Source organism: Streptomyces sp. NPDC007856, from assembly GCF_042868225.1.
Taxonomy (GTDB): Bacteria; Actinomycetota; Actinomycetes; order Streptomycetales; family Streptomycetaceae; genus Streptomyces.
In genome coordinates this window covers 1-53853 of record NZ_JBIAEC010000015.1, presented here as the reverse complement: position 1 = coordinate 53853, position 53853 = coordinate 1, and the positions used below count along the sequence as shown (strand labels likewise).

Here is a 53853-nt window from a genome sequence, read left to right as displayed (position 1 = left end):
CCGGGGCGTGCGCGAAGACGAGGGTGGCATGGCCGTCGGTGCCGTCGTGTTCGCCGCAGTACGCGAGCCAGGGCGCCCGGGTGCCCATCAGCGCGGGCCCCTCCCCCTGCGGCCCGATGATCCGCCCCTCCCGGAAGGCACGTGGGCCCCGCCAGAACAGGCCGGTGTAGCCCGCCAGTTCGCGCCCGGCGGTGGTCGGGCTGCCGAAGACGAGCGGCTCGGCACGCCGGTTGGTGATCGCACTGGTCCACGTCAGCGCCCAGGAGCCGGAGTCCGGGTCGACGTCGTGGACCTCGATCCGCCGCTCCTCCTCGGCCCACAGCTCACCGTCGTACGGATGCCAGGTCAGCCGCTCGGCGATCGTCGCCCGGCCGTCGGCCGCCGAGACCTCGTCGAAACCGGCGTGGCGCATCGAGCCGACCCGCTCGGGCAGTTCGAGATACCCCTGCCCGTGGACGTAGGTGTTGCCGCCCCACAGGTTCGCCCCGGACAGGTGCGAGGCGGTCAGGGACAGGCCCTTGTGCCAGCGGTGGTCGTTCGGGCGGTAGTCGGTGACGACGGCACCGGCGAGGGTGCGGACCGGGTGGAGGTAGGGCCGGGGGGCCTCCCAGGCGGCTTCGGGACGGTAGACGTAGGCGAACAGCTCGACGCCGCCGGCCGGTTCGGAGACGGTGATCCGGTCGCCGTACGCATGGACGAGCCGCAGTCCGCCGGTCATGCCGGGACCTCCTCGGCGGTCGCGGGCGCCCAGCCGGGGGCGCCGCCGTGCAGGGCGGTGTAGTAGGGGTCGCCGGGGCCGATCTCGCCGGCACGGACGGTCGTGTCGGTGAAGGCCGACTTGTACAGGGCCGTGATCAGCTCCAGACTGGTGCGCCCGTCCGCGCCACTGCTGCGCGGCCGCTCACCCGCCCGCATGCTCGCGACCAGTTCGCGCAGTTGGGCCAGGTGCGAGCTGGGCACGTCCGGACCGAAGTCCCGCCACCGCTCGGCCTGTTCGGCGGGGACGTGGGGGGCCGGGGTGATGCGCCAGTCGTCGTTGGCGTGGCCGTAGAGGTGGGTCAGCTCGACGGTCGCGCGCTCGCAGTCGACGCGGATGCGGCTGACCTCGTCGGGGCTCAGCACGCTGTTGACGACGGTCGCTAGAGCGCCGCTCGCGAAGCGGACCAGCGCGGTGGAGACGTCCTCCGTCTCGACGTCGTGCACCAGCCGCCCGGCCATGGCCCGCACCTCGCTCCAGGGCCCGAGCAGGTCCAGCAGCAGGTCCATCTGGTGAATGCCGTGGCCCATGGCCGGGCCGCCGCCCTCGGTGTGCCAGCGCCCCCGCCAGGGCACGGCGTAGTAGGCGGTGTCCCGGTACCAGGTGGTCTGACAGTGCGCCACCAGGGGCCGTCCGAGGGCGCCTTCGGCGAGCAGCCGGCGCACATGCCGGGATCCGGAGCCGAACCGGTGCTGGAAGACGATCGCCGCGTACGGACCGCCGTCCGCGCGCTCCTCCGCCTCGATCGCGTCGAAGTCGGCGAGCGAGGGCACCGGCGGCTTCTCGCACCACACCCAGGCCCCGGCGCGCAGCGCCGCCACGGTCTGCGCGCGGTGCAGGGTGGGCGGGGTGCAGATGCTGACCAGGTCGGGCCGCTGTTCGGCCAGCATCCGGTCGAGCTCGGTGTAGGCGTGCGGGACGCCGGTCTCGGCACAGAAGGCCTCGACGGCGCCCTGGTCGATGTCGACGGCGGCGACGACCTCGGTCTCGCCCTCCCGTGCGAGCTGAGCCAGTGCGGGCAGATGGGAGCCGCGCCCGATGGCGCCGGTGCCGATGACGGCCGCCCGGATGCGCCGGCCGGTGAACGGAGTTGTGGGGCGAGGGCGGTTGGGCCTGGGCGGGAGGGGAGCGGGTGGCATGGGCGGGTTCAGCACTCCTCCGGTACGGCGGGCGCGCGGGCCGGCAGTGCGGCAAGCAAAGCAGCAAGCGCTTTCTCCTGCGCTGCAACGTAAGCGGCGGCGCCGGGGCCGGTCAACACCGGGAGGCAAGTGAGCCGTTCACCCCCTGATGCGGCGCGGCGGCTCCGGCCCGCTACGCCGCCCTCGGTAGTTGATCATCCTTTTGCCTTCTCAGCGCTTGGACGCCGTACCTCCATGTCCTGGTTTGACTCCCTCGTCCTCGGACTCGTCCAGGCGGACCCGGGTGCGGCCTTCACGGCGATCACCCAGATCGGCACGGAGGTCACCAGGAGGCGTCGGGGGGCGGGCCGGGCCCGGGGTTGGCCGCGGAGGGCTCGCGGGGGCCCGTTCCGCGATCTCCGCGCCACCGCGACCATGCTCGTGGTCGTCGGCCTGGTCATCGGCATCGCCGACCGCCTGGCGGCCCGCGACGAGACCGGCGGCCGGCACCGCACACCCAAGCAGCGCTTCGTCCGGTACCGCGTGGCCCTCGGGATCGTCATCATCGCGCTGGTCTCGGCCGGCGTCCTCGGCCCGCGCGCGGCGGAGTCGGCGAGCTGAGCGCGGCGCGGACCCGTCACATGGCTCTCACCCAACAGTTCGCCCGCGTCACCCCGCGCCACCCGGAGCGCTGCCGCGCGGCGGCCCTCGCCTCCCCCGACGCCGCGCCGGGCTGGGCCCCGCCGGAAAGCGACACCCTGGACACGGACTGGGCGCTGTGGGGACTCCTCCGTTTCTGCCGCGGCCCGGGTGCCGATGCCGCCACGGCCCGCCTGCTCGACCGGGTCACCGGGGGCGACCCCGGCGGGGATGTGGGCTTCCTCGACCACCCCGACGTACACGACGGCTTCGGCGAGCCGCCCCGGCTCCTGTCCGCCGCCGCCGTTTCGGACATCTCCCGGGCACTGGACGGGACGAACCTCGACGGCGTCCTCGCCCGGCTGCCCACGGCCCCACCCGCAGCCGCCGCTGCCTGCGGATTCCCCGGCTTCAGCGGTGACCTACCGGCCTACCTGGCCGGGCACTTCACGGCCACCCGCGCCTTCTTCCGCGAGGCGGCCCGGCGGGGCATGTGCGTGGTGGTCTGGATCGACTGAGGACACGACGGCCGGCGGCGGTGACCAACCGCATACGTTCTGTGTAGCCGGGCGGTAGCGCACTGTCAGTGCTTGCCCCTAGGCTGTCCGCATGTCCCCCGATTTCCCGCCCTCTGGTTCCGTGCGGTCTGCCGCCGAGGTGAACGAGCAGATCCGGGCGCTGTGGCTGCGTGCGGGCGGCACCCTGTCGGCCCACGAGCGCGCGGAGTACGAGTTGTTGGTGGTCGAGTGGGCCGAGGCGATCCGCGGTGAGGTCGTGAAGGCGGCCTGACGCGGGCGGCGGCCCGCTGCCGCCGGTCTGCGCCCGCAGGTGCGCGAGCGCCTCGTCCGCCACCGGATGCGGTCGCTCCCCGGACAACCGCCCTGCCGCCCGCTCCGGTTCTGGCCGTGCGGCATAGCTTGCCGGACGCACGTGGTCCCGCGTCCCCGTGCAGCCACTGCCCCTGTCCGCCTCAGCGGCGCCGGCTGGCCGATCCGGACCCGGAGACGCGATGGCTCGTGGGACTCGACGCCGAAGCGCCCGTCGGCGCCGTGGTCCAGTTGCTCGCCGACCCCGACAAGCGGGTAGGCGCCATGGCAGCCGGTCACCCCGCGCTGCCGGTCGATCTCGTCCTCCGGAGCTGCGGAGATCCGGAGACCTCCGCCCACGCCCTCGGCAACCCGGGCCTTCCCCCGGAAACCATGCACCGATACCTGGATGATGCGGGCATCCCTCGCTGACGCAGACAGATCAGAAGCGCACGGCCCGTCTCCAGCACGCACCATCGATTGTCCCGGCGCGCCTCTTGGCTCCGCGCCCGCCATGCCCAACACTGTGCCGATGACGCAGCGCGCTGAGCTCGCGACCGTGATCGACCGGCTGGCCGTGGACGAGCTGATCACCGCGTACGCGGTGGCGGTGGACGACGGAGACTGGACCGCGTACCGGATGCTTTTCACGACGGACGGGCGGGCCGACTACCGTTCGGCGGGCGGTATAGAGGGCGACGCGGGACAGGTCGCCGGATGGCTGGCGGAGAGCCTGGCACTGTTCGCCATGCGCCAGCACCTGATCGTCAACCGCCAGATCCGGTTCGGCCTCCTGGAACACGACACCGGCGACACCGCCTCGGTACGGGCCGACTACCTCAACCCGATGCGCTTCGCGAGCAACGGCAGCCCTACGGCTCCGGACCTGGTCTGCGGCGGCCGGTACGACTTCGCGCTCCTGCGCACCTCGGAGGGCTGGCGCCTGCGCAAGGTGGCGGTCGAGGAAAAGTGGCGGCGCCTGCCGGCCAAGGGCACTGAAACCCCATAGGGCGCGGCATCCCGAGCTCTTCCGCGCGCCTCACGCCCCCTGTCGTAGATCGCCCCCACCGCGCACACTGGAATGAGCGCAGGGCAGGGAGGGCCCCATGAGGACGATCAACCACTGGCTCGCCTCCCCTTGGCGGCGCTCGGGCGCAGCCGCGATCGCCGGCGCCCTTCCCGTGCTCTCGTTCCCGGCGCCGGCCCTGTGGTGGTTCGCCTACGTCGCCCTGGTCCCCTGGATCCTGCTGGCCCGGTCGGCTCCGAGCGGGCGCCGCGCGGCGTACGACGGCTGGTGCGGCGGCTTCGGCTTCCTGGTGGCCGTGCACCACTGGCTGTTGCCGAGCCTGCATGTGTTCATCTTCCTGATAGCCGCCCTGCTGGGCGCGCTCTGGGCGCCCTGGGGCTGGCTGGTGCGCCGGTTCCTCGGCGAGCAGCCGTCCCCGGGGCGGGGCGCCGCCGCGGTACTGGTGCTGCCGTCCGGCTGGCTCATGGTGGAGCTGGTGCGGTCCTGGCAGGGGCTGGGTGGGCCGTGGGGCATGCTGGGCGCCAGTCAGTGGCAGGTGTCGCCGGCGCTGCGGCTGGCCTCGGTCGGCGGGGTGTGGCTGCTGAGCTTTCTGGTGGTGGCCGTCAACGTGGCGGCGGCCGTGCTGATATCCGTGCGCGAGGCCCGCGTCCCGGCCGTGGCCTCGCTGGTCGCCACGGTCGCCGCGACCTCGGCCGCATGGGCCTGGGCACCGCGTCCGCAGGTCGACGGGCAGGTGCGGATCGCCGTCGTACAGCCCGGGATCGTGGACGGGCACGACAGCGGCGAGAAGCGGTTCGACCGCGAGGAGCAGCTGACCCGGCGGCTCGTCGGACAGGACCTCGACCTGGTCGTGTGGGGCGAGTCCAGCGTCGGGTACGACCTGGGCCACCGGCCCGACCTGGCCCGGCGGATCGCCGCGCTGTCCCGCGCGACCGGCGCGGACGTGCTGGTGAACGTGGACGCCCGCCGCTCCGACCGGCCCGGTATCTACAAGAGTTCGGTGCTGATCGGCCCGGACGGCCCGACCGGCGAACGGTACGACAAGATGCGGCTCGTGCCCTTCGGCGAGTACATACCGGCGCGCTCGCTCCTCGGCTGGGCCACCTCGGTCGGCAAGGCGGCCGGCGAGGACCGCAGGCGTGGCACCGAGCAGGTCGTGATGAACGTCAGGCACGGGCTGCGGATCGGCCCGCTGATCTGCTTCGAGACCGCGTTCCCCGACATGAGCCGGCATCTCGCCGAGGACGGCGCCGACGTCCTGCTCGGGCAGTCGGCCACGTCCACCTTCCAGGACAGCTGGGCACCGGAGCAGCATGCCTCGCTGGCCGCGCTGCGGGCCGCCGAGACCGGCCGCCCGATGGTGCACGCCACCCTCACCGGCGTCTCGGCCGTGTACGGCCCGGGCGGGCAGCAGCTCGGTCCGTGGCTCGGCACCGACGCGAGCACCGCCCGCGTGTACGACGTACCGCTCGCGCACGGCATCACTCCGTACGTCCGCTACGGCGACTGGCCGGTGCACGGCGCGCTGCTGGTGCTGGCGGCGCTGTGCGTCACCGAGAGCCTGCGAACGCTCAGGCTGCGGCGGAACGGTCCCGAACCGCTCGTACCACCCGCTCGCACAGCTCATGGGTCGCCAGCGCGTCCCGGGCACTGAGCACCTTCTGGGCGCGCACGGCGTCGAGGAAGGCGAGGACCGCCTGTTCGATGCCGCGCTGCCGGGCCACCGGCACCCAGTCGCCGCGCCGGCGCACGGTCGGCTGGCCCTTGTGGTCGATCACCTCGGCGAGGTTGAGCACCTGGCGCTTGGTGTCCTGCCCGGAGACCTCCAGGATCTCCTCCGTGGACCCGCTGAGCCGGTTCATCACGCCGAGCGCGGTGAAGCCGTCCCCGGCGAGCTGGAGCACGACATGGTGCAGCAGCCCGGCCTCGACGCGGGCGCGCACGGTGATGTCGTCGACCGTCCCCGGCACCAGGAAGCGCAGGGTGTCGACGACGTGGATGAAGTCGTCCAGGATCATCGAGCGCGGTTCCTCGGGCAGCCCGACCCGGTTCTTCTGCATGAGGATCAGCTCGCGCGGGTGCTCCAGACACTGCGCGTACGCGGGCGCGTACCGGCGGTTGAAGCCCACGAACAGCGAGACCCCGCGCTCCTCGGCGAGGCCCACCAGCCGCTCGGAGTCGGCGAGTTCGTAGGCGAGCGGCTTGTCCACGTACGTCGGTACGCCCGCGTCGAGCAGCCGGGTGACGATCTCGGGGTGGACGGCGGTCGGCGCGTGCACGAAGGCCGCGTCGAGACCGGCGGCGAGCAGGGAGTCGAGCGTTGTGTGGCGCCGGCCGGGCGGCAGATGCAGGCTGTCCGCGACCCGGTCGAGGGTGTCGGGCGTCCTGGTCCGGAGGTGCAGGTCGACTCCCGGCTGCATGGCCAGCACCGGCAGGTACGCCTTCTGCGCGATGTCCCCGAGTCCGATGCAGCCGACCTTCACGTGCTCTCCCCTACCGCTCGATTGCCTCTCCGGCAGCATACGGGGGCCGCCAGCCGGCGATGTCGTCGAAGCCGCGCAGGAGAAGCGCGGGTGCGACCTTGGACAGGGCCGCGATCACGGTGTCGCGCACGGCGACGGCGACGGGGTTGCCGGCCATGTTCACGCGGGCGGCCTTGACGGCCCGGCGGGCGATCGCGGTGGTGCGCGGCAGCCGGGCGGCGGTGTAGGCGGCCAGGTCGTGGCTGTGGTGGGCGAGCACCACGGCGTCCTCGATGGCCTGGTTGCCGCCCTGGCCGAGGGTCGGCGGCATGGCGTGGGCGGCGTCGCCGAGCAGGGCCACCCGGCCGAAGTGGTGGGCGGGCAGGGGCGTGACGATGTGGTGGACGTCGTGCCGGAGGACGTCCTCGGGGCGGGCGGCGGCGAGCACGGCGGGGATGGGATCGTGCCAGTCGCCGAACAGGCGCAGGAGTTCGGCCTTCTCGTCGTCGGGCGCCCGCCCGCCGGCCGGGGTCATGGCCGCCGCATAGGCGTAGACGCGGCCGTCCTTGACCGGGTGGGTGCCCCAGATGCGGCCGCGGCCCCACGTCTCGTGCGAGGCGAACCGCGCGCCGGGCACCGGGATCAGCACCCGCCAGGTGGTGAACCCCGCGTACACCGGCCCGGGATGGTCCGGGAACAGGGCGCCGCGGACGCGGGAGTTGATGCCGTCCGCGCCGACCACCAGCTCGGCCTCCAGTTCGTCGTCCCCGGTGCGCACCCGGGCGGGCCGCCGGCCGTCGCCGGGGTCGGCGAGGTGCGCGGCGGTAGCGGTGCGGACGGCACCCGGCCGGAGCAGGGCGGCCAGGCGGTCGACCAGGATGGCGCGGGGCAGCAGGACCAGCGGGCCGCTGAAACGTGCGGACGCCGCCTCGGCGCTGGACCGGGACAGCCACCGCCCGCCCGGCGTACGCAGTCCGCCGTCCCCCTGCCAGGCAGCCAGATCCCGGATCGCCTCGCCGATGCCGAGCACGTCCAGGGCGCGCAGGGCATTCGGGGCGAGCGAGATGGCCGCGCCGACCGGCTCCAGGGAGCGGGCCCGCTCCAGCACGGTCACCTCCCAGCCCCTGCGGTGCAGAGCCGCCGCCGCGGCCAGACCTCCGATGCCGCCACCGATGACGATCGCACGCCCCGACCGAGCCATGGCTCCTCCAGAAACCCCTCGAACTACATCTGTAGTGAGTGCGACTCTACTACAGCCGTAGTGAGACAGATAGGGTCACCTCATGTCCGTACGCACCCCCAGCGCCTCCCGTGCCGACCTGGTCGCCGACGCAGCCCTCGCCCTGCTCGCCGAGCGTGGGATGCGCGGGCTGACGCACCGTGCGGTGGACGAGGCGGCGGGGCTGCCGCTCGGCTCGACGTCGAACGTGGCGCGCACCCGGCAGGCCCTGCTGGAACTGGCGGTACGGCGGCACGCCGAGCGTGAGGCACGGGTACTGGACCTGGCCGAGATGCCGGATCCGAGCGGCGGACCCGACGCCCTCACCGACGGGTTGGCGCTGGCCGTGCACCGCTCCCTGACCCGGGGCCGCGACCTGCTGATCGCCCGCTACGAACTCGCCCTGGAGGCCACCCGCCGCCCCGAACTGCGCGCCTTCTACGACCGGACCGGTGCCGTCTTCAGGGAGCAACTGGCCGCGATGCTCACCGCCGTGGGCTCACCCGACCCGGCCCGGCATGTGCTGTCCCTGGTCGCCTGGGCGGACGGGCTGATGTTCTCCTGCGCGGCGGGATCCTTCAGCGCCGATGAGCCGGGCCTGGAGGACATCCGCAAGGGCCTGCGGGAACTGCTCGCGGGGATGCTGGGCCGCTGAAAACCCTTGGTGGGGAGCATGGAACCTCGGCGAGGATACGGGCATGACGACCGAACGCCGAGAGCCTGCCCTGAACGCCGGTGAACGCGCCATGCTGGAGGGCTGGCTGGACTACCACCGCCGGACGCTGGCCTGGAAGTGCGAGGGCCTGACCGACGAGCAACTGCGGACCGCGTCCGTGCCGCCCTCCGAGCTGTCCCTCATGGGTCTGGTGCGGCACATGGCGGAGGTGGAACGCGGCTGGTTCCGCAAGGTGCTCGTGGGCGACGACCCCGGCCCGATCTACTACACGGAGGACGACCGGGACGGCGAGTTCCATCTCACCGAGGCCGACACCTGGCAGGAGGCGTACGCGACCTGGCAGGCGGAGATCGAGATCGCCCGGCGCAACGCGGCCGGCTTCGCTCTCGACGATCTGTCCGAGGGATCGAGCAGGTTCAGCGACGAGCCGTTCAGCCTGCGCTGGATCTACACCCATATGATCGAGGAGTACGCCCGGCACAACGGCCACGCCGACCTGATCCGCGAACGGATCGACGGCACCACCGGCGACTGAACGTCAGCCCCGTCACCCCGAACCCCTCCGTACGGGGCACGACATCACCCGTGCGGGGGCAACAACCTCGGCTCCCTGGTGCCAACCCGGGCACCGAACCAGCAGAGTTGACCGGGTGCATCGAACGACGACCACCACAGCGCTCCTGGTCACCGTGGCCGTCTCGGCCCTCTCCGGCTGTGTGACGGTACAGCGCCCCGCGGCACCCGCGCCACCGAGGGACACGGCCCCCTCGCTCCCGACCGCACCCCGGCCGGACGGCAGCGTGAAGCCACGGATGGTACAGGCACCGGCCCAGGAGGCACTGGAGATGACAGGGCCATCCCGGCACCCGAGCCGCGCCACGCCGGCCACGCCGCATCCGTCGGTGGAGGCACCCCGGGTCGTACATCAACCTCCGGCGGCTCCCCCCGCTCCGTCCCGTCCCCACGAGCGCCCCCGGCGGTCGCACGCCGCCGCCCCGGACCTGCCGAACGCGGTCCCGAAGGCCCCGAACGCCTGCGCCCTGGGCAAGCAGTACGGCGGCTGGCGGGCAGACAGCCCGGAGGCGGAGATCTGTCAGCAGACGTACGGCCACTGAAGCGCACCCGGAAGGCGTCAGTCACCCAGCCGCAACTCCAGCCGCCCGATCGCGGCCCACACCCCATCGCCGTACCCGTCGTCGGGCAGGACGTCCGCGGCATCGCGTGCCCGGCGCAAATGGCTGCGGGCCGCCTCGTCCCGGCCCAGCTTCACATAGTCGGCGGCAAGATCGAGATGGAGCGAGGGGACCAACCCCCGCACGCTCGGCGGAGCGCCCCGGTCCTCCGCCGCCGACAACGCCCTGAGATCCCAGGCGAGTTCGTCCTCCGGGTCGTCCTGGGTGTCCGCGAGGTAGTGGGCCAGGGTGCAGCGGTGCAGTGGGTCGCCGTCCTCGCCGATCTCCGCCCACAGAGTCAGAAAGCGGCTGCGGGCCTCCTCGCGGTCGCCCCCGTGGTGCAGCATCACGATCTGCCCGATCCGTGTCAGCAGGGCATCCGGTGCCGCCTGCTCCTGTTGCTCCGCCACGGGTGCCCTCCGGGCTGTCGACCGCTGTGTGGTCCCGACGCTAAAGGGCGCCGTCTGGATTCCTCGGCAGGCGGCGCCGTTGTGGCGTGGGCCGGTGGTCGGCTGCGGGCCGGTGGAGGGCTGGTCGCGCCCACGCGGCGCAGCCGCATGTGTTGCAGCCGTGCGCCCCTGGGAGTTGCGCCTCCGTCGGCTTCGAGGCGCCCCCGTCCTCAGCCCAGATCCGGGATGCGCCAGTCGATCGGCTCATGGCCCTGCGCGGCGATCGCCTCGTTGATCTGGGTGAAGGGGCGGGAGCCGAAGAACTTCTTCGCGGACAGCGGCGAGGGGTGCGCGCCCTTGACCACCACGTGCCGCTTCTCGTCGATCAGCGGCAGTTTCTTCTGCGCGTAGTTGCCCCACAGGACGAAGACCGCCGGGTCGGGGCGGGAGGCCACCGCGCGGATCACCGCGTCGGTGAACCTCTCCCAGCCTTTGCCCTTGTGCGAGTTGGCCTCGCCGGCCCGGACCGTGAGGACCGCGTTGAGCAGCAGCACGCCCTGCCGGGCCCACGGCATCAGATAGCCGTTGTCCGGGATCGGCAGGCCCAGCTCCTCCTGCATCTCCTTGTAGATGTTGCGCAGGGAGGGCGGGGTCTTCACGCCGGGGCGGACCGAGAAGCACAGGCCGTGGCCCTGGCCCTCGCCGTGGTACGGGTCCTGGCCCAGCACGAGGACCTTGACCTGCTCGTACGGCGTCGCGTCGAGCGCGGCGAAGACCTCATCGCGCGGCGGGTAGACGGGACCCTTCGCCCGCTCCTCCTCGACGAACTCGGTCAGCTCCTTGAAGTAGGGCTGCTGCAGCTCGTCGCCCAGAACCCCGCGCCAGGACTCGGGCAGCATGGCGATGTCGGTCACGTCAACGTCCTCATGGTCGATCGACTACGTCGTGCGGTCACTTGCAGGATTCAGAACCTACAGGTGACCACTGACAATCGCTGCCGCAAGGGCCGTTCACCGGGCTCACCAGCTGGTCTTGCGGTGCAGCGCCCACATCATCATGATCGTCGACGGGTCGAGGGCCTGCTCGCCGCCGGAGATGTCCTCGCTGGCGGCGATGAACTGCCGGCCCTGCCACAGCGGGATCAGCCGCGCGTCGCCGACGATGATCTGCTGGGCCTGCTCCATGTCCTTGACCGTCTGGGCGCGGTCGCTCTCGGCACGCGAGTGGGGCAGCAGCTTGTCGGTGATCTCCTTGGCCGGGTAGGGCGTGCCGAGCGCGTTGTGCTCGCCGACGAACGGGGCGATGAAGTTGTCCGCGTCGGGGAAGTCGGGGAACCAGCCGCGCCCGAACACCGGGTACTCGCCGTTCTGGTAGCCGACCACATAGGTCTTCCAGGGGCGGCTCTTGAGTGTGATCGTGAACAGCCCGGAGGCCTCCAGCTGCCGCTTCAGCTCCTGGAACATCAGCGCGGTCTCGGAGCCGTAGCGGTCGGTCGTGTACCAGAGGGTGAGCGGCACGCGCTGGTGGATGCCCGCGTCGGAGAGGATCTTGCGGGCCTTGGGGACGCTCGGGTCGCCGTAGTTGTCGAAGAAGCCGGTGGTGTGTCCGGTCAGGCCCTTCGGGACCATCGAGTACAGCGGGTCGACGGTGTCCTTGTACACCTTGTGCGCGATGGCACCCCGGTCGACGATCTGGGCGACGGCCTTGCGCACGGCGGGCTCCTTGGCCCAGGGGTCCTTGGGGTTGAACACCAGGTAGCTGATGTCGATGCCGGATCCGTCGACCAGCTGGAGGTTGCTGTCGCTGTGCTGTTGCAGGGCGAGGATGTCGTCGGCGGCGAGGCCGCGGTAGGTGACGTCGATCTGCTTGTCCCGCAGCGCCTTGACCATCTGGGCGGAGTCCTGGAAGTAGCGGATGGTCACCGCGTCGTTCTGCCGCTTGGCGAAGCCCTGGTAGTTGCCGTTGGCGACGAGGACGACCTGTTTGCCCTCCGCGTAGGACTGGACCTTGTACGGCCCGGAGCCGTAGACGTTGTCGTCCTTGCGCAGGGAGCGCGCGGGGTAGTCGTCCGGGTCGACGATCGACATGGCGGGCGTGGCCAGCACGAACGGGAAGGTGGCGTCGGGCTGGTTGAGGTGGAAGACGATCTCGCGGTCGCCGAGCGCCTGCACCCGGTCCAGGCTGCCGAGCAGACCTGCTGGGCCGCCGGGGGCGTCGATCGTGCGGATGCGGTCGATGGAGTGCTTGACGGCCTGGGCGTTCAGCGGGTCGCCGTCGGCGAACTTCATGCCCGCGCGGAGCGTGCAGCGGTAGGTGCGGCTCGACGTGTCGGTGAAGGAGCAGCTCTCGGCGGCGTCGGGCTGGGGAGCGGCGGCACCGCTGGGGAAGGCCAGCAGCGTCTGGAAGATGTTGCGGTACAGCTCCCAGGAGCCGTCCCAGGCGCCGGCGGGGTCCAGCGTGCTGGGGGCGCTGGTGGTGCCGACGACGATGGGGCCCTTGCTGTTGTTGTTGTCGGACAGCAGGCTGCAGCCGGCCACCAGGGATATGGACGCGATCGCCGCGACTCTCCGCAGGAATCGGTTCCGGTTGAACACGCGCACGCTCCTCGATCTGCCATACCAAGGGTCGGCAGACCATACCGCAGCGTTCGACGCCCTGAACCTCCCCTGTAACAGGGCTTCTTGATCGATTTCGCGATGACGACGTTGTCAGTCCGCTGTGCGGATTCCATGCGGTGTTCCGGGCGCCGATCCGTCCGAAAATCGGCGCCCGGAAGTTGGCTCAGCCCACGCCGGCGTTCAGGAAGATGCCGCCGTCCACGACGAGCGTCTGACCGGTGATCCAGTCGGACTGCCCGGAGGTGAGGAAGGCGGCGGCTCCGCCGATGTCGGAGGGCACGCCGAGCCGGCCGAGGGGGTAGGCGGCGGCCGCCTCCTCCTCGCGGTTCTCGTACAGCGCCTGCGCGAACCTGGTCTTGACCACCGCCGGGGCGATCGCGTTGACCCGCACCCTGGGTGCGAACTCGTGCGCCAGCTGCTGGGTCAGATTGATCATCGCGGCCTTGCTGACGCCGTAGGCGCCGATGAACGGCGAGGGCGCGAGGCCCGCGACCGAGGCTATGTTGACGATCGCGCCGCCGTTGTCCTTCTGCCAGGCGTGCCAGGTCTTCTGGGCGAAGCCGAGCGCGGAGATCACGTTGGTCTCGAAGACCTTGCGGGCCACGCCCAGGTCGAGGTCGGCGATCGGACCGAAGACGGGGTTGGTGCCCGCGTTGTTGACCAGGAAGTCCAGGCGGCCGAAGGCCTCCATGGTGCGCTCGACGGCCTCGGCCTGGTGGGCCAGGTCGTGCGCCTTGCCGGCGACGCCGATGACCCGGTCGGAGCCGAGCTTGTCGACGGCCTCCTTCAGCGCGTCCTCGTTGCGGCCGGTGATGCACACGCGGTCGCCACGGGCGACGAGCGCCTCGGCGACGCCGTAGCCGATGCCGCGGCTGGCGCCCGTGACGAGGGCGACCTTGCCCGAGAGCTCGGGGAGTTCAGCGGAAGTCATGTACCCGATTCCCTTAGTTGAGCGGTCCGCCGGCGACGTACAGCACCTGGCCGGAGACGAAGCCGGCCGCCTCGCCGGTGAAGAAGGCGATGGCGTTGGCGATGTCCTCGGGCTCGCCGACGCGCTGGACCGGGATCTGGGTGGCGGCGGCCTTCTTGAAGTCGTCGAAGCCCATGCCGACGCGGTCGGCGGTGGCCTTGGTCATCTCGGTGGCGATGAAGCCGGGGGCGACGGCGTTGGCGGTGATGCCGAACTTGCCCAGCTCGATGGCGAGGGTCTTGGTGAAGCCCTGGAGGCCGGCCTTGGCGGCGGAGTAGTTGACCTGGCCGCGGTTGCCGAGCGCCGAGGAGGAGGAGAGGTTGACGATCCGGCCGAAGCCCGCGTCGACCATGTGCTTCTGGACGGCCTTGGTCATGAGGAACGAGCCGCGCAGATGGACGTTCATGACGGTGTCCCAGTCGGAGACGCTCATCTTGAACAGCAGGTTGTCGCGCAGCACGCCCGCGTTGTTGACCAGGATCGTGGGGGTGCCCAGCTCCTCGACGATCCGGGCGACGGCCGCCTCGACCTGCGCCTCGTCGGACACGTCGGCGCCGACCGCGATCGCCTTGCCGCCGGCGGCGGTGATCTTCTCGACGGTGTCCTTGCAGGCGGCCTCGTCGAGGTCGATCACGGCGACCGCGCGACCCTCGGCGGCCAGTCGTACGGCGGTGGCGGCGCCGATGCCGCGCGCCGCGCCGGTGACTACCGCGACCCGCTGTTCAGTGGTGGACATTGCTGCTTCTCCTCGCCCTTGAGAGAACCTGTCGGGGCCCTCGGAACCGAGCCCCTCATGCGGTGAGCGACCGCTTAGTACCTTCAGCACACGTGACGCTAGAAGCCCTGGCACCCGGTGTCAACGGGACACCGGGTGCGTGTGATCCATTACCTCACCAAGAGGTCCAGCAACCGCTCCGTCTCGGCGGCCGGGTCGGTGGTCAGGCCAGTGTGCACGGGACCGGGCTGGACGATGGTGGAGCGGGGCGCGATCAGCCAGCGGAAGCGGCGCCCCGCGTCGTCCCCGGCGGCCTGCCCGGCCTCCTCGCCGCCCGCGCAGTGGCGCTCGATCGCACCGAGCGCCGCCCGGATCCCGGCCACGTCCGCCTCCGGGTCCAGGGCGAGCAGCCGGGCCTCGTCCAGATGGGTACGGGCGCCGACGTAGCCGCGCGCGCGGCTGTAGACGACGACGCCCCCGTTGATGCACTCGCCGCGCTCCACGCGCGGTACGACCCTGAGCAGCGCGTACTCGAACACGTCCCGGTCGCCGCCCTGGCCCGCCCGGGTGATGTGCCGCTCGGTGACATGACCGGCCATGTGGATGTGGGTCTGGCTCACTTGGTCCCCTCGATGCCGGTGATGCGCTCGGCGATGACGGCCGCCCGCGCGAGCAGCGGCCGGGCGTAGGCCCGGCGCAGGTCGTCCGGGGTGTCGAAGCCGGGCTCGTCGGTGAGCCAGGCGTCCGGGATCTCGGCGGTGACCTCGGCGAGCAGGTCCTCGGTGACCCGGGGTGCCAGTACGGCCGCGGCGGCGGCGACGTCCGGGGCGAAGCGGGCGAGGGCGTGGTCGGCGGCGTCGTAGGGGCGGGCCGCGGAGGTCTCGGCGGAGGGCCAGTTGTGGTGCCAGATCATGGTCGCGCCGTGGTCGATGAGCCACAGCTCGCCTCGGTGCACCAGGAGGTTCGGATTGCGCCAGGACCGGTCCACGTTGTTGATCAGCGCGTCGAACCAGACGATCCGGCCCGCCTCCTCGGGGCTCACCGGGAAGGCAAGCGGGTCATAGCCGAGGGCGCCGGAGAGGAAGTCCATGCCGAGGTTGCTGCCGCCGCTGGACCTGAGCAGGTCCTGCACCTGCTGTTCGGGTTCGCCGAGGCCCAGGACCGGGTCCAGCTGGACGGTGACCAGGCGGGGCATCCGGAATCCGAGGCGGCGGGCGAGTTCGCCGCACACCACCTCGGCGACCAGTGTCTTGCGGCCCTGTCCGGCACCGGTGAACTTCAGGACGTAGGTCCCGAAGTCGTCGGCCTCGACGAGCCCCGGCAGCGAGCCTCCCTCACGCAGCGGCGTGACGTAACGGGTCGCGGTGACTTCCTTGAGCATCGCCCCAGGTTACTGGTGGCGGCCGACAGCAAGCCCACAGCCGGCGCTTACGGCCGTCTCATGCCCGGACGGCAAGGATCTGGCTGCCCGTCTGAACGGGCGGCGCCCGGGCGCCGTACCCCTGGACGGATCACGAGAAGCTCCGCGGAAGGGAATCCCACATGACCAGCGCCTCGTCCCAGCCCCTCGCCGGACCGGCCCGCCGCACGGTGGTGGCGGCGGCCGGAGCGGCGGGGCTCGCCGCCGCGCTGACCGCCTGCGGTTCCGGCGACAACAGCTCGTCCGACACGGCCAACACCGGGTCCGGTTCCTCCGGCACGACCGGCTCCACGGGAGCGTCGCAGAACGGCGGCGGCTCCGCCGGGGGCGCCGCGCTCGCCAAGACCTCCGACATCCCCCAGGGTGGCGGGAAGGTCTTCAAGGACCAGGGCGTGGTGGTCACACAGCCGGCGGCGGGCACGTTCAAGGCGTTCTCGTCCAAGTGCACCCATCAGGGGTGCGCGGTCGGCAGCGTGGCGAACGGCGTGATCGTCTGTCCGTGCCACAACAGCCACTTCTCCACCGAGGACGGAAGTGTGAAGCAGGGCCCCGCCACCCAGCCGCTGCCCGCGGCGAAGATCACCGTCTCCGGCGACGAGATCAAGCTGGCCTGAGCCGGCTCAGGCGCGTGGGCGCGGCCGTTTCAGACAGCCGAGCACCTCGTCGGTGGTCGAGACCGTGGCGACCAGCGCGAGGGTGTGCCGGATCATCGCGGGGGTGTACTCGGCAGGCACCCCCGCGACGGCGTCGGCCGGGACGACGGCGGTGTAGCCCAGGTTGACCGCGTCGAACACCGCGTTGGGTATCGCCACATTGGCGGAGACACCGGTGACGATCAGCGTGCGGCAGCCGAGGTTGCGCAGCAGGGCGTCGACGTCGGTGCCGTGGATCGGGGACAGGCCGTGCAGCCGTCTTACGACGAGGTCCTCCTCGGCGACCTCGATCGGGGGCGCGACCCGCACCGCCGTACTGCCGCTCAGCTGCTGCACGGGAAGCCGCTCGGCGGCCCGGAACAGCCGGGCGTTGCGGCTCGCGCCCCGGCCGTCCGGGCGGCGCTCGGCGATCGCGTGGACCACCTGGACACCGGTCTCGTGGGCGGCGGCGACCAGCCGGGCCACATTGCGCAGCGCACCGGAGGAGCGGGCCTCGCGGGCGAGTTCGGGCAGCGCGCTGTCCGGGCCGACGACCCCCTGCTGGCACTCCACGGTGAGCAGGACGGTGCTCACGGAGTCGAGGAGTTCGCTGAGCTGTTCGTACGACGGCATGGCGCGCCCCCTTGAAGCGATCCCGTTGAAACCGGCCTGTTCTCTTTTCTGACGTGATGTCAGAGGATCACCAGGACACCATAGTTCTCTGGCACGACGTGGGAGAAGAGGGGGCCGCATGACCGTCACTGAGCAGCGCCGGGGCCGGAAGATCATGATGACGCCCGGCGAGCTGGACGAGTTCCTCACCAGTAAGCGCACCTGCCGGGTCGCGACCGTCTCGGCGGACGGCGCGCCGCATGTGAGCGCGCTCTGGTTCGCCTGGGACGGCACCTCGCTGTGGCTGTACTCGGTGGTGCGCAGCAGGCGCTGGGCCCAGCTGCGCCGCGATCCGCGGGTGGCCGTCGTGGTCGACTCGGGCGAGGAGTACGACCAGTTGCGCGGCGTCGAGCTGTCCGGCCGGGTGGAGTTCGTGGGAGAGGTGCCACGCACCGGGGAGCTGTGCGCCGAACTCGACACGCCCGAGACGCTGTTCGCACGGAAGAACTTCGGGCTGGACGAGATGCCGCACGACGGCCGCCATGCCTGGGCCCGGCTGACCCCGGAGAAGATCGTCTCCTGGGACTTCCGCAAGCTGGGGTCGCCGTAGGACTCAGCCGACCTTCTGTGCGGCCGCGCGCAGGGCCTCCACCGCCGCCCGGATCGAGGGGCGGCGGTCGGCGTCCGCTCGCCAGACCACGTACACGTGCCGGCGCACCCGCTGCTTGAGTGGCACGAGGACCACGCCCTCCGGGACGGGATGCCGGCCCAGCAGCGGCGCGATGCACACACCCAGTCCGGCGGCGACCAGGCCGAGCTGGGTGTGGGTCTCGCCCGCGCGGTGGCCGACGATCGGCTCGACGCCCTTGGACCGCAGGGTGAACATCAGCCACTCGTGGCAGAACTCGCCCTCGCCCCAGGTGATCCACTCGTCCTCGGCGAACTCGGTGAGGTCCACCTCGTCCCGGTCGGCGAGCCGGTGCCCGGCCGGCATGGCGACCTCGGCCGGGTCGTCCAGCAGGGGTGCCTTGACCAGGCCGTCGGGCACGGGCATCGGCTTGTTGTACCAGTCCAGGACCACCGCGAGATCGAGATCCCCCCGCACGACGGCCGCGATGCCCTGCTCCGGCTCCAGCTCGCTGGAGCGCACGCGCAGCCCGGGATGCCGGGCCCGCAGCGCTCCGAGCGCGACCGGGAAGAGCCCGCGAGCGGCGGTCGGGAACGCGGACAGCCTCAACTCGCCGACGACCTGCCCGCGATGCGCCTCCAGGTCGGACTCGGCGAGCTCGACCTGCGACAGGATGCGTGCCGCGTGCTCCGAGAGCAGCCGGCCGGCGTCGGTGAGCCGCACCCCCCGGCCGTTCTTGGCGAGCAGCTGCTGGCCGATCTCGCGCTCCAGCTTGCCCAGCTGCTGGGAGACGGCGGACGTGGTGACGTGCAGCGCGTCCGCGGCCGCGCTCACCGAGCCGTGCCGGGCGAGGGCGTCCAGGGTGCGCAGGCGCTCCAGGTTCAACATGTAAGGGATTCTAAGAGGTACCAAGTGGGAAATGTCGATTGTGCTACGAGGTTGCCTCCAGCATCCTTGGGGCCATGAGTACGGCCACCGCACCCACGACCCAGTCCCCCGCCCCCGCCCGTCCCCGCGCCCGCCTCGACTGGCGACTCCGCTTCGGCGCGCTGTCCCTGATCTGGGGCTTCAGCTTCCTGTTGATCAAGGTCGGCACAGAGGACTACGCGCCCTTCCAGGTCACCCTCGGGCGTCTGGTGTTCGGTACGGCGGTGCTGGCGGCGGCGATGGCCGTCAAGCGGGAGAAACTGCCGCGCGGGGCCCGGCTGTGGGGCCGTATGGCGGTCGCCGCGTTCTTCCTGAACGCGCTCCCGTTCTCGCTCTTCGCCTACTCCGAGCTGACGATCCCCTCCACGCTGGCCGGCATCTGCAACGCCACGTCGCCCCTGTGGGGCATGGCTCTGTCGCTGGTCGCCCTCTCCGAGGACCGGCCGACCCGGGTCCGCGTGGCCGGGCTCGGGCTGGGGTTCCTCGGGGTGCTGACGGTCCTGGGCGCGTGGCAGGGCTTCCATGGGCTCGACGCGACGGGTACGGCCATGGCCCTGCTGGCCTCGCTGAGCTACCCGGTGGGCTGGATCTACGTCCGGCGGACGCTCGCGGGTACGGGCAACTCCCATCTGTCCATGACGGGGGCGCAGTTGCTGCTTGCGACGCTTCAGCTGGCGGTCGTCACCCCGCTGTTCGCCGGGTTTCCCACGCATGTCTCGCCGGTGCCGCTGCTCGCGATCGCCGCGCTGGGCGCGCTGGGCACGGGGCTGGCGGTGCTGATCCAGTACGGCCTGGTCGCCGAGGTCGGCCCGACGACCGCGCAGATGGTCACGTACTTCATCCCGGTCATCGCCACGGCGGCCGGTGTGGCGATTCTCGGGGAGTCGCTGCGGTGGACCACCCCGGTGGGAGCGGTGATCGTTCTCGCGGGGGCCGCGCTCACTCAGGTGCGGCGCAAGAACGCCTGATGGGGAGGCGCGGGACTGTATCGATGTGCGGCTCCGCCTCAGCCATAGACGCGCGCCGGTGATGGTCGTACCGCTGCTGCCACCGCGTCCGCCAGGAGGCCGATGTCCTCCTCGGTGAGGGTCGAGATCGTGATGCGGATCGCCGGGCCGCTGTTCAGGCGGAAGCGGGCCCCCGGTGCCACCGCCCAGCCCGCCTGCAGCAGGCGGGCCACCGCGCCGGTCTCGTCGGGGACCGGTACCCACACGTTCATGCCGCTGCGGCCGTGGGCGGCGACTCCGCGTTCCGCCAGCGCGTCGACCAGCGCGTCCCGCCGGGCGGCGTATGCCTTCGCCACCGCCGGCCGGTCCACCGCGCCCTCGGACCACAGGCGGGCCACGGCCCGCTGCAGCAGCAGGCTCACCCAGCCCGGGCCGAGGCGCTGGCGGCCGCGTACCCGGTCCACGGTGACCGGGTCGCCGGCGACGACGGCCACCCGCAGGTCGGGGCCGTAGGCCTTGGAGGCGGAGCGAACGACGGCCCAGTGGTGGGTGACGCCCGCGAGCGGATGCAGCGGGAGGTCGACGATGCCGTGGCCGTGGTCGTCCTCGATCAGCAGGGTTCCCGGGTGCTCGCGCAGCACCGCGCGCAGGGCACGCGCGCGTGGGGCGGTCACCGAGGCACCGGTCGGGTTCTGCGCGCGGTCGGTGACGATCAGCGCGCGGGCCCCGGACTCCAGGGCCCGGCGCAGGTCTTCGGGGCGCGGCCCGTCGTCGTCCATGCCGACCGGGACGGTGCGCAGGCCCAGCGCCGGGACCAGGTCGAGGACGCTGCCCCAGCCGGGGTCCTCGACGGCGACCGCGTCGCCCGCTCTGAGGTGCGCGGCGAGGACGCGCTCGATGGCGTCGAGGGAGCCGGAGGTCACGGTCAGCGGGCCGTCCGGGACGCCGTCGGCGTCGAGTTCGGCGCGGGCCGTCCGGACGAGTTCCGGGTCCATCGGGTCGTCGCCGTAGAGGACGGGCCGCCGGTCGCCCTCCTGTGCCGCCGCGGCGAGGGCCGGGGCGAGACGGGGCAGCAGGGCCGGGTCGGGGTTGCCGGCCGCCAGGTCGCAGCCCCCGGCGGGGACCTCCACCCGCAGTTCCTCGCGGCCGGTGGTGGCCGGCTTGGGCCGGACCCGGCTGCCCCGGCGGCCTGCCGTCTCGATCACCCCGCGCTCGCGCAGGGTGCGGTAGGCGGCCGCCACGGTGTTCGGGTTCACCCCGAGCCGGGTCGCCAACTCCCGCATGGGAGGAAGCGGTTGACCCGGCCCCAGCTCACCGGCGCCGACCGCGCGCTCGACGCTGGCCGCGATCTCGGCTGCGCCGCGCCCGTCGATGGGATACTCTCCTAGCACAAAGAACAGTATGCACTAGTGCAATACAGGAACGCAAGATCGCCAGATCACCGTTGCTCGCCCATGGAGGAACCGTCATGCAGGGGACGACCGAGGAAGCCCGGGCCGCCGCCTACACCCCGACCGAGCGCACCGTGCCCACGCGCTCCGCGGAGCGTGCGTCGTACGACAGGGAACTGGTGCACGCGATACTCGACGAGGGGTACGTCTGCCACCTCGGCTTCGTCCGCGACGGTGCCCCGGTGGTGCTGCCCACCCTGTACGGCCGGGTCGGCGAGCGGCTGTACGTGCACGGATCCACCGGTTCCCGCCCGCTGCGGATGACCGGCGAGACCGACCCGGGTCTGCCGGTGTGCCTGACGGTCACCCATGTGGACGGGCTGGTGCTGGCCCGGTCCGCGTTCCACCACTCCATCAACTACCGCTCCGTGGTGGTGCACGGCGTCGCGCACCAGGTCACCGACCCCGAGGAGCGGCGGCTGGCCCTGGACGCGCTGGTGGACCACGTCGTGCCGGGCCGCGCCGCCGACTCCCGGCCCGCGAACAAGAAGGAACTGGCCGCCACCGCGGTGATCCGGCTCGACCTGGACGAGGTCTCGGCCAAGGTCCGCACCGGCGGCGCGAACGACGAGCCGGAGGACCTCGCCCTGCCGCACTGGGCCGGCGTCGTCCCGCTGCAGAAGGGCTACGCCGCGCCGGTCCCCAACGCCGACCTGACGCCGGGCGTCGACCTGCCGGCCTACCTGAAGGCGCTGTAGGAAACGGACAGGGCGCCGCACCGGAACCGCCGCCCGACCGCCGCCCCCGCGGCCTCACCCACCGAGGCCCGCGCCCGCGCCGAGCAGGAGCAGGGTGCCGAGCGCGAGGAGGACGGTGCCCGCACCGAGCCCGGCCGGCCCGCTCCGGCGGGGCGCGCGGAGGTCGTCGGCGGGCGAGCACCGTACGGCCCTGCGCGGACCCGCGCGGGGCCGGTGGTCCCGGAGACGCGCCTCAGGCAGCCGTACCGCGGGCCGACAGCTCCCTTTCGGCACCGCCCGCGGCCACCGGCTCGGCGGAGCCCTTCGCGGGGGTCGAGGACTGGGCGATGAACGCGCCGACCAGGACGACCGCGCCACCGGCGACCTGGGGCGCCGACAGGTGTTCGCCGAGCAGCACCCAGGCGAGCACGGTCGCGATGACCGCCTCCAGGCAGGCGACGACACCGGCGACCTGCGGGGACAGCCGGCGCACGGACAGCACGCCCGTGACGTACGCGACGACGGTGGCGATCAGCACGATCCAGCCCAGCAGCGCGAGGGCCGGTACGGCGGTGCCGTTCATGTCGGCGGAGCCGGTCAGCACCGACCAGCGCATGCTCCACGGGCGGGCGACGACCGTCAGCACGAAGGCGCCGACGAGCAGGCCGTAGGCGATGACGCCGAGCGGGTCGGGTGCCTCGTCGCCCGCGTCGCCGCCGTGGTCGGCCAGGACGAAGTAGCCGACCTGGCAGCAGGCGGCGCCGAGCGCGAGCAGCAGGCCCAGCGCGTCGAAGCTCAGCCCCGACCAGACCTCCACCACACAGGCGAGACCGCCGGCCGCGAGGACCACGCCGAGCGCGGCGGCGCGCGTCACGGGCCGCCGCTGCACGAACCGGACCCAGCCGAGCACCAGCGCGGGGGCCAGGTACTCGACGAGCAGCGCCACGCCCACCGGAATACGGGACAGCGCGGCGAAGTAGCAGGCCTGGACGCCGGCGACGGCGAGCAGTCCGAACCCGGCGAGCAGGGCGGGACGGCGGCGCAGCAGCGCGCGGTGCCGTACGGCGACGGGCAGCATGACGACGGCGGCGCCGGCCACGCGCAGCCAGACCACGTGGAGCGGGTCGAGTCCCGCCTCGATCAGCGGCTTGGCGGCCACTCCCGACCCGCCGAAGGCCAGTGCCGAGGCGAGCGCGAGACCGAGCCCGACGCCCTTGCCGCGGCTGCCCTGACTGCTCTCTGACGTATGCACGGGCACATGATGACAGGCGACGACAGGAGCGTCATCCCCGTTGACACCTGTCTCAGGGGCTGGACGTCCGCCGGTGTCAGTGAATCGGGCCGCCGTCGCCGGCGTACTCGTCCGACCCGGGTTCGGCCGGGGTGTTCAGCTCGCGGATGCCGGCGCGCCCGAGGACCTCGACGGCCCGCGCGCCCGGGTCCGCGGTGAGCGCGGCAAGGAGGTCGATGCCGGTGACGCGGGGCTCGCCGCGCAGCCGGGCCCGCTCGCGGGCGTCGGCGAGGGCGGCGGCGGCCGTGGGCGACCAGCCGGCGGCGTCGCTCGGCTCGCGGGCGCGGGGCACGACCGCGGCGGGGACGACGGCGAGCGCGCCGGAGTCCTCGACGCTGCCCTGCCAGCGCAGCCCGTAGCCGATGCTGCGCTGCACGAGGTAGCCGAGCAGCCGGGCGAGTTGCTGCGGGCCGCCGACCGCGGCGCGCACCTCGGGATCGTGCTCCAGGAGGGAGTGCAGCAGATGGGCGGTGTCGGTCTGGCGGTCCCCGTCCCGGACGGCCCTCCGGCGCGCACCGGCGATCACCGCTGCCAGCTCGGCGCCGAGCACGGCATCGTCGTCCGGGTGCGCCGCCTCGTCATGGGCGGTCCAGTGGGCTGTACGGGGTTGCACAACCCCTACCCCATCAGCCTCAACGGGCCGGGTCATCCACGAGCGGAACCATCTTCGCGTCCCACACAGAGTGGACCTGGGCGTTCGGGATCTCATCCTTACGGAGGAGATTCACTCACGGAACCGGCGTTCGGAATTCCTGACGGTTCATCAGTATTGAATGTTCGCGCCCCTGCGGCTACGTTCCGCGACACCTTAGCCCGCTACGCCCGATCCGAAGGGGTGGTCCCATGGCCGAAGTCAGCGCGGAGGCACGCATCCAGGCACCGGCCGAGAAGGTGTGGGCCCAGCTCACCGACTGGTCGTCGTACGGGGAGTGGAACGCCACCCACACCAGCTTCCCCAACGGGGGCCCGCAGAGCCTGGCCGTGGGCGGGACCTTCCAGGAGAACATGAAGCTGATGGGCTTCCCGGCCGAGGTCGACTGGACCATCGAGGAGCTGGAGCCGGCCCGGGTGTTCGCCATCCGGGGCAAGGGCCCGATGGCGGTGACGGTCGCCACCCGCTACACCCTCACGCCCGACGGCGACGCCACGTCCGTCCGGATCGACGGCGAGTTCACCGGCGCGGCGGTGTCGCTGATGGCGGGCAAGCTGAAGGACTCGGCGACGGCCGCGCTGAACGAGTCGCTGCGCAAGCTGGCCGGCCTGGTCGCCTGAGTCCGGGCGCGCGAAGGCGCCCCGCGCCGTGTCGCACGGGGCGCCCGGTCCGTCGTACGAGCCTCAGTGCTCGTCGGCGAGGATCAGGTACAGCTTCTTGCGGGCGTCGTTGATGACGGCCAGCGCCTTTTCGCGCTGTTCCTTGCTGCCGGTCTTCCAGACCTGGCTGAAGGCCTCCATCAGACCGAAGCCGGCCTGGCGGATCTCACCGAGGGCCTCCCAGTCGACCCCGCGGGAGGCCTCCTCCCAGGGGGCGTCCGGGCCCTCGTCGGCGGCGGCGCGCCCGTCCTCGGTGAGCGCGAACAGCTTCTTGCCGCCCCCGCTCTCGCTGGCGATCAGGCCCTCGTCCTCCAGCAGCTGGAGCGTGGGGTAGACCGAGCCGGGGCTGGGCTTCCACGCGCCGCCGCTGCGTTCGGCGATCTCCTGGATCATCTCGTAGCCGTGCATGGGACGGTCCTTGAGCAGGGCCAGGATCGAGGCCCGCACATCACCACGCCGCGCCCGCCCCCTTGGTCCACCGCGCCCTCGGGGCCCCCAGGGGCCTGCCCCGAAACCAGGGCCGCCGGGGCCGAACCCCGGGCCGCCCGGGCCGAAGGGCCCGAAGGCGGCCCGCCGCCGGTCGAATCCACCCATGCCCCGCGGGCCGGGGCCCTCGTGCCGATGTCCGTGCTCGTATCCATGGGTACGCATCGCGATCACTCCATTCCATCGATGATCTGTCACGTATGCATCGCGTATCGTTCGCGATGCCTCAACGATATATCGGAACCGATCGCATGACAAGCCCCTCAGCGTGCACCGCGTCCGCGTCTGCAACCAAGGTCGGCGAGCTGAGCGTGACTGGCATTGGCCGAGCCCGGATGAGAGGAACCCGCATGGATGACGACGCTCTCCTGGCAGAGCAGAGGGCCTACTACAGGGCCGCCGCGGCCGAATACGACCGGCAATACGCAGAGTACGAAGCCCTGCAGCAATTGCTGGCCGTCGTCGATGACCTGCCGATCGCCGGGGACGTGCTGGAGCTGGCCTGCGGAACGGGCCAGTGGACCCCGAGGCTTGCCGCACGGGCACGTTCGGTGACGGCCGTCGACGCCGCAACCGAAGTGCTGGCCCTCGCTCGGGCGCGCACCGCATCCCCCACCGTCCAGTTCATCGAGGCCGACCTGTTCGAGTGGCAGCCGCCGCGACGCTACGACACCGTGTTCTTCGCCTTCTGGCTCTCCCATGTCCCCCCGACGCGGTTGCCCGGCTTCTGGAACACCGTCTCGGCCGCACTCGCGCCGGGCGGCAAAGCGATCTTCATCGACGACGGCCCAGCCGCAGCCGCATACGAGGAAGTCCTCGCGAACCAGCCGATCCCAGCAGCGCTGCGTCGGCTCCACGACGGCAGCCAGTACCGCATCGTGAAGGTGTTCCACGATGCCCAGACCCTCACGGACGACCTCACCGCGCTGGGGTGGTCAGCCCGCATCCAGACCAAAGCCGGGAACTTCATCGGCATTGCAGAACCGCCGACCACCGCCGGCTGAGGGACACGGGGCTGCTCGGCGTCCATGCGTCGCACCCTCGACGGCATCGAGCGCGCTCGTTCGGAGTCGCCCAACTCGCCCCCTGGACAAGGCCGCGGGCCGCGACCGTGCGCAAGACATGCCAGGGTTCGTGAATTGGCCTTGGGCGGCCGGCCGTCGCGCCATTAGCGTCGGCGTCATGCGCATTCGAATCGTGGACGCCTTCACCGACCGCCCCTTCGCCGGCAACCCGGCCGGAGTCCTGCTCCTGGACGACGTCTTCCCGGACGACGACTGGCTCCAGAACGTCGCCATGGAGGTCAACCACGCCGAGACGGCGTTCGCCCACCGGCTGCCTGAGGGCGGCGAGGCGGACTGGGCGCTGCGCTGGTTCACGCCCGTCGCCGAGGTCGCCATGTGCGGGCACGCCACGCTCGCCACCGCCCACGTCCTGCACACCACCGGCGCCCACGAGGGCCCGGCGCGGTTCGCCACCCGCAGCGGCGTGCTCATCGCCACGCCCGCCCAGGACGGCTCCATCACCCTCGACTTCCCGACAGCCCCGCTCACCCCGGCCGAGATCCCGGCCGGGGTCGCCGAGGCCCTCGGCGCACAGCCGCTCGCCGCCTTCGACACCGGCCCGAACGTCGGCGACCTGCTGCTGGAGCTGGCCGACGAGAAGACGGTCCTCGGCCTCGCACCGGACCACAAGCCCCTCGGCGCCTACTCCGCGCGCGGCATCATCGCCACGGCCCGCGCCGACGACCCGTCCCGGGGCTACGACTTCGTCTCCCGCTGCTTCTTCCCGAACGTCGGCATCGACGAGGACCCGGTCACCGGCAGCGCCCACACCGCGCTCGCCCCGCACTGGTCCGCGCGCCTGGGCCGCGAGGACCTCACCGGGCTGCAGGCCTCCCGCCGCACCGGGCTGGTGCGCACCGGCCTGCGCGGCGAGCGCACCCTGCTCACCGGCCGCGCGGTCACGGTGATCGAGGGCGAACTGCACGCGTGACCCCGGTGCTCAGGCCGTCGGCAGCCAGCCCACCCTGCCCGCGAGCAGGGCATAGCCGACGAACGCGCCGATGTCGAGCAGGGAGTGGGCGACGACCAGCGGACCGACCCGTCCCCAGCGGCGGTACAGGTACACGAACACCGCGCCCATGACCATGTTGCCGATGAAGCCGCCGACGCCCTGGTAGAGGTGGTACGAGCCGCGCAGGACCGCGCTGGCGACCAGCGCGGTCCCGGGGGTCCAGCCCAACTGGCCCAGCCTGCGCAGCAGATAGCCGACGACGATGACCTCTTCGAGGACCGCGTTCTGCACGGCGGACAGGATCAGTACCGGGAACTTCCACCAGACGTTCGGCAGCGCCTCGGGCACGACCGTGAGGTTGAAGCCGAGGCCGCGGGCGGCCAGGTAGAAGGCGATCCCGGTGCTGCCGATCACGGCCGCGATCGCGGCACCCCGGCCCAGGTCGGGCCAGGGCCGGGTGCGGTCGAAGCCGAGGGTGCGCAGGCTGCCGCCCTCGCGGATGAGCAGATGGGCGACCAGGGCGACGGGGACCAGCGCGCTGGCGATGCCGAACAGCTGCCAGGCCAGGTCGAGCCAGGGTCGGCCGGGCGCGGCCGAGGCGTTGAGGGTGGCCGCCTGGTCCTTCAGGCCGCCCGGCTTGGTGACCGCGCCAATGAAGCTGATCAGGGCGGAGACCCCGCTCGCGCCCAGCGACAGCGCCAGGACGAGCAGCGTCTCGTCCCGCAGGATGCGCCGCGGGTCGCGCTCCCGCGCCCCGGCACCGGCCACCGAGTCAGCCTCCACCTGCACCCCTGCCTCCATCCGGCTCATGGGCCCCTGGCCCACCTCTGCCTGGCAAGGATCGCAGAAGGAGATAAGCACCGCGTAGCGGCCGAGGATCTTGGCAGCTTCGCCGTCCGCCCGCTGGTCAGCCGAGAGGCACCGCCTCCGGCAGCCCCACCGGCCACATGTGCACCGGCTCCCCCACATGCATCAGCTCGGCGTAGCGCCGCGTCGTGGCGGCCAGCGCGGCCTCGCGGGTCAGGCCCTGTTCCAGGAGCCGGTGGAACATGGCCGCCTGCCAGGACGCCCCGTTCACCCGACGCCGGCAGCGCTCCTCGATGACGCCCAGGTAGAGGTCCCGGTCGGCCGGCTCCACGCCCCACGCGTCCAGCCCGGCCGAGGCCAGCGGCAGCAGCTCGTCGCGGACCAGGGTGACCGCGTCGACCTCGCCCGTGCCGCCGTAGCGTCCCCGCCGGGGCCACACGAACCGCGCGTCGATGCCGTACCGGCACGCGGCGTCGAAGTTGGCCTGCGCCGCGGCGAAGGGCAGCCGGGTCCACACCGGGCGGGACTCCTCGGCGAGGGCGCGGACCAGGCCGTAGTAGAAGGCCGCGTTGGCGATCACGTCGGTGATGGTCGGCCCGGCCGGCAGCACCCGGTTCTCCACCCTGAGGTGCGGAACGCCGTCGGCGATGCCGTACACCGGCCGGTTCCAGCGGTAGATCGTGCCGTTGTGCAGCACCAGCTCGGCCAGTCGGGGCGTGCCACCCGCCTCCACGACCTCCAGTGGCTCCTCGTCGTCGCAGATGGGCAGCAGCGCCGGGAAGTAGCGCAGGTTCTCCTCGAACAGGTCGTAGGCGGAGCTGATCCACCGCTCGCCGAACCAGGTGCGCGGCCGTACGCCCTGGGCCTGGAGCTCCGGCGGGCGGGTGTCGGTGGACTGCAGGAACAGCGGGGGCCGGGACTCACGCCACAGCTCGTGACCGAACAGGAACGGAGAGTTGGCCCCGACGGCGATCTGCGCGGCGCACGCCACCTGCGCCGCGTTCCACACGTCCGCGAACCGGGCCGGGGTGACCTGCAGATGCAGCTGTACGGAGGTGCACGCGGCCTCGGGGACGATCGACTTCGAGGTGCACACGAGGTGTTCCACGCCCTCGATGTCGAGCCGGAAGTCCTCGCCGCGCGCGGCCACGATCTGGTCGTTGAGCATGGTGTAGCGGTCCGCCTCGGAGAGGTTGGAGGAGACCAGGTCGTCGCGGTCGAGCGTGGGCAGGATGCCGATCATGACGATGCCGGCGTCCACCTCGCCCGCCTTGCGGTCGGCGTAGGCGAGCGAGGTGCGCAGTTCCTCGGCGAGCCGGTCGAATACGCGTCCGCCCAAACGGTGTGGGGCTATGTTGACTTCCAGATTGAACATGGCGAGTTCTGTTTGGAAATCCCGGCTCGCGATGCGCTCCAGCACCTGCCCGTTCAACATTTTCGGCATACCGTCCGGCCCGGCGAGATTCAATTCGATCTCGACTCCCATGAGGTTCTTGGGACGATCGAATCGCTTCTCCCGCAACAGTCGCTCCAGTCCCACGAGGCACTTCTGGAGCTTTTCGCGGTAGCGCTGGCGATCGGACAGGTCGAACTGCCCCGCCACGACCTTCTCCCCCATCGAAGTGTCCCTCCTCGGATGGGCGGGCCGACGGTCCGGCCGCCGGGCTCCCGGGTACGGGGGATGATGCCCCGTGGAAAGCGATCGATAACGCCCCACGCGAGCCGGGCAGCCGCTACCCTGTCGGAATGTTCCCCGCGGCACATTCACGGGGCATGCGTCAGCCTGCACCTCGGGTTCCCCCGGCACCTCGTGAAAAACGCCGACGACATTCGGCCGACCGTTACCCGTGCGTATTACGAGGTCAGCAGCGGCGGGACGGTTCGGAAACCGGGAGGAGTCCCGCAAATCGTCGGCGCATTACCGCCTTGCGCGACTTCCCGAAATGAGCTAGACGAAACAACGGCCGAACATGCGTCATATAAACTTCGCCCACAAGGCAGAAGGTTGACGCCTCGGTCCTGGTTCCCGCCGTGTTCAGGCCGTCCCGAAGACGGGCGGCAGGCCGAGCCGCACCCATGTTCACCGACCCGGGCCTCCACCCTTCCGGCCTTCCCGTGAGCAGACAGCGCCGTCCGCCCCACCCCTCCTCGCGCCGCCGCGCCTGTCGAACGAGAGAGGCGACCCACATGCCGCTGCACGTGCCCCCTGCCCCCGCGCCTGCCCTGCGTTCCGTCCTCACCGCCCTCGGTTCCCCCACCGCGGTGCGTGAGGCCCGCACCCCCTGCCTGCGAGCCGCGCAGGGGCCGACGACCCCCGAACTCCCGCTGCCCGTGCACGTACTGGACCGCATCACCGCACCGGGCCTGTCCGCGACCCGGCTGGCCGGCTGGCGCTTCCTGATCCGCTGCGGCGACCGGGCGGTGGCCGCAGCGGACACCATGCTGACCCCGGACGGCTGGGCCTTCTCGCACTTCTTCGAGGGCCCCTACGTCCCCTCCACCGAGCGCGCCCTGCAGCAGGCGGAGGCGCTGCAACAGCCGTACCAGGCCCGGCTGCTCTCCGTGCCCGGCCTGTACATGCTCACCCTGTGGCTGCACGGCGACCTCACCGCCGACGGAGCCGAGGGACACCCGGCCGGCACCGATCTGCTCGTCCCACTGGCGCCGGCGCCGCCCGGCATACCAGCGCACCGCCTGTTCCGGGTGACCGAGTTGCTTCCGGTGCTGACCCATCGTGCGACTCCGCTGCCGCTGCTCGGCCCGCCCGTGCTGGGCTCGCCCGCCTGACCGGCCGGCGCGTACCCCGCTTGCCCGCAAGGGAAGCGGGGTACGTTCATGTCAGGGGTCTGGCCTGCAGGGACTAGCCCGATCCGGCCACTGCGAACCACCCGAAGTGACAGTGCACTTGGACTGAACCGTCCGCGCGGGTGACGCGTCATGACCTGTGAGAAGCGGTGCTGCGAAATCCCTGCGGAATGACGCCGAGAAGGCAACACTGGGTTCCGACCGACTTATCACCACGGGGGACGGCCATGACCACGACAGAGCGAGAGATCCCACCCATGTGCCAGCACCAGCCGCCGTGTCCGCCAGCCGAGTCCGCCGACCGGGAGTCCGCCCGTCTCGTGGCGCACCACCCGGAGCAGGGATGGAGTCTGCTGTGCAACGGCGTCCTGCTCTTCGAGGACACCGGTGAGCTGCTGCCCGACGGCCGGATCATCGCTCCGCACCGCCCGCTGGGTGCGGAGCATGTGATGACCGCCGCCTGAGCGGAGCGCGGGCGAACGACCCGAGGGGCCGGCCGCACCCATCCGGTGCGCACCGGCCCCGATGTGTGTCCGGGGCCGGCTACGGTCCGTAGCCGGGCGCTGTCGGAGCGCGTCCCACAGCGCCTGGTACGCCGGCAGTCGTCCCCGGCCCCGCACACGCTCGGGTCGGGGTGAAGCCGGGGAGGACGGGGTTGTCATAGGTTCGCACGGTTCGCCCCCAACTGGTGCTCGAAAGTTTCGACTGCGGCACCGATTCTTCGCGAGCGGGCGTGCCGGCCGCCGTGGAAAAGACACCTCCGCCCCACTGGTCGAATCGCCGGTACGGGAGTGGGATGGAAGGAAGCAAGGGCCTTGCAGGGCGGGCACGTCCGCGCGCGAGACGCCCCGGCGTCGCCCGCGAGGAACGGTGGAGTGATGTCCGGTTACGACGCCTCGACGACGGCTCGGGTGGTGGTCGGTGTGAGCGGCTCCCTGGGCAGCGTCACGGCCCTGCGGCGGGCCACCGCGCTGGCCCGCCGGCTGGGCGCGGAACTGTGGCCGGTGCTGGCCTGGGAGCCGCCGGGCGGTGACCCCGCCGCGCGCCGCTCCCCCGCTGCCGGTCTGCTGGTGGAGGACTGGCAGCGGCTGGCCGGACAGCGGCTGGCCTCGGTACTGGAGGAGATCTTCGGCGGGGACGCCCCCGGTGTGCCGATGCACGCCGTCGTCGTCCGCGGCGCCGTCGGCCCGGCGCTGGTGGCGACCGCGGACCGGGACAACGACGTCCTGGTGGTGGGCGCGGGCCGCCGCGGTCTGCAGCGTGCCTTCTCGGGCCGCGTCTCCCGGCACTGCCTGGCGCACGCGGTCTGCCCGGTGCTCGCGGTGCCCCCGTCCCCGCTGGAGTCGGAGCTGCTGTCCGTCCACCGGCGCAACATGTGGCATCTGCGCATGGACATCCGGCGTCTGTGAGGCCCACCCCGGCGCGATGAGGCGCCGCCGAGCCCAGCGGTCCTGATGCGGAATGCAGGGTCTTGATGCGCCGGGCGCGCAGGGGTTGCGTCAAGAACGGGCCGCCTGCCGTCAGAGCACTGCGACCGTGCCTGGGCAGCGGATGTGCGTGCGTCGCTCCGGTGCGCGGCCGTGCTGCTCGGGTTGCTGCTCCTCATCGACCGGGCGGTCGGCTCGAGCCCGAGGTCCTGTTCCGCAACCCGGACCTGTGGCATCTGCTCGACGCGGGCGCCCGGGTGTCCGAGACCGCCGGCCCCCCTGTGCGGCACGACCGTCCTGCGCGGCCTCGCCCGCCGCCTCGACCGGGGAGACGGCCCGGGCGGTGTTCCGGGCCTCCGTATGGAATGAGTGACACTCGGTGGCCGCCCCCGGCTCCGAACCACGGGCCGTCGACCGGGCGGCCGTGCCCCCGGCGAACCTCTCCGGCCTCCCCTTCTTGATGGAGCTCTGCCGCTCCCGCGCCATTCTTAACGCAAGATTGACGCTCGCCCACCCCAGATCCGTGGGCCCAGGCGTCACTCTCTGCATACGCTGGTGCCCGCCATCCGCGTGATGGCCGGAAACAAGCTGAGCCGCACACAGGAGCCCACTGATGGCCACGACCGAGCACCCCCCTCCCAGTCGCTTGCGCAACTGGATGCTGGAGGGGCTCTCCGACATGGGCAAGCACGGCGGCCACACCGGGCCTCACGCCGAGCCGGAACCCCCGCACAAGGGCCAGCGCTGGTGGCGCGTCATGTGCCTGACCGGTGTCGACTACTTCTCCACCCTCGGCTACCAGCCGGGCATCGCGGCGCTCGCTGCGGGACTGCTGGGGCCGATCGCGACCATCGTCCTCGTCATCGTCACCCTGGCCGGCGCGCTTCCGGTGTACCGCCGGGTCGCCGAGGAGAGCCCGCACGGCGAGGGCTCCATCGCCATGCTGGAGCGGCTGCTGTCCTTCTGGCAGGGCAAGCTGTTCGTGCTCACGCTGCTGGGCTTCGCCGCCACCGACTTCCTGATCACCATCACGCTGTCGGCCGCCGACGCCTCCACCCACCTGATCGAGAACCCGCACCTGGCCAGCGCCCTGCACGGACAGCAGACGCTGATCACCCTGATCCTGGTGGCGCTGCTGGGCGCGGTGTTCCTCAAGGGCTTCCTGGAGGCGATCGGCGTCGCGACGGCGTTGGTCGGTGTCTACCTCGCGCTGAACGTCGTCGTGGTGATCGTCGGCCTCTACCACGTGGTCACAGCGGGCCATGTGATCACTGACTGGTCCAGCGCGCTGACCGCGCAGCACGGCAACATCTTCGTGATGATCGGCCTGGCCCTGATCGTCTTCCCCAAACTCGCGCTCGGCCTGTCCGGCTTCGAGACCGGCGTCGCCGTCATGCCGCACGTCCAGGGCGACCCGGACGACACCGAGGAGAAGCCGACCGGCCGGATCCGGGACACGAAGAAGCTGCTCACCACGGCCGCGCTGATCATGAGCGCCTTCCTGATCGCGTCCAGCTTCATCACCACGCTGCTCATCCCGGCGAACGAGTTCAAGACCGGCGGCCAGGCCAACGGCCGCGCGCTCGCCTACCTCGCGCACGAATACCTCGGCGGCGCCTTCGGCACGGTCTACGACATCTCGACCATCGCCATCCTGTGGTTCGCCGGCGCCTCCGCCATGGCCGGCCTGCTGAACCTGATGCCGCGCTATCTGCCCCGCTACGGCATGGCCCCGCACTGGGCCCGCGCCGTGCGCCCGATGGTCATCGTCTTCACCCTCATCGCCTTCCTGGTCACCTGGCTGTTCGACGCCAACGTCGACGCGCAGGGCGGCGCCTACGCCACCGGTGTGCTGGTGCTCATCAGCTCCGCGGCGATCGCGGTGACCATCGCCGCGCGCAAGGCGGGGCAGCGCAAGTGGACCATCGGGTTCGCCGTGATCTCCGCCGTGTTCCTCTACACGACCGTGGTGAACGTGATCGAGCGCCCGGACGGTGTGAAGATCGGCGCCTGCTTCATCGTCGGCATCATCCTGGTCTCGCTGCTGTCCCGGCTCGCCCGTGCCTTCGAATTGCGCGTGACCAGTCTGACTCTGGACCCGATGGCGGAACGCTTCATCCGGGACATGGCCAGCCGGAAGATACGCTTCATCGCGAACGAGCCCGGCCATCGCGACAAGGCCGAGTACCGCGACAAGGTCGAGCAGATCCGGGCCGACAACGACATGCCGGAGCAGGAGGACTTCGTCTTCGTCGAGGTCACGGTCACCGACCCCTCCGAGTTCGAGGCGGGCGTAACCGTACGCGGCGAGGTCCTGCACGACCGCTACCGCGTACTGACCCTGGAGTCCTCCTCGATCCCCAACGCCCTCGCCGCGCTCCTCCTCCATGCGCGCGACATGACGGGCTGCACCCCGCACATCTACTTCGAGTGGACCGAGGGCAATCCCTTCGCCAACTTCCTCCGCTTCTTCCTCTTCGGCCAGGGCGAGGTCGCCCCGGTCACCCGCGAGGTCCTGCGCGAGGCCGAACCGAACCGGGAACGCCGGCCGCGGGTGCACACCGGCTGAGACCGGGCGGCCCCCGACGGCGGCAGAAGGCGGCGGGGGCGGGCTACCTGCGGAACCAGCGCCGGGGCGGCCGTACCTCAAGACACCCCAGGCTGAGCCGGCCGTGTATCTCCACGCGGAGCACGGCCGGCGCCCCGGGATCACCGGCGGACCGCACCTTGGTCTTGCCGTAGCCGATCACCAGCGCGTCGGCGTCCACCACGACACCGGGCCGCGTGATCAGCCGCAGGGTGCCGCCGCGCATGTCGACGTCGATGCGGAGGGTGTCGTGCGTGATCTCCGCGCGGGAGAAGTCGAGGATCACGTCTCCCCAGGCCGACGCGATCTCCATGCGGCGCGGCACCGCCCAGCCGTCCGCGCGCAGGGCTGATGCGCCCTGCTGCTCGATCCGCACGACGTCCTTGGCCGGTACGGCGCCGGCCGCGTCCGGCAGATCGGCGGTGAGCGCCGCCAGCTCGCCGAGCGTGCGCGCGGACAGCGCGGCCGCCACGCGCTCGTCCAGCTCCTCGGCCGTGATCCGGCCGTCGCCCGCGGCGCCCGACAGCACGTCCACCACCCGGTCCCGGTCCGCGTGCGAGGCACGCAGCCCGGACGACATCTCCGTGTGCAGCAGCTCGGCCGCCATACCTTCACCCCGATTCGGCACGTCCCCGTTGGGGGCCATCGTCACGAACTAACGCTATATCGCGTTATACCCAACGACCAACCCCATGTCCACGGTTCCCCCGGCGTGGCCCTATCGTGACCGGCATGCAGTCCTACACGATCGGCCAGGCGGCACGGCTGCTCGGCGTGAGCCCGGACACCGCCCGTCGCTGGGCCGACGCGGGCCGGGTGGCGACCCATCGCGACGAGTCCGGGCGGCGGCTCGTCGACGGCAGGGATCTCGCCGCGTTCTCGGTCGAGCTGGCCAAGGCGGGCGCCGGCGAGGAGGACGCCTCCTACACCTCCGTCCGCAACGCCTTCCCCGGCATCGTGACGGCGATCAAGCTCGGTGACGTCGCGGCCCAGGTGGAGATCCAGGCGGGCCCGCACCGGCTGGTGTCGCTGCTGACCCGGGAGGCCGTCGAGGAACTGGGCCTGGAGGTCGGCATGGAGGCCACCGCGCGCGTGAAGTCCACCAACGTGCACATCGACCGCGTCTGACCCGTCACACGGCTGCCGTTGCGCTCCACCCGGTAGCGCACGGTGTCGGCCTCCGGCAACGGACCGACGACCGCACGGCTGAAGGCGCGCCACCGAGCCCCGCGGGCGCCGCCGCGGGCGTGCGGTTCACCGAGGTGTCCCTGCTGCGTGACCCGGTGTGGCGGGCGCTGGAGCGGCACAGCGGTAGCCGCCGTCCACCCGGATCGCCGTGATCCCGCTGATGTGCCGGGCCCCGCACCGGTCCTGTGGGAGGACCAGTTGGGGCCCTGCCCCGTCCAGCGGGGTGTCGTCGATGCACACGCCCAGCAGGACGGGCGCGTCCGCGAAGTCCGGATCGATCTCGGCCCAGGACAGCAGGGCGTGGTGGCCGTCCGTCCCGGTGACGGCGATGAGGAAGCGGAGCCGGTCCTTGCGGCGCACCGGGTCGAAGCCGGGCCCCGCGTCGGCGAGGACGTCGTACAGGCGTGGGCCGGCGAACCGGTGGTGCTGGATGCCGCTGGTCGCGCACTCGAAGCTGACGTCCACCCGGTGCTGCGGCCAGCGGAGCAGGTCCGGCACGCTCAGGCGGGCGGGGCGGGCCAGATCGCCGGTCAGGGCGAGTTCCGCGAGCGTCACCTGCGACCACCTCCCGCAGCACGGTACCCGCCGCGGCGCACCGTGCAAACGCACATGCAAGCTACAAGTCACGAGTTCGCAGCTCATGCGATGAGACAGGAGACTTACGGCTGGCAGATGCGGCAGTATCATCGCCGCACGGCCGGCGGTTCCGGCCGTGACAGGGCGCGACAGTCGTTCCACAGAACCTGAGGAGTAGATCCGTGATGACCCGTTCCGTGCGCCGGACCCGGCGGATGCTGCAGCTGGCCGGTGCGGGAGCCGCCGCCCTGATGGCACTCAGCGCCTGCTCCTCGTCCTCGGACTCGTCCAACGCGAAGTCGGACACGTCGAACTCCGCCTCCCCGAAGCTGTCCGGCGACGTCACCGTGTTCGCCGCCGCCTCCCTGAAGGAGAGCTTCACGACCCTGGGCAAGGAGTTCGAGCAGCAGCACCCGGGCACCAAGGTCAGCTTCAACTTCGGCGGCAGCGACACCCTCGCAGCGAGCATCACCGGCGGTGCCCCGGCGGACGTCTTCGCCGCCGCCAGCCCCAAGACCATGGCGATCGTGACGGCCAAGCAGGACGCGGTCGGCACCCCGGCCACCTTCGTGCGCAACCAGCTGGAGATCGCCACCCTGCCGGGCAACCCCGGCAAGGTGTCCTCCCTGAAGGACCTCACCAAGTCCGGCCTGAAGGTCGTGCTGTGCGACAAGACCGTGCCGTGCGGCGCCGCCGCGCAGAAGGCCCTGGACGCCGCCAAGCTCAAGCTCACCCCGGTCTCCTACGAGCAGGACGTCAAGTCCGCTCTCAACAAGGTGGAGCTGAAGGAGGCCGACGCGGCAGTCGTCTACAAGACCGATGTGAAGTCCGCGGGTGGCAAGGTGCAGGGCGTGGAGTTCCCCGAGTCCGCCAAGGCGATCAACGCCTACCCGATCGTCCTGCTGAAGAACGCGCCGAACGCCCAGACGGCCAAGGCGTTCATCGCCCTGGTGCAGTCCGCCGAGGGCCAGAAGGTGCTCAGCGAGGCAGGGTTCCTCAAGCCGTGACCTCGCTCCACCAGCCCGACGCCGCGACCGGTCCCCGCACGGACCGGCCGCGACGTCGCCGCGTCGGCACGGGGGGCCGGCGCGGGGTGCCGTTGCCGCTGCTGCTGCCGGGCCTGCTGGCGCTGGCGTTCCTGCTGGTGCCGCTGGTCGCGCTGATCATCCGCGCGCCCTGGCGCAGCCTGCCGGACCAGCTGTCCAGCACGGAGGTGTGGCAGGCGCTCCAGCTGTCGCTGGTCAGCGCCACAGCGGCAACGGCCGTGAGCCTCGTCCTGGGGGTGCCGCTGGCCTGGCTCCTGGCCCGTACGGAGTTTCCCGGCCGGGGCCTGGTACGGGCCCTGGTGACACTGCCCCTCGTGCTGCCACCGGTGGTCGGCGGTGTGGCGCTGCTGCTGGCCCTCGGCCGCAACGGCGTGATCGGCAAGTCGCTGGACGCCTGGTTCGGGATCACGCTGCCGTTCACCACCACCGGCGTCGTGATCGCGGAGGCGTTCGTCGCGATGCCGTTCCTGGTCATCAGCGTCGAGGGCACCCTGCGCGCTGCCGACCCCCGCTTCGAGGAGGCGGCGAGCACGCTCGGCGCGTCCCGCTTCACCGCGTTCCGCCGGGTCACCCTGCCGCTGATCGCGCCCGGCATCGCGGCGGGCGCGGTCCTGGCCTGGGCGCGTGCGCTCGGCGAGTTCGGCGCGACGATCACCTTCGCGGGCAACTTCCCCGGCCGCACCCAAACCATGCCCCTCGCGGTCTACCTGGCCCTGCAGAACGACCCCGACGCCGCGATCGCCCTCAGCCTGGTCCTGCTGGCGGTGTCGATCGCGGTGCTGGCGGGGTTGCGGGACCGCTGGCTGACGGGAGCGTGAGCGTGGCAGCCGACCCGGGGCGTGTGCGAACGTACAGACCCATGACCGACATCGACGCCCCCGAAGCCGGCCTCCGGACCGTGGGCGACGAGGGACTCGACGCCCGGCTCGTCGTGGACCGCGGCTCCTTCAAGCTCGACGTGGCCCTGACCGCCGCCCCCGGAGACGTCCTCGCCCTCCTCGGCCCCAACGGCGCCGGCAAGACCACCGCCCTGCGCGCCCTCGCCGGTCTCACCCCTCTCACCGACGGCCATCTCCGCCTGGACGGCACCGCGCTGGAGCACACTCCCCCGGATTCCCGCCCGGTCGGCGTCGTCTTCCAGGACTATCTGCTCTTCCCCCACCTCTCCGCCCTGGACAACGTCGCCTTCGGCCCCCGCTGCCGGGGCGCGGGCAAAGCGGAGGCCCGCGCGCATGCCGCGGCCTGGCTGGACCGCATGGGCCTGGCCGACCACGCGAGCGCCAAGCCGCGCCGCCTGTCCGGCGGTCAGGCCCAGCGCGTGGCCCTGGCCCGCGCGCTGGCCACCCACCCCCGGCTGCTGCTCCTGGACGAACCACTCGCCGCGCTGGACGCCCGCACCCGCCTGGAGGTCCGCGCCCAACTCCGCCGCCACCTGGCCGAGTTCGAGGCCGTGGCCGTACTCGTCACGCACGACCCGCTGGACGCCATGGTGCTCGCCGACCGCCTGGTCGTCATAGAGCACGGCCGCGTCGTCCAGGAGGGCGGCCCCGCCGACATCGCCCGCCATCCGCGCACCGACTACATCGCCCAGCTCGTCGGCCTCAACCTCTACCGAGGCCGGGCGGACGGGCACACCGTACGACTCGACGCGGGCCCGTCGATCACGACCACGGAGGAGCTGTCCGGCCCGGCGTTCGTGGCGTTCCCACCGTCCGCCGTCACCCTCTTCCGGGACCGGCCCACCGGCGCCAGCGCCCGTAACCTCTGGCGCTGCGAGGTGGCCGGCCTGGAGACGCACGGCGACCAGATCCGCGCCGACCTCACCGGCGAACTCCCGCTCGCCGCCGATCTCACCACGGTCGCCGCCGCCGAACTGGATCTGCATCCGGGCGCCGCTGTCTGGGCGACGGTCAAAGCGGCGCAGACGCACGCATACCCGGCCTGAACGGGTGGGCGCTCTACCGTGAGTGCCCATGACCCTGAGCATCCGCAACCAGCTCCCCGGCACCGTCACCGCCGTCCACCCCGGCGAGGCCATGACCACCGTCGAACTCCGTCTGGACGGCGGCCAGCACCTCATGGCGGCCATCACCAAGGAGTCCGCCGAGGATCTCTCCCTCGCCCCCGGCTCGCCCGTCCGCGCGCTGGTGAAGTCGACCGAGGTCTCCCTGGCCACCCAGCGGGTGGCGGGCCTGTCGATCCGCAACCAGCTTCCCGGCGCGGTCACCGGCCTCACCACCGGCACCGTCATGGCCACCGTCAAGATCACCGTCGACGGCGGTGAACTGACCGCGGCGATCACCAAGGACGCGGTGGCCGACCTCGGGCTCTTCGTGGGCTCGGACGTGGTCGCCCTGATCAAGGCGACCGAGGTGTCCCTGGCGACGGCATGACACGGCGAGGGCCCCGCCCGGAAACCGGACGGGGCCCTGTGGCACCGCTTGCTCAGTCCTCGTACTCGACGGCGTCAGTCCTCGTACGCGTCCAGCGGCGGGCAGGAGCACACCAGGTTGCGGTCGCCGAAGGCCTGGTCGATACGGCGGACCGGCGGCCAGTACTTGTCGGCGGCCGAGACGCCGGCCGGGAAGACGGCCTCCTCACGGCTGTAGGCGTGCGTCCACTCGCCGCCGAGCGCGGCGGCGGTGTGCGGGGCGCCCCGCAGCGGGTTGTCCTCCGCCGGCCACTCGCCCGCGCCGACCTTCTCGATCTCCGCGCGGATGGCGATCAGCGCGTCGCAGAACCGGTCCAGCTCGGCGATGTCCTCGGACTCCGTCGGCTCGATCATCAGCGTGCCGGCCACCGGGAAGGACATGGTCGGCGCGTGGAAGCCGTAGTCGATCAGGCGCTTGGCCACGTCGTCCACGCTCACGCCGGTCGCCTTGGTCAGCGGACGCAGGTCGATGATGCACTCGTGCGCGACCAGGTTGCCGGGGCCGGTGTAGAGCACCGGGTAGTGCGGCTCCAGGCGCTTGGCGATGTAGTTCGCCGACAGCACGGCCACCTGCGTGGCGCGCTTGAGGCCCTCGCCGCCCATCAGACGGACGTACGCCCAGGAGATGGGCAGAATGCCGGCGGAACCCCAGGGGGCGGCCGAGATCGGGCCGACGCCCGTCTCCGGACCCGCGGCCGGCTGCATCGGGTGGTTCGGCAGGTACGGCGCCAGGTGCGAGCGGACCGCGACCGGGCCGACACCGGGACCGCCGCCGCCGTGCGGGATGCAGAAGGTCTTGTGCAGGTTCAGGTGGGAGACGTCACCGCCGAAGTGGCCCGGCTTGGCGAGGCCGACCAGGGCGTTGAGGTTGGCGCCGTCGACGTAGACCTGGCCGCCGGCCTCGTGGACCCGGGCGCAGATGTCCGCGACGTGCTCCTCGAACACACCGTGCGTCGACGGGTAGGTGATCATCAGCACCGCCAGCTCGTCGCGGTACTGCTCGATCTTGGCGCGCAGGTCCTCGACGTCGATCTCGCCGTCCTCGGCGGTCTTGACGACGACGACCTTCATGCCGGCCATCACGGCGCTGGCGGCGTTGGTGCCGTGCGCGGAGGACGGGATCAGGCAGACGGTGCGCTGCTCGTCGCCGCGCGCGCGGTGGTAGCCGCGTACGGCGAGCAGACCGGCCAGCTCGCCCTGGGAACCGGCGTTCGGTTGCAGGGAGACCTTGTCGTAGCCGGTGACCTCGGCGAGACGTTCCTCCAGCTCGCGGATGAGCGTGAGGTAGCCCTCGGCCTGCTCGGCCGGGGCGAAGGGGTGCAGCTGGCCGAACTCGGGCCAGGTGACCGGCTCCATCTCCGTGGTCGCGTTGAGCTTCATGGTGCAGGAGCCCAGCGGGATCATGCCGCGGTCGAGCGCGTAGTCGCGGTCGGCCAGCTTGCGCAGGTAGCGCAGCATGGCGGTCTCGGAGCGGTGCTGGTGGAAGACCGGGTGGGTGAGGAAGGCGTCGGTGCGCAGCAGCGCCTCGGGGAGGGTCTCCTCGGCGGTCGCGTCCAGCGCCTCGATGTCGCCCTCGACACCGAAGGCGGACCACACGGCGGCGACCTGAGCCCGCTTGGTCGTCTCGTCGCAGGCCATCGAGACATGGTCGGCGTCGGCCAGGTGCAGGTTGACGCCGTGCTCCCGGGCTGCGGCGGCGATCTCGGCGGCCTTGCCGGGCACGCGCGCGGTGAGGGTGTCGAAGAACGCGGCGTGCACGATCTCGACGCCGCCGGCCTTCAGTCCCTCGGCGAGGATCGTGGCGTACCGGTGGGTGCGCCGGGCGATGGTCTGCAGGCCCTCCGGACCGTGGTAGACGGCGTACATGCCGGCCATCACGGCGAGCAGCACCTGCGCGGTGCAGATGTTGCTGGTGGCCTTCTCACGACGGATGTGCTGCTCACGGGTCTGCAGCGCGAGCCGGTACGCCTTGTTCCCGTCGGCGTCGACGGAGACACCGACCAGCCGGCCGGGCAGGCTGCGCGCGAACTTCTCGTGCACGGCCATGTAGCCGGCGTGCGGACCGCCGAAGCCCATCGGCACACCGAAGCGCTGGGTGGTGCCGACGGCGATGTCCGCGCCGAGCTCGCCCGGGGAGGTCAGCAGGGTCAGCGCGAGCAGGTCGGCGGCGACGGTGACGAGCGCGCCCAGCTCGTGGGCCTGGTCGATGACCGGCTTGATGTCGCGTACGGCACCGGAGGCGCCCGGGTACTGGATCAGGACGCCGTTGATCTCGCGCTCGGCGATGTCGGCCGGGATGCCGTCGCCGAGGTCGGCGACGACGACCTCGACACCGGTCGGCTCGGCGCGGGTCTGGATGACGGCGATGGTCTGCGGCAGCGCGTCCGCGTCGACCAGGAACAGACCCTTCTTGTTCCTGCCCATGCGCCGGGACAGCGCCATGGCCTCGGCGGCGGCGGTGCCCTCGTCCAGCAGGGAGGCGCCCGAGGTGGGCAGCCCGGTGAGGTCGGCGACCATCGTCTGGAAGTTCAGCAGGGCCTCGAGGCGGCCCTGGGAGATCTCCGGCTGGTACGGCGTGTAGGCCGTGTACCAGGCCGGGTTCTCCATGACGTTGCGCAGGATGACGGGCGGGGTGAACGTCCCGTAGTAGCCCAGCCCGATCATGGAGTCGAGGACCTGGTTGCGGTCGGCCAGCGAGCGCAGCTCGGCGAGGACCTCGGCCTCGGTGCGGGCACCCGGCAGGTCGAGGGCGTCGGCGTTCTTGATCACATCCGGGACCGCCGCGGCGGTGAGCTCGTCCAGCGAGCCGTAGCCGACCTGCGCGAGCATCTTGGCCCGCGCCTCCTGGTCGGGCCCGATGTGGCGCTGCTCGAACGGGATGCCCGCTTCGAGCTCCGGGAGCGGAATGCGATGGGCGGTCATTGCGGAGGCCTCCTGGTCTGACGCGACCTTCGAAGGGCACCACGGTGCGGGTGCCCCGACGGCCTCCCCCTCTGTCATCTCAACCTGAGAGCTTCACCGGGTATGTCCCGGCTTTCACCGTCGGTGAGAGCGGGAGCCGTCGACGCCCGCCCTGCTTTCCAGAGTGACCTCGTCCGTGCGGTACGTGAGCCTGAGAGATTCCGGGGAGGATTTGCTCCTTCGGCGCCTCCGAGGTGATCGGAGGACTCTCCCGCACGGGGTCAGCAGCCGCTGTCAGCCTACCAGCGAGGTCAACGACGGGGTCCTCGAGTGGCCGCCTCCCTGAATGTGCTCTTTCGTAGTGCTTACGGATGAGTTGCGACCACGTGGAGGGAGAGGGACCGTGCAGACCGACATCGATCCGCGCAACCTGATCGGCCGCAAGGCGTTCGACCGCAATGGCACCAAGATCGGGACCATCGACGAGGTGTACCTCGACGACGCGACCGGAGTGCCCGAGTGGGCGGCGATACGCACCGGCCTGTTCTCCCGAGACGCCTTCGTCCCCCTGGAACCGAGCGAACTGATCGAAGGCTCCCTGCACGTCCCCTTCGACCGCGCCCTGATCAAGGACGCCCCCGACTTCGGCGTGGGCCGCCATCTCTCCCCCGAGCAGGAACTGCAGCTCTACCACCACTACGGCCTGGACGTGGCATCACCTCCCTCGGCCCCGGACCACGACTTCGGTAAGCTGGCCGGGTCGGAGGAGACCTGATCGGAGGCCTCCGCGACCAACGGCAGCGGATCGGCAGGCTCCAGCGCAGGATCATCGACAAGGAACGTCCGCACCCTCCCCGGAAGGGACTGCGGCGTCTCGAACCGCACGGTGACCCGCCCCAGCCCACTCCCCTGCACCCACCCGTGCCCGTGCTCGGCGTGCCTTACGTCCTGTCCCGCCCGCCAGTGCCGTTCGACAGGCTCCGGCCGCTCCACGACGACCTCGGCCCCGGCCTCCTCCGGCATCTGCGCCGCCGGCGCGGGCATCGCCTGCGCGAACAGGTCCTCCTGGGTGTAGTCGGCGAGCCCGGAGACACCCACGCCCAGCAGCCGTACCCCACCCGTGGTGTCCACGGAGTCCAGGAGCCGCGCGGCCGCCTCCCGCACGACCGCGGGATCGTCCGTGGGCCCTCTGAGCGTCTCGGAGCGGGTCAGGGTCGAGAAGTCGTACCTGCGCACCTTCAGCACGATCGTCCGCCCCGACAGCCCGGCCCCGCGCAGCCGCCCCACACACCGGTCGGCGAGCCGCTGCACCTCCAGCCCGATCCGCAGCCGGTCATGGATGTCCACGTCGTAGGTGTCCTCGACCGACACGGACTTCGCCTCACGCTCGGCCACCACGGGCCGCTCGTCATGGGCCAGGGCCATGGCGTACAGCGCCTGACCGTGCGCCTTGCCCAGCAGCCGCACCAACTCGTCCTCGCCCGCCTCGGCCAGCTCCTCGACCGTCGTGATCCCGGCCCGGCGCAGATGGTCCCCGGTGGCCGGCCCGACCCCCGGCAGGGTCCGCACCGGCATCGGCCCCAGCAGCGCCCGCTCGGATCCCGGCTCGATGAGCACCAGGCCGTCCGGCTTGGCCTGTTCCGAAGCGATCTTGGCGAGCATTTTGGAGGCGGCGAGCCCCACCGATCCGGTCAGCCCGGTGACCGCCCGGATGTCCGCGCGCAGCCTGATCCCGACCAGCCGCGCCGACTCCTCGTCCCAGGCTCTGCCCCCGGCCTCCAGATCCACGAACGCCTCGTCCAGGCTGAGCGGCTCCACCAGCGGCGACAGCTCCCGCAGCAGCGCCATCACCTGCTCGCTGATCGACCGGTACACGGTGAAGCGCGGCACCAGATAAGCGGCGTTGGGGGCCAGCCTGCGCGCCTGCGCCATGGGCATCGCCGAGTGGACCCCGAAGGCGCGTGCCTCGTACGACGCGGTGGCCACCACCCCGCGCGGCCCGAGCCCGCCCACGACGACCGCCTTCCCGCGCAGGCTCGGCTTGGATGCCTGCTCCACCGAGGCGTAGAAGGCATCCATGTCGAGATGCAGGATTGTGGGCGCGTTTCTCACATCTCCGATGCTGCACCACGGCACTGACAATGCCGTGGCGCCGGGAAACGGCTGAGGCGCCCGGCGCTCAGACCGCGCGGTTGCGGCGCCGCGCCAGCTCGTCCGCGGGGTTGTGCCCGACCAGCGTCTCGCCGGTGTCGATGCGCTCACCGTGCAGCTGGGAGAGCGCGCTTTCCACGTCCCGCCACACCACGCCGACGGCGATCCCGAAGATGCCCTGACCGCCCTGGAGCAGGGCGTGGACCTCGTCCGGCGAGGTGCACTCGTACACCGTGGCGCCATCGCTCATCAGGGTCATCCGCTCCAGGTCACGGAAACCGCGTTCCCTGAGGTGCTGCACGGCCGTGCGGATGTTCTGCAGCGAGACCCCGGTGTCCAGGAAGCGCTTGACGATCTTCAGGACGACGACGTCGCGGAAGCTGTACAGCCGCTGTGTCCCCGATCCGTACGCGGGCCGCACGCTCGGCTCGACCAGGCCGGTGCGCGCCCAGTAGTCCAGCTGCCGGTAGGTGATGCCCGCGGCCGCGCAGGCCGTGGGCCCGCGGTAGCCGATCTGTTCCGCCGCCATGGACGCCGCCCCTCCGCCGTTCGGCACCACCGTCGGCCGCTGCGGAGCGTGAGCGACCGCGCTGCTCGGTTGGGGGTACCCCCTGTTCGAACGCAGCTGAGAGCTAGGGGGAGGGTACGGACCGCTCTCCCCGAACCCGCGTCCGGGGGCACCCCCAGCCGTACCGTCGCCGCTGGTTCTCACGCCGACCTCCGTCCTTGACCTGCCTTCACGACGGTAGGCAGTCACCAGGGGTGCGTCAACGATCGCCACACTCGGCACGCCGAGTGATAATCACCCTAGGAGTGGTTTCCCGTGTCCCACCGCGGGGAAAGGCTAGCCGAATGCGTTCGGCGGAGGCCGTAGGACGCTCTCGATGGCCGGTGGCAATTGCACACACGCGGGGCGGCGACGCTCACCGGCCGTTCGGCCTCACTGGCTGCTGGTGCCGAAGTCCTCGGGCGAGATCTGGTCGAGGAACTCGCGGAACTTCTCCACCTCGTCCTCCTGCTCGTCCGGAATGGCGATGCCGGCGTCGTCCAGCACCGCGTCACTGCCGTAGATCGGCGTTCCGGTGCGCAGGGCCAGCGCTATGGCATCGGAGGGGCGGGCGCTGACCTCGACGCCGCTCGCGAAGACCAGCTCCGCGTAGAAAACACCTTCACGCAGATCGGTGATGCGTACTTCGGTCAGCTCCTGGCCGACAGCCTCCAGCACGTCCTTGAACAGGTCGTGGGTCAGCGGCCTGGCGGGGGCCATGCCCTGCTGGGCGAACGCGATCGCCGTCGCCTCCCCCGGCCCGATCCAGATGGGGAGGTAACGGTCGCCTCCCACTTCGCGCAGGAGCACGATCGGTTGGTTGGAGGGCATTTCGACCCGGACACCTACGACATCGAGCTCGTTCACACAGCAACCCTAGGCCGTGCTCGGGACGTTTGGGTAGTCGGGCCGGGAACAGGTGGCCGATCCGGCCGATCACCGCCCCCTGTTCAGGGCAGCCGCACCCCGAGAGCGGTCTGCACCAGTGCCGCGTGCAGCTTCACCGTGAGTGCCGCCAGCTCCTTCGCCCGAGCCTCGGCATGGGCCCTCGTCTGCGGGTTGCGGTGGCGCCTGAGAGGGGCCACCACCTGGTCGACCAGACCGGCCTCGCGGTCCGCGGCCGCCTTCATCACCCGAAGGTGGCGCGGCTCGATCCCGAACCGGCCCAGTTCGGCCACGAGCGAGGCCACGGTGACCGCCTCGGCGTCGTACGCCCCGTCCTCCAGCGGAGCGATGAGCCCGTACGACTCCCACTCCTTGAGGTCGCCCTCGTCGATCTCCGCGGCCGCCAGCAGCTCGGCCCTGCCGATCCGGACCACCGTGGGCACCGCGGCCGGCTCCGCAACGTCCTCACCGGGGCGCTGACGGCTCACAGCGGGCAGCTGGACGGCCTCACCCCGCTCCATGGCGTCCAAGTGCTCGCGGATCACCTTGAGCGGCAGATAGTGGTCGCGCTGCATCCGCAGCACATGCGCCAGGCGCTCGACGTCCCCGGCGCTGAACTTGCGGTATCCCGAAGGGGTCCGCTGCGGCTCGATGAGCCCCTCCGACTCCAGGAAACGGATCTTGGAGATGGTGACTTCGGGGAATTCGTCGCGCAGCGCGTTCAGCACCGTGCCGATGCTCATCAGCCCACTGTCCCTGGCGGCGGTACCGCTTCCGGCACCGCCGCTCGGTGTTTGAAGCATGGACCTTCCCTGGGGTCCCCCCGGACACCCGTCCGGGGGCGGGTCAGATGCCCTGCCGGCTCGCGTAGAACACCAGCCGGTACTTGCCGATCTGCACCTCGTCACCGTTCGACAGAGCGACCTGGTCGATCCGCTCGCGGTTGACGTACGTGCCGTTCAGACTGCCCACGTCGGCCACGGTGAACGAGCCGTCCGCGTGGCGGCGGAACTCCACGTGCCGACGCGAGACCGTGACGTCGTCCAGGAAGATGTCGCTCTGCGGATGGCGGCCGGCCGTGGTCAGGTCGCTGTCCAGCAGGAAGCGGCTGCCCGAGTTCGGCCCCCGGCGCACCACCAGCAGCGCCGAGCCCATCGGCAGCGCGTCCACCGCGGCCTGCGCCTCGGGCGACAGCATCGGCATCTGCGTCTGGCCGGTGACCTCGGCGTCATAGGCCTCGAGACCGGAGATCGAGATCGTGGACGTCGTCTCGGAGGCACGCTCCGGCGCCACTCCGGGGCGCAGCGGCGCGCCACAGTTGGAACAGAAGCGGGCGTTCTCCGCGTTGCGGTTACCGCACCTCGTACACACCAGGACCGACATGGACGGATCCTCCTGCGGCTGCCCCGCCGGGGCGTTGGACGCGTACGGACCGGGGGCGAACCCTCCACCCGCACCTGAGGTTGACGGTTGCCCGAAACCTATGCCGCCGGACTGCGCAGGGTCAACCGACGCCCCGCTCTGACCTCCGGAAATGTCACCGCCCGGACCAGCGACCTGGTCCCGGAACAGCGGGCGCTGGCCCTCCGCGTCGGGCTGTGCGCGATGACGAGCGGTCGCGTTGTCGCTGCCCTCTCGCGCGCTCTTGCGGAACAACTTCGCAAACAACTTCACGGGCGATTCCCCTTGACCGAAACAGACCCGCCCGTGGGGCAGGACGAACCCTGATTGCCTTCACCGGCCGAGCCGGACATTCTCACAACGTCCGTATCCACCAGACAGTTTCCACCACGCACCACCCCTTCGGTGCGCCGACCCCCCGCAACCTCATGCCCCTGCCGGACGTCCCCCATGCACCGCCGGTTCACTGGGAGGACGACCGAGCGTAGTCAGGCCGCTTCGCTTGTCGCAAGGCGTCCACGACGATCTTGCCCGACTGCTGGACCGTCGCCGTGGCCTGCTCCTTCTCCAGCGTCTGCACCACGCCTCCCGGAATGTTCAGCGCCGGCTCCAGGTCCTGCGGCTTGCCGATGACCTTGAAACGATAGGGGGCGTTGATCTTGTTCCCATCGACGCCGATGCTGTTGCCGGAGTCCGTGAAGTAAGTGCCTGCGACCACCCGGACCCCGTTGACCTGGATCGCCTCCGCACCGGCCGCACGCAGCTCCTGGATCGCGTCGAGCAGCATGTCCGCCTTGACCGTCCCCTTCGTGTCCTCGATCGTCATCGTGATGCCGGGCCCCTGCGCCGCCACGGTGCCCGCCAGGATGCCGAGTTGCCTCTCCTTCTCGGCCGTCTGCTTGCGAGCCTCCGCCGCCTGGTCGGAGCTGCTCTGCAGTTCCTGGCGCTGCTTTTCGAGTCCCTGCTTCTCGTCCTCAAGACGCTGAGTGCGCGAATCCAGTTCATCGAGAATGCGAACAAGATCTTCCTGGCGGGCGCCGCGCAGCGCGCTGTCGGTGTCGCTGTTGGACGCCACCTGCACCGCCAGGCCGAAGCCGAGGCCGAACAGCAGCAGGGCGACGATGAGTTGGGCCCGGGTGAAACGCGGCGGCCACAGTCCCTCGACCAGCCGCTGCCGGCCGGTCAGCGGCCGCTCCCCCGTCTGCTCCGGCGCCGGCTCCGGTGCCCGCGCGGGCACCTCCTCGGGCAGTTCCTTGCGCAGCCGGTTCTCCGGCTGCTCCGGCTGCTCGTTCCGTTCGTTCTGTTCGTTCATCGCTGTCACGCCCGGAACACATGCCGCCGGATCGCCGCGGCGTTGGAGAAGATCCGGATGCCGAGGACGACCACGACACCCGTGGACAGCTGCGCACCCACGCCCAACTTGTCGCCGAGGAACACGATGAGCGCGGCGACGACCACGTTCGACAGGAACGACACCACGAAGACCTTGTCGTCGAAGATCCCGTCGAGCATGGCCCGCAGACCGCCGAAGACGGCGTCCAGCGCCGCGACGACGGCGATCGGCAGATAAGGCTCGACGACCGCCGGAACCTCGGGCCGGACCAAAAGGCCGGCCACGACTCCCACGACGAGGCCCAGTACGGCGATCACGATGTGCCCTTCTCAGTCTTCTCGGTGCTCGGCTGTGCTGTGCGTACGATCACACTCGGTGCGGCGGGCAACCGTACGTCACCCTCCGTCGAGATGGTGGTGCGGATGCCGAAGTTCTGCTCCAAGGCGTGCAGATACAGACCGTCCGCGCTGTTCTGGAACCCGGTGTTCAACCGTTCCCCGTCCCCCACCGCCAGCACCGTGTACGGCGGCACCAGCGGTCTGTTGTCGACCAGTATCGCGTCCCCCGCGGCCCTGATCGCGGACAGAGCGGTCAGCCGCTGCCCGTTGATGGAGACGGCCTCGGCGCCGGACTCCCACAGCCCGTTCACCACGCGCTGCATGTCCCGGTCCCGGACCCGGCCGGTGTCGGAGAATCCGGAGGTCTCCCGCGGATTGGTGCCGTCACCGCCGGTACTGGCCTCCTTGGCGTCGTCCACGACGAGCTTGACGCCCGGACCGTGGACCGCCGTAGCCCCCGACAGCACGCCCACCAGGTCCGCCTGGGCACTGCCGCCGATCGACTTCAGCGCCGCCCGCTGGCGCGCGCCGACGTCGTCCCGGAGCCGGTCGACCGTGCCCTCCAGCTTGTCCGCGCTCGCGGTCTCGCTGTCGATGCGGTCGATCAGCTCCTGTCGCTCCTTGGCCACCACGGGCGCCGCCGCCCGCGTCTGGGCCGCCCCGACGGTCACGACCAGCGCCGCGAGGACGAGGCCGGCCGCGAGGCCGAGCTTCGCCCTGAGGGTCCTGGGCAGGCCGCCCTCGCCCCGGGACTTCTTGCGGGCGGCGGCCTCGGCATACCCGTCGTCGAGACTGTGGTCCATGACGTTGGTGATCAACGACATGGAGGCGTCCGGGCGCTGCGCCCGCGTGGGGCTGCTCCGAACGGGGGGTTGCTGCGGCATGCCGCACATCGTCGCATGTCGCGCGGAGTACCTCCGAATGGCCCCACCGGCGTGCCGGACAGGCCCCCTTGGGGGACACTTGTCCGGCACGCGCGCGTGCGTGGGTTTTGCCGCGCGGTGGCAGGTACTCCCACCGCCCGGTCTTACCGTCCGTACTTACCTCCCGGCGCTGTCCACCACGGCCGACCACTCGTCCAGCAGGGCCTGCGCCGAGGCGTCGTCGGGTCCCTCGGCCCACAGATGGGTGACGGCCTCGGCCGGGTCGGGCAGCACCATCACCCAGCGCCCGTCCGTCTCCACGACCCGCACACCATCCGTCGTGTCGACAAAGCGATCCCCGGCGGCCTCGACCACCCGCCGCATGACCAGACCTTTGACGGCCCACGGCGTGGCCAGGTCCCGCTTGAGGACATGCGCCCGCGGGATCCGCGCGTCGATCTGGCTCAGCGTGAGCTGTGTGCGCGCCACCAGCCCGATCAGCCGTACGAAGGCCGCCGTGCCGTCGTAAACGCTGCTGAACTCCGGGACGATGAACCCGCCCTTGCCGTCACCGCCGAAGATGGTGCCCTCCTCGCCGCCGACGCGCGTGAGGTCGTCGGGCGAGGTGGTGGTCCACTCGACCTGGGTGCCGTGATAGGCGGCCACCTGCTCGGCGATCCGGGTCGTGGTCACCGGCAGCGCCACCCGGCCGCTGCGCCGCTCCGCGGCCACCAGGTCCAGCATCACCAGCAGCGCGCGGTCGTCCTCGATGATCCGGCCCTTCTCGTCGACGAGCGACAGCCGCTCGCCCACGGGGTCGAACCGGACACCGAACGCGGCCCCCGAGGACGCGACTATCTCGCCCAGCCGCACCAGCCCCTTGCGCCGCATCTCCTCCGTCTCCGTGGGCCGGGACTCGTCAAGACCGGGGTTGATGGTCAGGGAGTCCACCCCGAGCTTGCCGAGCAGGCTGGGCAGCACCAGACCGGCGCTGCCGTTGGAGGCGTCGACGACGACCTTCAGGCCGGATTCGGCGATCCCGGTCGTGTCCACGTTCCGCAGCAGCGATCCGGTGTAGGAGTCGAAGACGCTCGCCGGGAAGTACAGGTCGCCGATCTCACCGGGGAACGCCCGCCGGTACTCCTGCCGCGCGAACACCCGGTCCAGCTTGCGCTGGCTGCCCTGCGACAGGTCGGCGCCGTTGCCGTCGAAGAACATGATGTCGACCGAGTCCGGCACTCCGGGCGAGGTCCTGATCATGATGCCGCCGGCGCTGCCGCGCGCGGTCTGCTGCCGGGCCACGGGCAGCGGTACGTTCTCCAGGTCGCGTACGTCGATGGCGCTGGCCTGAAGAGCGGAGATGACCGCCCGCTTGAGCGCTCGGGCGCCTCGGGAGTGGTCGCGGGCCGTGGTGACCGTGGAGCCCTTCTTGAGGGTGGTCGCGTAGGCGCCGGCCAGCCGCACGGCGAGTTCCGGCGTGATCTCGACGTTCAGGATGCCGGACACACCACGGGCGCCGAACAGATGGGCCTGCCCCCTGGACTCCCAGATGACGGACGTGTTGACGAAGGCACCGGCCTCGATGGTCTTGAACGGGTAGACCCGGACGTTGCCCTGAACGATCGACTCCTCGCCGATCAGGCACTCGTCACCGATGACCGCCCCGTCCTCGATCCGCGCGGCACGCATGATGTCGGTGTTCTTGCCGACGACACAGCCACGCAGATTGCTGTGCTGCCCGACGTACACGTTGTCGTGCACGACTGCCTTGTGCAGAAAGGCGCCGCTCTTGACGACGACGTTCGAGCCGACGACGGTGTGCTCCCGGATCTCGGCGCCGGCCTCGACCTTCGCGTAGTCGCCGATGTACAGCGGCCCGCGCAGCACGGCATCGGGATGCACCTCGGCACCCTCGGCCACCCAGACACCCGGCGAGATCTCGAAGCCGTCGATGTCGACGTTGACCTTGCCCTCCAGCACATCGGCCTGGGCCTTCACATAGCTCTCGTGGGTGCCGACGTCCTCCCAGTAGCCCTCGGCGACAAAGCCGTAGATCGGCTTGCCTTCCTTCATCAACTGCGGGAAGACGTCGCCGGACCAGTCGACCGGAACATCGGGTTCGACGTAGTTGAATACCTCGGGCTCCATGACATAGATGCCCGTGTTGACCGTGTCGGAGAAGACCTGCCCCCAGGTCGGCTTCTCCAGAAAACGCTCGACCTTGCCTTCCTCGTCGACGATGGTGATGCCGAACTCCAGCGGATTGGGCACCCGGGTCAGACAGACCGTGACCAGCGCGCCCTTCTCCTTGTGGAAGTTGATCAGCTCCGTGAGGTCGAAGTCGGTCAGGGCATCACCGGAGATGACGAGGAAGGCATCGTCCTTCAACGCCTCTTCGGCGTTCTTGACGCTTCCGGCGGTACCGAGTGGCTTCTCCTCATTGGCATAGGTGAGCTCCATTCCGAGCTCTTCGCCGTCACCGAAGTAGTTCTTGACGAGCGATGCCAGGAACTGCACGGTGACGACGGTCTCGGTGAGCCCGTGCCTTTTGAGCAGCCGTAGCACATGCTCCATGATCGGGCGGTTGGCCACAGGCAGGAGCGGCTTGGGCATGCTAGAGGTCATGGGGCGCAGGCGTGTGCCTTCGCCCCCGGCCATCACGACGGCCTTCATGTCGGAAGCGTCCTCCTCACAAGAGACGACGGTCTAGCCGACTTCACCCGTCCAGATTGTCCCGCACTTTTCCACCGCGGGCCATCGTGGCGTAACGTCCGGGACAATCGCCGAGCTCAATCGGCCATGGCGTCCGCACGAACCAAACGGCGGACCTGTACCACGTAGAGCACTCCTGCCCACCAGTAGAGCGTTGTACCCCACCCGGCGAACGCCCATCCGAAAACAGCGGCCAGTGACGCGATCCAACCGCTCCCGTCGCTAAGGAGCAACAACGGGAAGGCGTACATCAAGTTGAAGGTCGCTGCCTTCCCGAGGAAGTTCACCTGGGGCGGCGGATACCCGTGCCGGCGGAGGATGCCCACCATCACCAGAAGCATCAGCTCTCTCGCCAGCAGGAGGGCGGTCAGCCAGAGCGGCAGGATCTCCCGCCAGGTGAGACCGACCAGCGTGGAAAGGACATAGAGTCGGTCGGCGGCGGGATCGAGAAGCCGGCCGAGGCTGCTGATCTGATTCCAGCGCCGGGCGAGCTTGCCGTCCAGATAGTCACTGATCCCGCTGAAGGCCAGCACGAGGAGGGCCCAGCCGTCGCTCTTGGGACCCCCGAACTCGGGCCTGAGGATCAGCCACAGGAAGACGGGTACGCCGACGAGCCGGGCCATGCTGAGGATGTTGGGGATGGTGAGGACACGGTCCGTCTGGACACGCGTCTCCTGGACCTCCACCCGGGGGCCTCCTGTGCGAAACGAGCCAACGATGCCCCCTGACCTTACCTCAACGCAAAAAAAGCTCCGGCCCCTGGGCAGTGCCCAAGAGCCGGAGCTGTAAAAGGAGTTCGGCGGCGTCCTACTCTCCCACAGGGTCCCCCCTGCAGTACCATCGGCGCTGTGAGGCTTAGCTTCCGGGTTCGGAATGTAACCGGGCGTTT

General features: G+C 71.2%; 57 protein-coding genes, 1 rRNA gene, 1 pseudogene and 1 riboswitch (1 of these 60 only partly in view). Of the genes and pseudogenes, 26 read left to right on the top strand and 33 right to left on the bottom strand.

Going from position 1 to position 53853, the window contains the following annotated elements:
- Window positions 1–718, bottom strand: the 5' portion of a protein-coding gene (locus tag ACFYOH_RS31420) for a PmoA family protein (protein ID WP_388632521.1). Its footprint begins 212 nt before the window's first position; only the first 718 of its 930 coding nucleotides appear in the window; the start codon lies at window positions 716–718; its stop codon lies beyond the left edge, outside the window.
- Window positions 715–1896 (bottom strand): Gfo/Idh/MocA family protein, encoded by a 1182-nt coding sequence (locus tag ACFYOH_RS31415; RefSeq protein ID WP_388632519.1) that lies wholly within the window; start codon window positions 1894–1896, stop codon window positions 715–717. Before ACFYOH_RS31415 ends, ACFYOH_RS31420 begins: the two co-directional genes overlap by 4 nt.
- A 234-nt stretch (window positions 1897–2130) precedes the next feature.
- Between ACFYOH_RS31415 and ACFYOH_RS31410 the strand changes: the two are divergent.
- The 6 genes and pseudogenes from ACFYOH_RS31410 to lnt all read left to right on the top strand — a co-directional run.
- Window positions 2131–2403: pseudogene (locus ACFYOH_RS31410) on the top strand (undecaprenyl-diphosphatase); the annotation flags it as partial.
- Window positions 2404–2516: 113 nt separating this feature from the next.
- Window positions 2517–3032, top strand: a complete 516-nt coding sequence (locus ACFYOH_RS31405; protein ID WP_388632516.1) for a DUF1877 domain-containing protein — start codon at window positions 2517–2519, stop codon at window positions 3030–3032.
- Window positions 3033–3123: 91 nt separating this feature from the next.
- Entirely contained in the window at window positions 3124–3303 is a 180-nt protein-coding gene (locus ACFYOH_RS31400; RefSeq protein WP_388632513.1) for a hypothetical protein, read from the top strand.
- A gap of 227 nt (window positions 3304–3530) precedes the next feature.
- Complete coding sequence (locus ACFYOH_RS31395) at window positions 3531–3752, top strand: hypothetical protein (RefSeq protein WP_388632510.1); 222 nt, start codon at window positions 3531–3533, stop codon at window positions 3750–3752.
- 100 nt (window positions 3753–3852) lie between these two features.
- Complete coding sequence (locus ACFYOH_RS31390; protein WP_388632507.1) at window positions 3853–4329, top strand: nuclear transport factor 2 family protein; 477 nt, start codon at window positions 3853–3855, stop codon at window positions 4327–4329.
- A 97-nt stretch (window positions 4330–4426) separates the two neighbouring features.
- Window positions 4427–6001: an apolipoprotein N-acyltransferase gene (gene lnt, locus ACFYOH_RS31385; RefSeq protein WP_388632504.1), complete on the top strand. Its 1575-nt coding sequence runs from the start codon at window positions 4427–4429 to the stop codon at window positions 5999–6001.
- Here lnt and ACFYOH_RS31380 read toward each other — a convergent pair.
- Both ACFYOH_RS31380 and ACFYOH_RS31375 read right to left on the bottom strand, forming a co-directional pair.
- Window positions 5919–6830, bottom strand: coding sequence for a Gfo/Idh/MocA family protein (locus tag ACFYOH_RS31380; protein WP_388632501.1), 912 nt, complete (start codon window positions 6828–6830; stop codon window positions 5919–5921). The genes lnt and ACFYOH_RS31380 overlap by 83 nt on opposite strands.
- 10 nt (window positions 6831–6840) lie before the next feature.
- The gene (locus ACFYOH_RS31375; RefSeq protein ID WP_388632498.1) at window positions 6841–8010 is read right to left on the bottom strand and encodes an FAD-dependent monooxygenase; all 1170 of its coding nucleotides are present in this window, start codon (window positions 8008–8010) and stop codon (window positions 6841–6843) included.
- A gap of 82 nt (window positions 8011–8092) precedes the next feature.
- On the opposite strand from ACFYOH_RS31375, the gene ACFYOH_RS31370 reads away from it, so the two are divergent.
- From ACFYOH_RS31370 to ACFYOH_RS31360, 3 genes are all read left to right on the top strand, one after another.
- A complete protein-coding gene (locus ACFYOH_RS31370; RefSeq protein WP_388632495.1) occupies window positions 8093–8683 on the top strand; it encodes a TetR/AcrR family transcriptional regulator in 591 nt (196 codons plus the stop codon).
- Window positions 8684–8726: 43 nt separating this feature from the next.
- The gene (locus ACFYOH_RS31365; RefSeq protein ID WP_388632492.1) at window positions 8727–9239 is read left to right on the top strand and encodes a DinB family protein; all 513 of its coding nucleotides are present in this window, start codon (window positions 8727–8729) and stop codon (window positions 9237–9239) included.
- 310 nt (window positions 9240–9549) lie between these two features.
- On the top strand, window positions 9550–9819 hold the full coding sequence (locus ACFYOH_RS31360) for a hypothetical protein (RefSeq protein ID WP_388632489.1): 270 nt from the start codon (window positions 9550–9552) through the stop codon (window positions 9817–9819).
- 17 nt (window positions 9820–9836) lie between these two features.
- Here ACFYOH_RS31360 and ACFYOH_RS31355 read toward each other — a convergent pair whose 3' ends face one another.
- The 7 genes from ACFYOH_RS31355 to ACFYOH_RS31325 all read right to left on the bottom strand — a co-directional run bounded on the left by ACFYOH_RS31355 (window position 9837) and on the right by ACFYOH_RS31325 (window position 15949).
- Window positions 9837–10286, bottom strand: coding sequence for a hypothetical protein (locus ACFYOH_RS31355; protein ID WP_388632486.1), 450 nt, complete (start codon window positions 10284–10286; stop codon window positions 9837–9839).
- 209 nt (window positions 10287–10495) lie between these two features.
- Window positions 10496–11179: a uracil-DNA glycosylase gene (gene ung, locus ACFYOH_RS31350; RefSeq protein WP_388632484.1), complete on the bottom strand. Its 684-nt coding sequence runs from the start codon at window positions 11177–11179 to the stop codon at window positions 10496–10498.
- 105 nt (window positions 11180–11284) lie between these two features.
- A complete protein-coding gene (locus ACFYOH_RS31345; protein ID WP_388632481.1) occupies window positions 11285–12859 on the bottom strand; it encodes an ABC transporter substrate-binding protein in 1575 nt (524 codons plus the stop codon).
- A gap of 187 nt (window positions 12860–13046) precedes the next feature.
- The gene (locus ACFYOH_RS31340; RefSeq protein ID WP_388632478.1) at window positions 13047–13814 is read right to left on the bottom strand and encodes an SDR family oxidoreductase; all 768 of its coding nucleotides are present in this window, start codon (window positions 13812–13814) and stop codon (window positions 13047–13049) included.
- Between the two features lie 13 nt (window positions 13815–13827).
- Window positions 13828–14589, bottom strand: coding sequence for a 3-oxoacyl-ACP reductase FabG (fabG, locus tag ACFYOH_RS31335; RefSeq protein ID WP_388632475.1), 762 nt, complete (start codon window positions 14587–14589; stop codon window positions 13828–13830).
- 149 nt (window positions 14590–14738) lie between these two features.
- Window positions 14739–15188 carry a DUF3037 domain-containing protein gene (locus ACFYOH_RS31330; protein WP_388632472.1) on the bottom strand — a complete coding sequence of 150 codons (450 nt, stop codon included), beginning with the start codon at window positions 15186–15188 and terminating at the stop codon, window positions 14739–14741.
- Complete coding sequence (locus tag ACFYOH_RS31325) at window positions 15185–15949, bottom strand: HipA family kinase (protein ID WP_388632469.1); 765 nt, start codon at window positions 15947–15949, stop codon at window positions 15185–15187. Before ACFYOH_RS31325 ends, ACFYOH_RS31330 begins: the two co-directional genes overlap by 4 nt.
- 161 nt (window positions 15950–16110) lie before the next feature.
- Between ACFYOH_RS31325 and ACFYOH_RS31320 the strand changes: the two genes are divergently transcribed.
- Window positions 16111–16602: a Rieske (2Fe-2S) protein gene (locus ACFYOH_RS31320; RefSeq protein WP_388632467.1), complete on the top strand. Its 492-nt coding sequence runs from the start codon at window positions 16111–16113 to the stop codon at window positions 16600–16602.
- A gap of 6 nt (window positions 16603–16608) precedes the next feature.
- Here ACFYOH_RS31320 and ACFYOH_RS31315 read toward each other — a convergent pair whose 3' ends face one another.
- Window positions 16609–17253: a cysteine hydrolase gene (locus ACFYOH_RS31315; RefSeq protein WP_388632465.1), complete on the bottom strand. Its 645-nt coding sequence runs from the start codon at window positions 17251–17253 to the stop codon at window positions 16609–16611.
- A 118-nt stretch (window positions 17254–17371) separates the two neighbouring features.
- Between ACFYOH_RS31315 and ACFYOH_RS31310 the strand changes: the two genes are divergently transcribed.
- Entirely contained in the window at window positions 17372–17842 is a 471-nt protein-coding gene (locus tag ACFYOH_RS31310) for a pyridoxamine 5'-phosphate oxidase family protein (RefSeq protein ID WP_388632463.1), read from the top strand.
- A 3-nt stretch (window positions 17843–17845) separates the two neighbouring features.
- Here the strand turns inward: ACFYOH_RS31310 and ACFYOH_RS31305 are convergent, their stop codons facing one another.
- Complete coding sequence (locus ACFYOH_RS31305; protein WP_388632461.1) at window positions 17846–18748, bottom strand: LysR family transcriptional regulator; 903 nt, start codon at window positions 18746–18748, stop codon at window positions 17846–17848.
- 74 nt (window positions 18749–18822) lie between these two features.
- Here ACFYOH_RS31305 and ACFYOH_RS31300 point away from each other — a divergent pair, with 74 nt between their 5' ends.
- Window positions 18823–19755, top strand: coding sequence for a DMT family transporter (locus ACFYOH_RS31300; RefSeq protein ID WP_388632459.1), 933 nt, complete (start codon window positions 18823–18825; stop codon window positions 19753–19755).
- 38 nt (window positions 19756–19793) lie between these two features.
- Here ACFYOH_RS31300 and ACFYOH_RS31295 read toward each other — a convergent pair whose 3' ends face one another.
- On the bottom strand, window positions 19794–21125 hold the full coding sequence (locus tag ACFYOH_RS31295; RefSeq protein WP_388632456.1) for an aminotransferase class I/II-fold pyridoxal phosphate-dependent enzyme: 1332 nt from the start codon (window positions 21123–21125) through the stop codon (window positions 19794–19796).
- 77 nt (window positions 21126–21202) lie between these two features.
- Between ACFYOH_RS31295 and ACFYOH_RS31290 the strand changes: the two genes are divergently transcribed.
- The gene (locus ACFYOH_RS31290) at window positions 21203–21883 is read left to right on the top strand and encodes a pyridoxamine 5'-phosphate oxidase family protein (protein WP_388632453.1); all 681 of its coding nucleotides are present in this window, start codon (window positions 21203–21205) and stop codon (window positions 21881–21883) included.
- A 232-nt stretch (window positions 21884–22115) separates the two neighbouring features.
- Here the strand turns inward: ACFYOH_RS31290 and ACFYOH_RS31285 are convergent, their stop codons facing one another.
- On the bottom strand, window positions 22116–23120 hold the full coding sequence (locus ACFYOH_RS31285) for a DMT family transporter (RefSeq protein ID WP_388632450.1): 1005 nt from the start codon (window positions 23118–23120) through the stop codon (window positions 22116–22118).
- Between the two features lie 70 nt (window positions 23121–23190).
- Window positions 23191–23766, bottom strand: a complete 576-nt coding sequence (locus tag ACFYOH_RS31280) for a Clp protease N-terminal domain-containing protein (RefSeq protein WP_388632447.1) — start codon at window positions 23764–23766, stop codon at window positions 23191–23193.
- Window positions 23767–23996: 230 nt separating this feature from the next.
- Here ACFYOH_RS31280 and ACFYOH_RS31275 point away from each other — a divergent pair, with 230 nt between their 5' ends.
- Window positions 23997–24425, top strand: a complete 429-nt coding sequence (locus ACFYOH_RS31275; protein ID WP_388632444.1) for an SRPBCC family protein — start codon at window positions 23997–23999, stop codon at window positions 24423–24425.
- Between the two features lie 63 nt (window positions 24426–24488).
- On the opposite strand, the gene ACFYOH_RS31270 is transcribed toward ACFYOH_RS31275, so the two are convergent.
- Complete coding sequence (locus ACFYOH_RS31270) at window positions 24489–25115, bottom strand: PadR family transcriptional regulator (RefSeq protein ID WP_388632441.1); 627 nt, start codon at window positions 25113–25115, stop codon at window positions 24489–24491.
- 185 nt (window positions 25116–25300) lie between these two features.
- Here ACFYOH_RS31270 and ACFYOH_RS31265 point away from each other — a divergent pair, with 185 nt between their 5' ends.
- Together ACFYOH_RS31265 and ACFYOH_RS31260 are read left to right on the top strand one after the other, a co-directional pair.
- The gene (locus ACFYOH_RS31265) at window positions 25301–25954 is read left to right on the top strand and encodes a class I SAM-dependent methyltransferase (protein WP_388632438.1); all 654 of its coding nucleotides are present in this window, start codon (window positions 25301–25303) and stop codon (window positions 25952–25954) included.
- A 178-nt stretch (window positions 25955–26132) separates the two neighbouring features.
- Window positions 26133–26945 carry a PhzF family phenazine biosynthesis protein gene (locus ACFYOH_RS31260; RefSeq protein ID WP_388632435.1) on the top strand — a complete coding sequence of 271 codons (813 nt, stop codon included), beginning with the start codon at window positions 26133–26135 and terminating at the stop codon, window positions 26943–26945.
- A gap of 9 nt (window positions 26946–26954) precedes the next feature.
- Here the strand turns inward: ACFYOH_RS31260 and ACFYOH_RS31255 are convergent, their stop codons facing one another.
- The gene (locus ACFYOH_RS31255) at window positions 26955–27767 is read right to left on the bottom strand and encodes a CPBP family intramembrane glutamic endopeptidase (RefSeq protein ID WP_388632974.1); all 813 of its coding nucleotides are present in this window, start codon (window positions 27765–27767) and stop codon (window positions 26955–26957) included.
- 106 nt (window positions 27768–27873) lie between these two features.
- Entirely contained in the window at window positions 27874–29391 is a 1518-nt protein-coding gene (locus ACFYOH_RS31250) for a glutamate--cysteine ligase (protein WP_388632432.1), read from the bottom strand.
- A 569-nt stretch (window positions 29392–29960) separates the two neighbouring features.
- Here ACFYOH_RS31250 and ACFYOH_RS31245 point away from each other — a divergent pair.
- From ACFYOH_RS31245 to ACFYOH_RS31230, 4 genes are all read left to right on the top strand, one after another.
- Window positions 29961–30560, top strand: a complete 600-nt coding sequence (locus ACFYOH_RS31245; RefSeq protein ID WP_388632429.1) for a hypothetical protein — start codon at window positions 29961–29963, stop codon at window positions 30558–30560.
- 275 nt (window positions 30561–30835) lie between these two features.
- Entirely contained in the window at window positions 30836–31042 is a 207-nt protein-coding gene (locus ACFYOH_RS31240; protein WP_067045924.1) for a DUF5999 family protein, read from the top strand.
- A 414-nt stretch (window positions 31043–31456) separates the two neighbouring features.
- On the top strand, window positions 31457–31987 hold the full coding sequence (locus ACFYOH_RS31235) for a universal stress protein (protein WP_388632426.1): 531 nt from the start codon (window positions 31457–31459) through the stop codon (window positions 31985–31987).
- A 631-nt stretch (window positions 31988–32618) separates the two neighbouring features.
- Window positions 32619–34574 (top strand): APC family permease, encoded by a 1956-nt coding sequence (locus ACFYOH_RS31230; RefSeq protein ID WP_388632423.1) that lies wholly within the window; start codon window positions 32619–32621, stop codon window positions 34572–34574.
- A gap of 43 nt (window positions 34575–34617) precedes the next feature.
- Here ACFYOH_RS31230 and ACFYOH_RS31225 read toward each other — a convergent pair whose 3' ends face one another.
- Window positions 34618–35199: a DUF1707 domain-containing protein gene (locus ACFYOH_RS31225; RefSeq protein WP_388632420.1), complete on the bottom strand. Its 582-nt coding sequence runs from the start codon at window positions 35197–35199 to the stop codon at window positions 34618–34620.
- 125 nt (window positions 35200–35324) lie between these two features.
- On the opposite strand from ACFYOH_RS31225, the gene ACFYOH_RS31220 reads away from it, so the two are divergent.
- Window positions 35325–35720: a molybdopterin-binding protein gene (locus ACFYOH_RS31220; RefSeq protein WP_388632418.1), complete on the top strand. Its 396-nt coding sequence runs from the start codon at window positions 35325–35327 to the stop codon at window positions 35718–35720.
- Between the two features lie 126 nt (window positions 35721–35846).
- Here the strand turns inward: ACFYOH_RS31220 and ACFYOH_RS31215 are convergent, their stop codons facing one another.
- Window positions 35847–36335 (bottom strand): molybdopterin-dependent oxidoreductase, encoded by a 489-nt coding sequence (locus tag ACFYOH_RS31215; protein ID WP_388632415.1) that lies wholly within the window; start codon window positions 36333–36335, stop codon window positions 35847–35849.
- Window positions 36336–36541: 206 nt separating this feature from the next.
- On the opposite strand from ACFYOH_RS31215, the gene modA reads away from it, so the two are divergent.
- The 4 genes from modA to ACFYOH_RS31195 are packed head-to-tail and all read left to right on the top strand — an operon-like array spanning window position 36542 to window position 39795.
- Window positions 36542–37363 carry a molybdate ABC transporter substrate-binding protein gene (gene modA / locus ACFYOH_RS31210; RefSeq protein WP_388632413.1) on the top strand — a complete coding sequence of 274 codons (822 nt, stop codon included), beginning with the start codon at window positions 36542–36544 and terminating at the stop codon, window positions 37361–37363.
- A complete protein-coding gene (modB, locus tag ACFYOH_RS31205) occupies window positions 37360–38220 on the top strand; it encodes a molybdate ABC transporter permease subunit (RefSeq protein WP_388632411.1) in 861 nt (286 codons plus the stop codon). Before modA ends, modB begins: the two co-directional genes overlap by 4 nt.
- Before the next feature lie 41 nt (window positions 38221–38261).
- Window positions 38262–39347: an ABC transporter ATP-binding protein gene (locus tag ACFYOH_RS31200; protein ID WP_388632409.1), complete on the top strand. Its 1086-nt coding sequence runs from the start codon at window positions 38262–38264 to the stop codon at window positions 39345–39347.
- Window positions 39348–39375: 28 nt separating this feature from the next.
- Window positions 39376–39795: a molybdopterin-binding protein gene (locus ACFYOH_RS31195; protein WP_388632408.1), complete on the top strand. Its 420-nt coding sequence runs from the start codon at window positions 39376–39378 to the stop codon at window positions 39793–39795.
- A 74-nt stretch (window positions 39796–39869) separates the two neighbouring features.
- Here the strand turns inward: ACFYOH_RS31195 and gcvP are convergent, their stop codons facing one another.
- A complete protein-coding gene (gene gcvP, locus ACFYOH_RS31190; RefSeq protein ID WP_388632407.1) occupies window positions 39870–42755 on the bottom strand; it encodes an aminomethyl-transferring glycine dehydrogenase in 2886 nt (961 codons plus the stop codon).
- A gap of 168 nt (window positions 42756–42923) precedes the next feature.
- A riboswitch (glycine riboswitch) is annotated at window positions 42924–43018 on the bottom strand.
- A gap of 119 nt (window positions 43019–43137) precedes the next feature.
- On the opposite strand from gcvP, the gene ACFYOH_RS31185 reads away from it, so the two are divergent.
- Window positions 43138–43509: a PRC-barrel domain-containing protein gene (locus ACFYOH_RS31185; RefSeq protein ID WP_388632405.1), complete on the top strand. Its 372-nt coding sequence runs from the start codon at window positions 43138–43140 to the stop codon at window positions 43507–43509.
- Here the strand turns inward: ACFYOH_RS31185 and ACFYOH_RS31180 are convergent.
- From ACFYOH_RS31180 to rrf, 11 genes are all read right to left on the bottom strand, one after another.
- The gene (locus tag ACFYOH_RS31180) at window positions 43431–44846 is read right to left on the bottom strand and encodes a DNA polymerase IV (RefSeq protein WP_388632403.1); all 1416 of its coding nucleotides are present in this window, start codon (window positions 44844–44846) and stop codon (window positions 43431–43433) included. The two genes, ACFYOH_RS31185 and ACFYOH_RS31180, sit on opposite strands and share 79 nt — an antisense overlap.
- A 67-nt stretch (window positions 44847–44913) precedes the next feature.
- Complete coding sequence (locus ACFYOH_RS31175) at window positions 44914–45597, bottom strand: MerR family transcriptional regulator (protein ID WP_388632400.1); 684 nt, start codon at window positions 45595–45597, stop codon at window positions 44914–44916.
- A 228-nt stretch (window positions 45598–45825) separates the two neighbouring features.
- On the bottom strand, window positions 45826–46299 hold the full coding sequence (locus ACFYOH_RS31170) for a bifunctional nuclease family protein (RefSeq protein WP_053666762.1): 474 nt from the start codon (window positions 46297–46299) through the stop codon (window positions 45826–45828).
- 83 nt (window positions 46300–46382) lie between these two features.
- On the bottom strand, window positions 46383–47120 hold the full coding sequence (locus ACFYOH_RS31165) for a MerR family transcriptional regulator (protein WP_388632397.1): 738 nt from the start codon (window positions 47118–47120) through the stop codon (window positions 46383–46385).
- A 43-nt stretch (window positions 47121–47163) separates the two neighbouring features.
- Window positions 47164–47700: an FHA domain-containing protein gene (locus ACFYOH_RS31160; RefSeq protein WP_388632395.1), complete on the bottom strand. Its 537-nt coding sequence runs from the start codon at window positions 47698–47700 to the stop codon at window positions 47164–47166.
- A 481-nt stretch (window positions 47701–48181) separates the two neighbouring features.
- Window positions 48182–49030, bottom strand: coding sequence for a DUF881 domain-containing protein (locus ACFYOH_RS31155; protein ID WP_388632393.1), 849 nt, complete (start codon window positions 49028–49030; stop codon window positions 48182–48184).
- A gap of 5 nt (window positions 49031–49035) precedes the next feature.
- A complete protein-coding gene (locus ACFYOH_RS31150) occupies window positions 49036–49368 on the bottom strand; it encodes a small basic family protein (RefSeq protein ID WP_003988855.1) in 333 nt (110 codons plus the stop codon).
- Window positions 49365–50282, bottom strand: a complete 918-nt coding sequence (locus tag ACFYOH_RS31145) for a DUF881 domain-containing protein (protein WP_388632391.1) — start codon at window positions 50280–50282, stop codon at window positions 49365–49367. The genes ACFYOH_RS31150 and ACFYOH_RS31145 overlap by 4 nt, the downstream gene beginning before the upstream one ends.
- A gap of 147 nt (window positions 50283–50429) precedes the next feature.
- Entirely contained in the window at window positions 50430–52925 is a 2496-nt protein-coding gene (locus ACFYOH_RS31140) for a sugar phosphate nucleotidyltransferase (RefSeq protein WP_388632389.1), read from the bottom strand.
- A gap of 116 nt (window positions 52926–53041) precedes the next feature.
- Window positions 53042–53650 carry a CDP-alcohol phosphatidyltransferase family protein gene (locus ACFYOH_RS31135; RefSeq protein WP_228616882.1) on the bottom strand — a complete coding sequence of 203 codons (609 nt, stop codon included), beginning with the start codon at window positions 53648–53650 and terminating at the stop codon, window positions 53042–53044.
- A gap of 108 nt (window positions 53651–53758) precedes the next feature.
- Window positions 53759–53853: ribosomal RNA gene (gene rrf, locus ACFYOH_RS31130) — 5S ribosomal RNA — on the bottom strand; the annotation flags it as partial.

Excerpts from the sequence above, each read along its gene's own strand:
- ACFYOH_RS31415 (WP_388632519.1), bottom strand. The coding sequence starts at position 1,896 with ATGCCACCCGCTCCCCTCCCGCCCAGGCCCAACCGCCCTCGCCCCACA.
- ACFYOH_RS31405 (WP_388632516.1), top strand. The coding sequence starts at position 2,517 with ATGGCTCTCACCCAACAGTTCGCCCGCGTCACCCCGCGCCACCCGGAG.
- ACFYOH_RS31400 (WP_388632513.1), top strand. The coding sequence starts at position 3,124 with ATGTCCCCCGATTTCCCGCCCTCTGGTTCCGTGCGGTCTGCCGCCGAG.
- ACFYOH_RS31390 (WP_388632507.1), top strand. The coding sequence starts at position 3,853 with ATGACGCAGCGCGCTGAGCTCGCGACCGTGATCGACCGGCTGGCCGTG.
- lnt (WP_388632504.1), top strand. The coding sequence starts at position 4,427 with ATGAGGACGATCAACCACTGGCTCGCCTCCCCTTGGCGGCGCTCGGGC.
- ACFYOH_RS31375 (WP_388632498.1), bottom strand. The coding sequence starts at position 8,010 with ATGGCTCGGTCGGGGCGTGCGATCGTCATCGGTGGCGGCATCGGAGGT.
- ACFYOH_RS31370 (WP_388632495.1), top strand. The coding sequence starts at position 8,093 with ATGTCCGTACGCACCCCCAGCGCCTCCCGTGCCGACCTGGTCGCCGAC.
- ACFYOH_RS31365 (WP_388632492.1), top strand. The coding sequence starts at position 8,727 with ATGACGACCGAACGCCGAGAGCCTGCCCTGAACGCCGGTGAACGCGCC.
- ACFYOH_RS31360 (WP_388632489.1), top strand. The coding sequence starts at position 9,550 with ATGACAGGGCCATCCCGGCACCCGAGCCGCGCCACGCCGGCCACGCCG.
- ACFYOH_RS31340 (WP_388632478.1), bottom strand. The coding sequence starts at position 13,814 with ATGACTTCCGCTGAACTCCCCGAGCTCTCGGGCAAGGTCGCCCTCGTC.
- fabG (WP_388632475.1), bottom strand. The coding sequence starts at position 14,589 with ATGTCCACCACTGAACAGCGGGTCGCGGTAGTCACCGGCGCGGCGCGC.
- ACFYOH_RS31325 (WP_388632469.1), bottom strand. The coding sequence starts at position 15,949 with ATGCTCAAGGAAGTCACCGCGACCCGTTACGTCACGCCGCTGCGTGAG.
- ACFYOH_RS31320 (WP_388632467.1), top strand. The coding sequence starts at position 16,111 with ATGACCAGCGCCTCGTCCCAGCCCCTCGCCGGACCGGCCCGCCGCACG.
- ACFYOH_RS31315 (WP_388632465.1), bottom strand. The coding sequence starts at position 17,253 with ATGCCGTCGTACGAACAGCTCAGCGAACTCCTCGACTCCGTGAGCACC.
- ACFYOH_RS31310 (WP_388632463.1), top strand. The coding sequence starts at position 17,372 with ATGACCGTCACTGAGCAGCGCCGGGGCCGGAAGATCATGATGACGCCC.
- ACFYOH_RS31305 (WP_388632461.1), bottom strand. The coding sequence starts at position 18,748 with ATGTTGAACCTGGAGCGCCTGCGCACCCTGGACGCCCTCGCCCGGCAC.
- ACFYOH_RS31300 (WP_388632459.1), top strand. The coding sequence starts at position 18,823 with ATGAGTACGGCCACCGCACCCACGACCCAGTCCCCCGCCCCCGCCCGT.
- ACFYOH_RS31290 (WP_388632453.1), top strand. The coding sequence starts at position 21,203 with ATGCAGGGGACGACCGAGGAAGCCCGGGCCGCCGCCTACACCCCGACC.
- ACFYOH_RS31275 (WP_388632444.1), top strand. The coding sequence starts at position 23,997 with ATGGCCGAAGTCAGCGCGGAGGCACGCATCCAGGCACCGGCCGAGAAG.
- ACFYOH_RS31270 (WP_388632441.1), bottom strand. The coding sequence starts at position 25,115 with ATGCGTACCCATGGATACGAGCACGGACATCGGCACGAGGGCCCCGGC.
- ACFYOH_RS31265 (WP_388632438.1), top strand. The coding sequence starts at position 25,301 with ATGGATGACGACGCTCTCCTGGCAGAGCAGAGGGCCTACTACAGGGCC.
- ACFYOH_RS31260 (WP_388632435.1), top strand. The coding sequence starts at position 26,133 with ATGCGCATTCGAATCGTGGACGCCTTCACCGACCGCCCCTTCGCCGGC.
- ACFYOH_RS31255 (WP_388632974.1), bottom strand. The coding sequence starts at position 27,767 with ATGGAGGCAGGGGTGCAGGTGGAGGCTGACTCGGTGGCCGGTGCCGGG.
- ACFYOH_RS31250 (WP_388632432.1), bottom strand. The coding sequence starts at position 29,391 with ATGGGGGAGAAGGTCGTGGCGGGGCAGTTCGACCTGTCCGATCGCCAG.
- ACFYOH_RS31245 (WP_388632429.1), top strand. The coding sequence starts at position 29,961 with ATGCCGCTGCACGTGCCCCCTGCCCCCGCGCCTGCCCTGCGTTCCGTC.
- ACFYOH_RS31240 (WP_067045924.1), top strand. The coding sequence starts at position 30,836 with ATGTGCCAGCACCAGCCGCCGTGTCCGCCAGCCGAGTCCGCCGACCGG.
- ACFYOH_RS31235 (WP_388632426.1), top strand. The coding sequence starts at position 31,457 with ATGTCCGGTTACGACGCCTCGACGACGGCTCGGGTGGTGGTCGGTGTG.
- ACFYOH_RS31230 (WP_388632423.1), top strand. The coding sequence starts at position 32,619 with ATGGCCACGACCGAGCACCCCCCTCCCAGTCGCTTGCGCAACTGGATG.
- ACFYOH_RS31225 (WP_388632420.1), bottom strand. The coding sequence starts at position 35,199 with ATGGCGGCCGAGCTGCTGCACACGGAGATGTCGTCCGGGCTGCGTGCC.
- ACFYOH_RS31220 (WP_388632418.1), top strand. The coding sequence starts at position 35,325 with ATGCAGTCCTACACGATCGGCCAGGCGGCACGGCTGCTCGGCGTGAGC.
- modA (WP_388632413.1), top strand. The coding sequence starts at position 36,542 with ATGACCCGTTCCGTGCGCCGGACCCGGCGGATGCTGCAGCTGGCCGGT.
- ACFYOH_RS31200 (WP_388632409.1), top strand. The coding sequence starts at position 38,262 with ATGACCGACATCGACGCCCCCGAAGCCGGCCTCCGGACCGTGGGCGAC.
- ACFYOH_RS31195 (WP_388632408.1), top strand. The coding sequence starts at position 39,376 with ATGACCCTGAGCATCCGCAACCAGCTCCCCGGCACCGTCACCGCCGTC.
- gcvP (WP_388632407.1), bottom strand. The coding sequence starts at position 42,755 with ATGACCGCCCATCGCATTCCGCTCCCGGAGCTCGAAGCGGGCATCCCG.
- ACFYOH_RS31165 (WP_388632397.1), bottom strand. The coding sequence starts at position 47,120 with ATGCTTCAAACACCGAGCGGCGGTGCCGGAAGCGGTACCGCCGCCAGG.
- ACFYOH_RS31160 (WP_388632395.1), bottom strand. The coding sequence starts at position 47,700 with ATGTCGGTCCTGGTGTGTACGAGGTGCGGTAACCGCAACGCGGAGAAC.
- ACFYOH_RS31155 (WP_388632393.1), bottom strand. The coding sequence starts at position 49,030 with ATGAACGAACAGAACGAACGGAACGAGCAGCCGGAGCAGCCGGAGAAC.
- ACFYOH_RS31145 (WP_388632391.1), bottom strand. The coding sequence starts at position 50,282 with ATGTGCGGCATGCCGCAGCAACCCCCCGTTCGGAGCAGCCCCACGCGG.
- ACFYOH_RS31140 (WP_388632389.1), bottom strand. The coding sequence starts at position 52,925 with ATGAAGGCCGTCGTGATGGCCGGGGGCGAAGGCACACGCCTGCGCCCC.